At 72.9% G+C, this 40,881-nt stretch carries 35 protein-coding genes; 23 read left to right on the top strand and 12 right to left on the bottom strand.

What is annotated here, in order from left to right; genetic code table 11:
* On the bottom strand, window positions 1–1,163 hold a 1,163-nt coding region (locus BG452_RS39060), incomplete at its 3' end, for an ABC transporter permease (protein ID WP_188309088.1).
* 141 nt (window positions 1,164–1,304) lie between these two features.
* Window positions 1,305–2,036: an ABC transporter ATP-binding protein gene (locus BG452_RS39055; protein ID WP_317621431.1), complete on the bottom strand. Its 732-nt coding sequence runs from the start codon at window positions 2,034–2,036 to the stop codon at window positions 1,305–1,307.
* A gap of 274 nt (window positions 2,037–2,310) precedes the next feature.
* On the opposite strand from BG452_RS39055, the gene BG452_RS46505 reads away from it, so the two are divergent.
* The 4 genes from BG452_RS46505 to BG452_RS39035 all read left to right on the top strand — a co-directional run bounded on the left by BG452_RS46505 (window position 2,311) and on the right by BG452_RS39035 (window position 6,934).
* On the top strand, window positions 2,311–3,762 hold the full coding sequence (locus tag BG452_RS46505) for a sensor histidine kinase (RefSeq protein ID WP_223243383.1): 1,452 nt from the start codon (window positions 2,311–2,313) through the stop codon (window positions 3,760–3,762).
* Window positions 3,714–4,361: a response regulator gene (locus tag BG452_RS39045; protein ID WP_188309087.1), complete on the top strand. Its 648-nt coding sequence runs from the start codon at window positions 3,714–3,716 to the stop codon at window positions 4,359–4,361. Before BG452_RS46505 ends, BG452_RS39045 begins: the two co-directional genes overlap by 49 nt.
* Before the next feature lie 353 nt (window positions 4,362–4,714).
* Window positions 4,715–5,797, top strand: coding sequence for an isopenicillin N synthase family dioxygenase (locus BG452_RS39040; RefSeq protein WP_223243382.1), 1,083 nt, complete (start codon window positions 4,715–4,717; stop codon window positions 5,795–5,797).
* A 324-nt stretch (window positions 5,798–6,121) separates the two neighbouring features.
* Entirely contained in the window at window positions 6,122–6,934 is an 813-nt protein-coding gene (locus BG452_RS39035; RefSeq protein WP_188309086.1) for a MerR family transcriptional regulator, read from the top strand.
* Window positions 6,935–7,039: 105 nt separating this feature from the next.
* On the opposite strand, the gene BG452_RS39030 is transcribed toward BG452_RS39035, so the two are convergent.
* The 4 genes from BG452_RS39030 to BG452_RS39015 form a co-directional block, all read right to left on the bottom strand.
* Complete coding sequence (locus BG452_RS39030; protein WP_188309085.1) at window positions 7,040–9,259, bottom strand: 3-hydroxyacyl-CoA dehydrogenase NAD-binding domain-containing protein; 2,220 nt, start codon at window positions 9,257–9,259, stop codon at window positions 7,040–7,042.
* Between the two features lie 39 nt (window positions 9,260–9,298).
* Window positions 9,299–10,513 (bottom strand): acetyl-CoA C-acetyltransferase, encoded by a 1,215-nt coding sequence (locus BG452_RS39025; RefSeq protein WP_188309084.1) that lies wholly within the window; start codon window positions 10,511–10,513, stop codon window positions 9,299–9,301.
* 189 nt (window positions 10,514–10,702) lie between these two features.
* Window positions 10,703–11,845, bottom strand: a complete 1,143-nt coding sequence (locus tag BG452_RS39020) for an acyl-CoA dehydrogenase family protein (protein WP_188309083.1) — start codon at window positions 11,843–11,845, stop codon at window positions 10,703–10,705.
* Window positions 11,846–11,847: 2 nt separating this feature from the next.
* Window positions 11,848–13,047 carry a CaiB/BaiF CoA-transferase family protein gene (locus tag BG452_RS39015; protein ID WP_317621430.1) on the bottom strand — a complete coding sequence of 400 codons (1,200 nt, stop codon included), beginning with the start codon at window positions 13,045–13,047 and terminating at the stop codon, window positions 11,848–11,850.
* Window positions 13,048–13,321: 274 nt separating this feature from the next.
* Between BG452_RS39015 and BG452_RS39010 the strand changes: the two genes are divergently transcribed.
* The 9 genes from BG452_RS39010 (at window position 13,322) to BG452_RS38970 (ending at window position 23,341) form a co-directional block, all read left to right on the top strand.
* Window positions 13,322–13,789, top strand: coding sequence for a hypothetical protein (locus BG452_RS39010; protein WP_188309081.1), 468 nt, complete (start codon window positions 13,322–13,324; stop codon window positions 13,787–13,789).
* Window positions 13,790–13,812: 23 nt separating this feature from the next.
* Window positions 13,813–15,957 (top strand): hypothetical protein, encoded by a 2,145-nt coding sequence (locus BG452_RS39005; protein WP_188309080.1) that lies wholly within the window; start codon window positions 13,813–13,815, stop codon window positions 15,955–15,957.
* A 344-nt stretch (window positions 15,958–16,301) separates the two neighbouring features.
* A complete protein-coding gene (locus BG452_RS39000; RefSeq protein WP_188309079.1) occupies window positions 16,302–17,012 on the top strand; it encodes a hypothetical protein in 711 nt (236 codons plus the stop codon).
* Between the two features lie 76 nt (window positions 17,013–17,088).
* The gene (locus BG452_RS38995) at window positions 17,089–17,643 is read left to right on the top strand and encodes a GNAT family N-acetyltransferase (protein WP_188309078.1); all 555 of its coding nucleotides are present in this window, start codon (window positions 17,089–17,091) and stop codon (window positions 17,641–17,643) included.
* A gap of 85 nt (window positions 17,644–17,728) precedes the next feature.
* The gene (locus BG452_RS38990) at window positions 17,729–18,712 is read left to right on the top strand and encodes a hypothetical protein (RefSeq protein WP_188309077.1); all 984 of its coding nucleotides are present in this window, start codon (window positions 17,729–17,731) and stop codon (window positions 18,710–18,712) included.
* The gene (locus BG452_RS38985) at window positions 18,709–19,977 is read left to right on the top strand and encodes a sensor histidine kinase (RefSeq protein WP_188309076.1); all 1,269 of its coding nucleotides are present in this window, start codon (window positions 18,709–18,711) and stop codon (window positions 19,975–19,977) included. The genes BG452_RS38990 and BG452_RS38985 overlap by 4 nt, the downstream gene beginning before the upstream one ends.
* Window positions 19,974–20,660 carry a response regulator gene (locus BG452_RS38980; protein WP_188309075.1) on the top strand — a complete coding sequence of 229 codons (687 nt, stop codon included), beginning with the start codon at window positions 19,974–19,976 and terminating at the stop codon, window positions 20,658–20,660. The genes BG452_RS38985 and BG452_RS38980 overlap by 4 nt, the downstream gene beginning before the upstream one ends.
* Before the next feature lie 140 nt (window positions 20,661–20,800).
* A complete protein-coding gene (locus BG452_RS38975; protein ID WP_188309074.1) occupies window positions 20,801–21,442 on the top strand; it encodes a Pr6Pr family membrane protein in 642 nt (213 codons plus the stop codon).
* 426 nt (window positions 21,443–21,868) lie between these two features.
* Window positions 21,869–23,341, top strand: a complete 1,473-nt coding sequence (locus BG452_RS38970) for a S41 family peptidase (protein WP_223243380.1) — start codon at window positions 21,869–21,871, stop codon at window positions 23,339–23,341.
* A gap of 76 nt (window positions 23,342–23,417) precedes the next feature.
* On the opposite strand, the gene BG452_RS38965 is transcribed toward BG452_RS38970, so the two are convergent.
* Window positions 23,418–25,025: an ABC-F family ATP-binding cassette domain-containing protein gene (locus BG452_RS38965; protein ID WP_188309073.1), complete on the bottom strand. Its 1,608-nt coding sequence runs from the start codon at window positions 25,023–25,025 to the stop codon at window positions 23,418–23,420.
* 492 nt (window positions 25,026–25,517) lie between these two features.
* On the opposite strand from BG452_RS38965, the gene BG452_RS38960 reads away from it, so the two are divergent.
* From BG452_RS38960 to BG452_RS38945, 4 genes are all read left to right on the top strand, one after another.
* Entirely contained in the window at window positions 25,518–26,735 is a 1,218-nt protein-coding gene (locus BG452_RS38960; protein WP_188309072.1) for a trypsin-like serine peptidase, read from the top strand.
* 128 nt (window positions 26,736–26,863) lie between these two features.
* Complete coding sequence (locus BG452_RS38955; protein WP_188309071.1) at window positions 26,864–28,501, top strand: ABC-F family ATP-binding cassette domain-containing protein; 1,638 nt, start codon at window positions 26,864–26,866, stop codon at window positions 28,499–28,501.
* A gap of 93 nt (window positions 28,502–28,594) precedes the next feature.
* Complete coding sequence (locus tag BG452_RS38950; protein WP_188309070.1) at window positions 28,595–29,269, top strand: nitroreductase family protein; 675 nt, start codon at window positions 28,595–28,597, stop codon at window positions 29,267–29,269.
* A gap of 122 nt (window positions 29,270–29,391) precedes the next feature.
* Window positions 29,392–30,027 carry a GNAT family N-acetyltransferase gene (locus BG452_RS38945; protein ID WP_188309069.1) on the top strand — a complete coding sequence of 212 codons (636 nt, stop codon included), beginning with the start codon at window positions 29,392–29,394 and terminating at the stop codon, window positions 30,025–30,027.
* Between the two features lie 75 nt (window positions 30,028–30,102).
* Here the strand turns inward: BG452_RS38945 and BG452_RS38940 are convergent, their stop codons facing one another.
* Complete coding sequence (locus BG452_RS38940; protein ID WP_188309068.1) at window positions 30,103–31,062, bottom strand: aldo/keto reductase; 960 nt, start codon at window positions 31,060–31,062, stop codon at window positions 30,103–30,105.
* Window positions 31,063–31,508: 446 nt separating this feature from the next.
* On the opposite strand from BG452_RS38940, the gene BG452_RS38935 reads away from it, so the two are divergent.
* The 4 genes from BG452_RS38935 (at window position 31,509) to BG452_RS38920 (ending at window position 35,619) form a co-directional block, all read left to right on the top strand.
* A complete protein-coding gene (locus BG452_RS38935) occupies window positions 31,509–32,120 on the top strand; it encodes a choice-of-anchor C family protein (protein ID WP_188309067.1) in 612 nt (203 codons plus the stop codon).
* Window positions 32,121–32,335: 215 nt separating this feature from the next.
* Entirely contained in the window at window positions 32,336–33,844 is a 1,509-nt protein-coding gene (locus tag BG452_RS38930; RefSeq protein WP_188309066.1) for a carbohydrate binding domain-containing protein, read from the top strand.
* Window positions 33,845–33,926: 82 nt separating this feature from the next.
* The gene (locus BG452_RS38925) at window positions 33,927–34,118 is read left to right on the top strand and encodes a hypothetical protein (protein ID WP_188309065.1); all 192 of its coding nucleotides are present in this window, start codon (window positions 33,927–33,929) and stop codon (window positions 34,116–34,118) included.
* Between the two features lie 94 nt (window positions 34,119–34,212).
* Window positions 34,213–35,619 carry an SDR family oxidoreductase gene (locus BG452_RS38920; RefSeq protein ID WP_188309064.1) on the top strand — a complete coding sequence of 469 codons (1,407 nt, stop codon included), beginning with the start codon at window positions 34,213–34,215 and terminating at the stop codon, window positions 35,617–35,619.
* A 194-nt stretch (window positions 35,620–35,813) separates the two neighbouring features.
* On the opposite strand, the gene BG452_RS38915 is transcribed toward BG452_RS38920, so the two are convergent.
* Window positions 35,814–36,557 carry an SDR family oxidoreductase gene (locus BG452_RS38915; RefSeq protein WP_223243379.1) on the bottom strand — a complete coding sequence of 248 codons (744 nt, stop codon included), beginning with the start codon at window positions 36,555–36,557 and terminating at the stop codon, window positions 35,814–35,816.
* A 112-nt stretch (window positions 36,558–36,669) separates the two neighbouring features.
* On the opposite strand from BG452_RS38915, the gene BG452_RS38910 reads away from it, so the two are divergent.
* Window positions 36,670–37,311: a TetR/AcrR family transcriptional regulator gene (locus BG452_RS38910; protein WP_188309063.1), complete on the top strand. Its 642-nt coding sequence runs from the start codon at window positions 36,670–36,672 to the stop codon at window positions 37,309–37,311.
* A 16-nt stretch (window positions 37,312–37,327) separates the two neighbouring features.
* Here BG452_RS38910 and BG452_RS38905 read toward each other — a convergent pair whose 3' ends face one another.
* Window positions 37,328–37,918 (bottom strand): TetR/AcrR family transcriptional regulator, encoded by a 591-nt coding sequence (locus tag BG452_RS38905; RefSeq protein ID WP_188309062.1) that lies wholly within the window; start codon window positions 37,916–37,918, stop codon window positions 37,328–37,330.
* Between the two features lie 111 nt (window positions 37,919–38,029).
* Here BG452_RS38905 and BG452_RS38900 point away from each other — a divergent pair, with 111 nt between their 5' ends.
* Window positions 38,030–39,034 carry a hypothetical protein gene (locus BG452_RS38900; RefSeq protein WP_188309061.1) on the top strand — a complete coding sequence of 335 codons (1,005 nt, stop codon included), beginning with the start codon at window positions 38,030–38,032 and terminating at the stop codon, window positions 39,032–39,034.
* Between the two features lie 98 nt (window positions 39,035–39,132).
* On the opposite strand, the gene BG452_RS38895 is transcribed toward BG452_RS38900, so the two are convergent.
* Together BG452_RS38895 and BG452_RS38890 are read right to left on the bottom strand one after the other, a co-directional pair.
* The gene (locus BG452_RS38895; protein ID WP_188309060.1) at window positions 39,133–39,651 is read right to left on the bottom strand and encodes a hypothetical protein; all 519 of its coding nucleotides are present in this window, start codon (window positions 39,649–39,651) and stop codon (window positions 39,133–39,135) included.
* Window positions 39,652–39,798: 147 nt separating this feature from the next.
* Window positions 39,799–40,785, bottom strand: coding sequence for a serine hydrolase domain-containing protein (locus tag BG452_RS38890; RefSeq protein WP_317621432.1), 987 nt, complete (start codon window positions 40,783–40,785; stop codon window positions 39,799–39,801).
* Window positions 40,786–40,881: the final 96 nt, after the last annotated feature.

Raw genomic sequence — 40,881 nt, 5'->3', positions numbered from 1 at the left:
GGTGCCGTCCGGCCGACCGCGAGCGCCTCCACCGTGCGCAGCCGTCCGGCCCGCAGTGCGGGCACCAGCGCGGTGCCGGCCACCGCGCCCAGGGCCGCCACCGCGACCACCACGTCCACCCAGAGCGGAATACCCAGCAGCCCTCCACGCAGGGCCTTGTGGGCGATTCCGAGCACCGGCACGGACAGCAGGTTGCCCCCGGCCACGCCCAGCGCGGTGCCGATCCCGGCGGGGATCAGCGCTTGGCCGACGTAGGCGCGCGCCACCTGGGCCGGCGTGAAGCCCAAGGACTTGAGGATGCCGATCCGCCGGGTGGCGGCGCTCACCGCGCCGCTGACCACGACGCCGATGATCAGCACCGACATGGCCAGGCCGAGCACCCCGAAGGCCGTGACGAACGGGACGAAGGTCGAGGCCGTCCGGTTGGCCTCCTCGCGGGCGGGCTGGTAGCTGGTCGCCTTGGTGAGCGCACCGCCCGGCACCGCGGCGGCGATCGCCACGTGGTCGGCGTCCACCTCGGCGTTGCTGTCGGCATGGGCGAAGCGATAGAGGTACTGGGCGGCGGGTGTCGTGCCCGGGGCCGTCAGTCCGGCCACCTGCTCGGGGGCGACCCAGCCGTCCGCGCTCCAGGAGACTGAGTCGGCCAGGCCGACGACCTTGAGCGTCGGGTGCCCGGGCAGGTCCGGGAACTGCGCACTGTCCCCGACTGTCAGCGGGGAGTGCCCGTTCAGGAAGACCACCTCGCCGGGGCCCGCGATCCAGCGGCCCATGGTGATCCGCAGGTCGTCCATCGGGCCGTCCTGGGCACGGCCGACCAGCGTCATCGGCGGCAGCAGGCTGCCGGGCGGCGGGATCTTGGTGTCCGGGCCGGAACGCGGCTGGAGGGTGACCGCCGCGTAGGGACCGGCCGAGGCCGTCACCCCGGGCGCGTGCGCGGCCGCGGCGAGCTGGGCGGGGCTCGCCTTGGCCTGGTCGTACAGCACGTTGAGGTGCGCGCCGTGCTGGTCGGCGAAGGAGCGCTCGTACGGGGCCTGGGCGGCCACCAGCAGCCCGAGTGCGAGGATGCACGCCGTCACGGACATCATCGTGGTGAGCACCATCACCAGGGTCTGCACCCGCTTGCGGCCGACCCCGGCCCGGACCACCTTTCCCATCGCACTCATGCGCCCACCTCGCTGCGCTCGGCAGGGGCATTCGCCCACACGCACCTCTTGATGACTCGCTCGCTCCGCTCACTCATGCGCCCACCCCACTGCGCTCGGCAGGGGCATTCGCCCACACGCACCCCTTGATGACTCGCTCACTCATGCGCCCACCCCGCTCCGACCACCTGACGCCGACGCCGGCACCGCCGCCGTGTCCCGGACCAGGCGGCCGTCGAGCAGCTCGATCGTCCGGTCGGCGCAGGCCTCGGCGAGCGTGGTGTCATGGGTGACCAGCAGGATCGTCTGGCCCTCCACGTTGAGCTGGCGGAGCAGGTCGCGGACGTCGGCGGCGGAGGTGCTGTCCAGCGCCCCGGTGGGTTCGTCGGCCAACAGCAGCGGCGGTCGGTTCATCAGCGCCCGTGCCACGGCGACGCGTTGGCGCTCACCACCGGAGAGCCGACCTGGGAACGCCTTGGCGTGCCGGGCCACTCCGAGCCGCTCCAGCAGCTCCCCGGACCGGGCCCTGGCCTGCTCCCGCCGCACCCCGGCGAGTTGGGCCGGGAGCAACACGTTGTCCTCCACGTTCAGGTCGTCCAGCAGGTTGAAGAACTGGAACACCATGCCGATCCGCCTCCGCCGGTACTCGGCCAGCGCGGCCTCGCCGAGCTCGTGGACGGCCACGCCGTCCACCTCGACGCTGCCCTCGCTCGGGCGGTCGAGGCCGGCGATCAGGTTCAGCAGGGTGGACTTGCCGCTGCCCGAGCGGCCGAGCACGGCCAGCGCCTCTCCGGCCCGCACCTCGAGGTCGAGTTCGGCCAGGGCGGGACGGGCGGCGTCGGATCGGTCGTACGTCTTGCTGACGCCGCGGATCCTGATGATCGGCGCGTTCACGGGCCCTCCACTGTTCGGGGTCCGGCACCGGGGGGGGACCGGGCCGGCTGACGGAACATCACGCTACGAATCCGGGACCGGGTGCAGACAGCCGTCTAAGCGGCGTCCTCGGGGTGTATCCAGATACACCCCGAACTGGGTGTTCAGACCTAGAGCGTCGGGCTTTCGAGCGGGGCAGACTGACTCAGCGAAAGATCGGGACGGAGGCCGACGGGGGCTCCGGAACCCAGGCTTCGAGCCCTCGGACGGGGGCTCAGGACGGAGGGGGCGCGACATGAGGGCACGAGAAACCGGCCGGGCGGCCCGGCGGGTGGGCCGGGCCTGTGTGGACGGCGTGCGCGCCTGGTACGTGGTGACGTTGGCCGTGACGGGTTTGATCTCGCTGCTGGCCGGACCGGTCGTGCTGGGCGCCGCGCTGCTCGGGCCCGACGAGTCCCGGCCGTTCGGCCTGGGCGGGCCACTGATCCTGGCGGTGCCCCTGGGCCCGGTCGCCCTGTGGGCGCTCTGCTGGGCCACCGGCGGCGGCGGCCGGGCGGTCGGGGCCGTGCTGTTCGCCCCCGGCTCGCTCGCGGTGACGGCGACCCACCTGTACGGCGGCGCCGCACCCGGCGGGCGGTCCGTCTCGCTCTGGCTGGCACCCTCACTGCTGGTACTCGGGCTGTTCGGCGCGCGCTGGATCGCCACCGAGACCCGGCGGGTCGTCGACCGGTGGAACGGACGGCCGATCCCGGCGCCGTACCGCCACCCGGCCGGCGGGGGCGGCTCCTGGCAGCGGCTGCGGTGCGGCGGCTGGCTGGCCGACCCGGCTACCTGGAGGGACCTCGCCTGGGCGCTGCTCAGCGGACTCACCGTGCTGTTCACGGCCGCGATCGTGCTGCTGACTCCGGTCGCCATGGAGATCTTCGGGCGGAACGGGCTGCTGTTCCCGCTGGTGATCGTCTACGGCATGGGCGTCTGGGTGGCCCCGTTCGCGATCCTGTGGGCCGCCCCGCCCGTCCTGCGGATGCACGAGAAGGCCGCGCGGTCCCTGCTCGGACCGTCCCAGCGAGCCGAACTCACCCGCCAGGTCAGCCACCTGGCACGCACCCGGGCTGACACCATCGACGCCGGTGCGGCCGAGCTGCGCCGGATCGAGCGGGACCTCCACGACGGGGCGCAGGCCCGGCTGGTGGCGCTGGGCATGCTGCTGACCGTCGCCGAGCAGGTGAAGCACGACCCGGAGGCCCTCGGGCCGCTGCTGGTCGAGGCCCGTACCTCCTCGGTGAAGGCGCTGAGCGAGCTGCGGGACCTGGTCCGGGGCATCCACCCACCCGTGCTGGCCGACCGCGGCCTGGCCGACGCGGTGGAGGCGACCGCGCTGGACCTGCCACTGCCGGTCACCTTCGCCGGCAGCCTGCCCGGCCGGGCCCCGGCCCCGGTGGAATCGGCCGCCTACTTCGCGGTGAGCGAGCTGCTGGCCAACACGGTGAAACACGCCGGGGCCTCGCACGTATGGATCGAGATAGGGCACAGTGACGGGCTGCTGCGGATATCGGTCACCGACGACGGGCGCGGAGGAGCGGACCCGTCCCGGGGCACCGGCCTCAGCGGAACCGAACGCCGACTGGCCGCCTTCGACGGGGTGCTCGCGATCAGCAGCCCGTCCGGTGGTCCGACCATCGTGAACCTGGAGATCCCGTGCGTGTTGTCATCGCAGAAGACCTCTTCCTCCTCCGAGACGGGCTGACCCGGCTACTGGAGGCCAACGGCATGAAGGTCACCGCGGCGGTCGAGAACGGCGAGCAGTTGCTCGCCGCGGTGGCCGCGGACCGGCCCGACATCGCCGTGGTCGACGTGCGGCTGCCGCCGAGCTTCACGGACGAGGGGCTGCGCGCGGCACTGGCGGCCCGACAGGCCCACCCGGGCCTGCCCGTGCTGGTGCTGTCGCAGTTCGTGGAGCAGCTCTACGCCCGCGAGCTGCTGGCCGGCAGCTCGGGCGGGATCGGCTACCTGCTCAAGGACCGTGTGCTGGACGGCTCGCAGTTCCTCGACGCCGTCCGGCGGGTCGCCCAGGGCGGTACCGCGATGGACCCGGAGGTGATCACCCGGCTGCTCACCCACAACTCCTCGGCCGGCCCGGTCTCCACCCTCTCCCCCCGAGAACGGCAGGTGCTGGCGCTGATGGCCGAGGGCCGCTCGAACGCGGCGATCGCCCAGCAGCTGGTGATCACCGAGCGGGCGGTAGCCAAGCACACCGCGTCGATCTTCGTGCGGCTCGGCCTCCAGCCCTCCGACGACGACAACCGCCGCGTCCTGGCCGTCCTGGCCCACCTCAACAACGCCTGACGACCCTCGATCCCCCATGCCACCCGACATCGCCCCACACCGAACGCGTGCAGACTGACACATCCCTGACAAATGACGAGTGACTTTCCGCCCCAGGGGGCTCGCCCGCCACCGAACGGGTCCTCTACCCTGGTGAGGTGCTCATCCTTGTTCGCCGTCGCCACGTGGACCTGCTCCGCGTGACGAGCATGTCCTGTCGACGCTCCGGCTGAACCTCGCGCCAACCCTCATGGCGGCCCAGAGCGGCCGCCACCACCTCCCGGCTACCGGAGCACCCGCCGCACCAGGCGCGGCTCCGGCCTCCCCTGGTCGACCACCGGGACCAGCCGGGACGAGACCAGCGGATGTCACAGATGATGCAGCAGCACGCCCCCATATCCGGAACCGGCTCCACCGCGGCGGCCCACCCCGAGGCCCTCGCCGAGAACCGCCCCGAGGCCCATCCCGAGGCCCTCCCGGTGATCGACCTCTCGCTCGCCGACGGCAGCCCGGAGGACCGCCGCCGACTGCACGACGAGCTCCGCTCCGCGGCCACCGGCGTCGGCTTCTTCCAGCTCGTCGGCCACGGCATCACCCCGGAGGAAACCGCCGCGCTCACCGGAGCCATGCGCGCCTTCTTCGCCCTCCCCGAGGCCGACCGGCTCTCCGTGAGCAACCTCAACTCCCCCCACTACCGCGGCTACACCCGTACCGGCGACGAGCGCACCGGCGGCAGCCAGGACTGGCGCGACCAGCTGGACATCGGCGCCGAGCTGCCCCCGCACACCCCCGGCACCGGCGAGCCCCCGTACTGGTGGCTGGAGGGCCCCAACCAGTGGCCGGCCGCGCTCCCCGAGCTGCGCACCGCCGCCCTCGGCTGGATCGACCACCTCGGCACGGTCGCCCGGCGCCTGCTGCACGAACTCCTCACCTCGATCGGCGCCCGCCCCGACTTCTACGACGACGCCTTCGCCGGCCACCCCCACCTGCGCCTCAAGCTGGTCCGCTACCCCGGTACCGCCCCGGACGGCGCCGGTCAGGGCGTCGGCGCCCACAAGGACTACGGCTTCATCACCCTGCTGCTCCAGGACACCGTCGGCGGACTCCAGGTCGAGCGCCCGGACGGTACCTTCCTGGACGTCCCGCCGCTCGACGGCGCCTTCGTGGTCAACCTCGGCGAGCTCCTGGAGGTGGCCACCGACGGTTACCTCAAGGCCACCAACCACCGCGTGGTCAGCCCGGCCGGGGCCCGCGAACGCTACTCCGTCCCGTTCTTCTACAACCCCCGCCTCGACGCCCACATCGAGCCGCTCGACTTCCCCCTCGCCCACCACGCCCCCGGCGCCACCGAGGACCCGGCCAACCCTCTCTTCGCCGACTTCGGTTTCAACGAGTGGAAGGGCTACACCCGGGCCCACCCCGAGGTCACCCGCCGCCACCACGCCGCCCTCGCCTGACCGGACCGCTGGACGGCCAGACCGCCGGACTGCCGGGCTGCCGGGCTGCCGGGCTGCCGGGCTGCCGGGCTGCCGGGCTGCCGGACCACCAGACCACCGGCCAACCAGCGCCCGACCGAGTGCCCGACCCACCGGTCGACCCAGCGACCGACCCAGCGACCGACGGCTCGAACGAGAACGACCGGACCAGCACGCCCCCGTACACCGGTGCGCGGGCCGGTCCGGTCGTTCGGGCTGCCGTCACGCCGTCCGATGGACCTGATCGCACCGCACTGTCACACTGCTGCTGTCACAGCAGGAGTGTGCCAGCGCGGGAGGCAGCAGATGGGGGAGCACGGCGCCGGGGTGGGCGAGGTGCGGCTGACGGTGGACGAGTTGGCGGCACGGGCCGGGGTGACGGTGCGGACCGTACGGTTCTACGGGACAAAGGGGCTGCTGCCACCGCCCGAGTTGGGGCCGCGGCGGGTGGGCCTGTACGGGGCGGCGCACCTGGACCGGCTGGGACTGATCGAGGAGTTGCAGCGGCAGGGGCTGACGCTGGCCGCGATCGAGCGGTACCTGGCCCGGCTGCCGGAGGACAGCACTCCGCTGGGCCTGGCGATCCACCGGGCGCTGGTGGCGTCCTGGACGCCGGAGGCGGCCGAGGAGGTGGGCCGGGCGCAGTTGGAGCGGCGGGCCGGTCGGGGGCTGTCGGAGGAGCAGGTGGAACGCCTGGTCGCGATGGGGGCGCTGGAGCGCACGGCCGACCCGGAGGTGTTCCGGGCGGACCCGGGCCTGCTGCCGCTGGGCGTGCGGATCCTGGACGTGCCGATCCCGCTGGAGACGCTGCTGGCCGCCCGCGCGGTGGTGGTGGAGCACAGCCGGGCGACAGCGCGGGAGTTGCAGCGGCTGTTCCGGGAGACGGTGTGGAAGCCGTACCGGGAGAGCGAGCCGGACCCGGCGGAGCTGGCCCGGATGAAGGAGCTGACCGACCACATCCAGCCGATGGTGGCGCAGGCGCTGGTCACCGCGTTCCAGCGGTCGCTGCGCGAGGAGTTGCGCACGGAGTTGAGCGAGGAGTTGAGCGAGGAACCGGGGCAGAAGTCGGGCGAGGAGCCGGGTGAGGCCGTGCACGCACACGGCACGACCTCACCCTGATCCCTCGGCCTGCCACCGATAGCCCGACCGCCACGGCCGACCACCACGGCCGACCACCGCCGGCCAGCCGACGACGGTCAGTCGCCGAAGGTCAGTCGCCGGCGGTCAGTCGCCGAAGGTCCGCCCCTCCGCCGCGATCCGCTCCAGCAGTGCCGGCGGCGCGAACCGCTCGCCGTACGCGGCGGCGAGTTCGCGGGCGCGGGCCGCGAAGCCGGCCGGGCCGCCCTCGTACCCGTTGATGTACTGGAACACGCCGCCCGTCCAGGCCGGGAAGCCGATGCCCAGGATGGAGCCCACGTTGGCGTCGGCGACCGAGGTGAGCACCCCCTCCTCCAGGCAGCGCACCGAGTCGAGCGCCTCGCTGAACAGCATCCGCTCCTTGAGGTCCTCGAACGGAACCGCGGACGAGCCCTCGAACGGGGCCCCGGCGGCCTTGGCGGCCGCGCCGTCCGCGCCCGAAGCCGAGAAGTGCTCCAGCAGCCCCGGCCAGAGCCGGCCGCGCTTGCCGTCCTCGCCGTACTCGTAGAAGCCCGCGCCGCCGCTGCGCCCGGGGCGGCCGAACTCGTCGACCATCCGGTCCACCACCGCGTCGGCCGGGTGCGGGGTCCAGCTGCCGCCGGCGGCCTCGACCGCGCGCCGGTACTCGTCGCGGATCTTGCGCGGCAGGGTGAGGGTGAGCTCGTCCATCAGGGAGAGCACCTTGGCGGGGTAGCCGGCCTGGGCGGCGGCCTGCTCGATGGAGGACGGGTGGATGCCCTCGCCGACCATGGCGACGCCCTCGTTGAGGAACTGGCCGATCACCCGGGAGGTGAAGAAGCCGCGCGAGTCGTTGACCACGATCGGCGTCTTGTCGATCTGCCGGACCAGGTCGAAGGCGCGGGCGAGCGCCTCGTCGCCGGTCTGCGGGCCGCGGATGATCTCGACCAGGCGCATCTTGTCGACCGGCGAGAAGAAGTGCAGGCCGATGAAGTCGCCGGTGCGCTGGACGCCTTCGGCGAGCACGCCGATCGGCAGGGTGGAGGTGTTGGAGCAGAGCAGCGCGTCGGGGGCGACCACGCCCTCGATCTCCTGGAACACCTTGTGCTTGAGCTCGGTGTTCTCGAAGACGGCCTCGATCACCGCGTCACAGCCGGCCAGGTCGGCGGCGTCGGAGCTGGGGGTGATCCGGGCGAGCAGGGCGTCGCGCTTGGCCTCGGTGGAGCGGCCACGGGCGATGGCCTTGTTCAGCAGGTTCTCGGAGTAGGCCTTTCCGCGCTCGGCGGCCTCGGCGCTGACGTCCTTGAGCACGACCTCGATGCCGGCCTTGGCGCAGGCGTAGGCGATGCCGGCCCCCATCATCCCGGCGCCGAGCACCGCGACCTTGCGGACCAGCCGCTTCTCGACGTCCTTGGGGCGCCCGGCACCGGAGTTGACCGTCTGCATGTCGAAGAACAGCGCCTGGATCATGTTCTTGCTGGTCTGCCCGCAGGCCAGCTCGGTGAAGTACCGGGCCTCGATCACCATCGCGGTGTCGACGTCGACCTGGCTGCTCTCCACGGCCGCTGCCAGCACGTTGCGCGGGGCCGGGTAGGGGGCGCCGTTGAGCTGCTTGCGCAGGTTGGCCGGGAAGGCCGGCAGATTGGCGGCGAAGGCGGGGGTGGCGGGGGTGCCGCCGGGGATCTTGTAGCCCTTGACGTCCCAGGGCTGGACGGCGGTCGGGTTGGCCTCGATCCAGGCCTTCGCCCGTGCGGTCAGCTCCGCCGGGGTGTCGACCAGTTCGTGCACCAGTCCGTGCTCCAGCGCCTGCACCGGGCGGTACTGGCGGCCCTGCAGCAGGAACTTCAGCAGGGCGTCGGTGATGCCGAACAGCCGCACCGTGCGGACCACACCGCCGCCGCCCGGCAGCAGGCCGAGGGTGACCTCGGGCAGGCCGAGCCGGCTGGCGGGGGTGTCCAGCGCGATCCGGTGGTGACAGGCGAGGGCGATCTCCAGTCCGCCGCCGAGGGCGCTGCCGTTGACGGCGGCGACGACGGGCTTGCCGAGGGTCTCCAGCGTGCGCAGCGAGCGCTTGATCCGCATGGACTTCTCGAAGACGGCCTCGGCGTCCTCGGGGCGGGCGGCGGAGAGCATGCGCAGGTCGCCGCCGGCGAAGAAGGTCTTCTTGCCGGAGGTGATCACCACGCCGCGCAGCGCGTCCCCCAGGCTGGTCAGCCGCTCGACCACGGCCTCGAAGTCGGCCGTGAAGGCCTCGTTCATGGTGTTGACGGACTGGGTGGGGTCGTCGAGGACGAGGGTGACCACGCCGTCCTGGTCCTGCTCCCAGCGGATGGTGGTGGTGTCGCTCATGAGTTCAAGGTCTCCAGGTCTACCGAGGGAGGGAGGGAGTCAGACGCGCTCGACGATGGTGGCGACGCCCATGCCACCGCCCACGCACAGGGTGATCAGGCCGTAGCGCAGGTCGCGCCGCTCCAACTCGTCGACGACGGTGCCGAGCAGCATCGCGCCGGTGGCGCCGAGCGGGTGGCCGAGGGCGATCGCGCCGCCGTTGACGTTCACCTGGTCGTGCCGGAAGCCGAGTTCGCCGATGAAGCGCAGGGCGACCGCCGCGAAGGCCTCGTTGATCTCGACCAGGTCGATGTCGGCGGCGGTGAGCCCGGCCTTGGCGAGTGCCTTGCGGGTGGCCGGGGCGGGGCCGGTGAGCATGATGGTGGGCTCGGAGCCGGAGACGGCGGCGGAGACGATCCGGGCGCGCGGGCGCAGCCCGTACCGCTCGCCGACCTCGCGGTTGCCGATCGCGACGAGCGCGGCGCCGTCCACGATGCCGGAGGAGTTGCCCGCGTGGTGGACGTGGTCGATGGCCTCGACCCAGTGGTACTTCTGCAGGGCGACGGCGTCGAAGCCGCCGGCCTCGCCGATCGCGGCGAAGGACGGCTTGAGGCCGGCCAGGGTCTCGACGGTGGTGCCGGGGCGGATGAACTCGTCGCGCTCCAGCACGACCAGGCCGTTGCGGTCGCGGACCGGGACGACCGAGCGGTCGAACAGGCCGTCGGCCTGGGCCTTGGCGGCGCGGGCCTGGGACTCGGCGGCGAAGGCGTCGACATCGGTGCGGGAGAAGCCCCCGATGGTGGCGATGAGGTCGGCGCCGATGCCCTGCGGGGCGAAGTTGGTCTCGTACGAGGTCATCGGGTCGGCGAACCAGGCGCCGCCGTCGGAGGCCATCTTGACCCGGGACATCGACTCCACGCCGCCGGCCAGGATCAGGTCCTCCCAGCCCGAACGGACCTTGGCGGCGGCCAGGTTGACGGCCTCCAGGCCGGAGGCGCAGAAGCGGTTCTCCTGGACGCCGGCCACCGTGTCGGGCAGACCGGCCGCGATGGCGGCGATCCGGGCGATGTCGGAGCCCTGGTCGCCGACCGGGCTGACCACGCCGAGCACGATGTCGTCGATCGCAGCCGGGTCCAACTCGGGGTAGCGCCGGCGCACTTCGTGGATCAGGCCGACGACCAGGTCGATCGGCTTGGTGCCGTGCAGCGAGCCGGTGGCCTTGCCGCGGCCGCGCGGGGTGCGGATCGCGTCGTAGACGTACGCTTCGGTGGTCACGATGGGAATGCCTTTCGGGGCGAGGGTTCCTGCGGGTCCGGGGGGAGGGTTCCTGCGGGCCCGGGGGCGGTTCCTGCGGGTCCGGGAGGGGAGGGTTCCTGCCGGTCCGGGGGCGGTTCCTGCCGGCCGCCGCCGGCGGGGCCTCCGCCTTCCGGGGGCCTGGAGAGCTGGGGTGCCGGGCGGCGGGGCTCAGCCGAGGATGGAGCGGCCGACGATCTCCTTCATGATCTCGGTGGTGCCGCCGTAGATCGTCTGGATCCGGCCGTCGGTGAACGCCCGGGCGACCGGGAACTCGCTCATGTACCCGTAGCCGCCGTGGAGTTGGAGGCACCGGTCGGCCGTGCGCTTCTGCAGTTCGGTGGCCCACCACTTGGCCATCGAGGCGTCGGCCGGGGTGAGCGCGTAGCGGTTGTGCTCGGTGATGCAGCGGTCGACGAAGGTCCGGGTGATCGCGCACTCGGTGGCCAGTTCGGCGATCTCGAAGCGGACGTGCTGGAGCTTGGCCAGCGGACGGCCGAAGGCCTCGCGCTGCTTGACGTAGTCGGTGGTGATCTCCACCAGGTACTCGGCGCCAGCGATCGCCGCGGCGGCGATGGCCAGCCGCTCCTGGGCGAGGTTCTGCATCAGGTGGACGAAGCCGCCGTTGAGCTCGCCGAGCAGGTTCTCCTTCGGCACCCGGACGTCCTCGAAGAACAACTCGGCGGTGTCCTGGGCCTTCTGGCCGATCTTGTCCAGGTTGCGGCCGCGCTCGAACCCGGGCGTGCCGCGCTCGACGGCCAGCAGGCTCAGCCCGTGCGCGCCGCCCTCGGGCGTGGTCCGGGCGACCACGATGACCAGGTCGGCCAGGATGCCGTTGGAGATGAAGGTCTTGGCGCCGTTGAGCAGGAAGTGGTCACCCTGGTCGACCGCCTGGGTGCGGATGCCCTGGAGGTCGGAGCCGGTGCCCGGCTCGGTCATCGCGATCGCGGTGATCAGCTCGCCGCTGCAGAAGCCCGGCAGCCAGCGGCGCTTCTGCTCCTCGGTGGCCAGCGAGGTGAGGTACGGGCCGATGATGTCGTTGTGCAGCCCGATCGCCAGTCCGGAGGCCCCGGCCCGGGCGAACTCCTCGGCCAGCACGGCGGCGTAGCGGAAGTCCGGGGCGCCGCCACCGCCGAACTCCTCGGGCACGGCGATCCCGAGCAGCCCCTGTCGGCCGGCCGCCAGCCAGACCGAGCGGTCGACGATGCCCGCCTTCTCCCAGCGGTCGTAGTGCGGCAGCACCTCCTTGGCGAGGAAGGCCTTCACGGTGGCCCGGAAGTCCTCGTGCTGCTCGGTGAAGATCTCGCGCTGCAACGCTACTCCCCTTGTTCTGCTGTGGAGTTGACGGATTCGGTGTCGCCGGCCGCGGGGTGGAGCGCCGGAACGCCCCAGTCCCGGGCCACCTCGGCGGTGTCCACCCCCGGCCGGGCCGGCGGGCGGCGCAGCGCGGCGGGGGTGGCGGAGAAGCGCGGGGCGGGGGCGGGCTGGGTCACGCCACCCGCCTCGACGTACGTCCCACGCGCCAACAAGTGTTGTTCGCGCGCTGCTTGACGCATCGTCAGCACCGGCTCCACGCAGGCGTCCGAACCGGCGAAGACGGCCTCCCACTCGCCCCTGGTCCGGGTGGCGAAGCGGGCCGCGATCAGCGCGCGCAGTTCGGGCCAGCGGGCGAGGTCGTACTGGCCGGGCGCGTCCGGGCCCAGGTCCAGCAGTCGGGCGAACTCGGCGTAGAACCGGGGCTCCAGGGCGCCCACCGCGAGGTGGCCGCCGTCGGCGGCCCGGTAGATCGCGTAGAACGGCGCGCCGCCGTCGAGCAGGTTGACGCCCCGGCGGTCCTGCCAGTGGCCGGCCGCGAGCAGGCCCCACAGCATGCTGCCGAGGTGCGCCGCGCCGTCCACGATCGCGGCGTCGACCACCTGCCCGGTCCCGGTCGCGCGGGCGTGGTGCAGCCCGGCGAGCAGGCCGACGACCAGGTAGAGCGAGCCGCCCGCGTAGTCGCCGAGCAGGTTCGCCGGGATCCCGGGCGGCGCGTCGGCCCCGCCCGGCGCGGCGACCAGCCCGAGCACCCCGGCCACCGCCGCGTACCCGAGGTCGTGCCCGGCGGTGGCGGCCCGCGGCCCCTGCTGCCCCCAGCCGGTCATCCGCCCGTACACCAGCGCCGGGTTGCGCGCCAGGCACACCTCGGGGCCCACCCCGAGCCGCTCCGCCACACCGGGCCGGTAGCCCTCGATCAGCAGGTCGGCCCGCTCGACCAGGTCCAGCACCAGGCCGGGCCCCTCGGGCGACTTGAGGTCGACCAGCACCGACCGCTTGTTCCGGTTGGTGAGGTCGTACGCCGGATCGGTGCCGAGCGGCGACGGCTCCGGGCGGTCCACCCGCACCACGTCCGCCCCGAGATCGCCCAACAGCATCGCCGCGAACGGCCCCGGCCCGATCCCGGCGAGCTCGACCACTCGCACACCCGCCAACGGCCCGGGGCCACCCGCACCGGCCGCTGGACCGCTTGTGTCACGCACTGGCCTGTCACGCACTGGCCGCAGAACCCTTCGGGGTTTGACAGTAAAGCTGTAACACTCGCGATGATAGGCAAGCGACCCGTCGGTAACAAGACCTCGGCCCCGACCCCGTGTCGCCAATTCACCCGTGCCGAACCTCTGATGGAACCGGCGACTCCCAGTGCAACCGCCACCACGTAGGGTGCGTCGGCGTACTGACGGAGGGTGCCTGTACGGTCGTCATGCCGCGAAGGGCACACGAACCCTTTGCCGAGTCGGGGAGGACTGATTACACATGGGCAGCCCGTACTTCACCACCGGACCGGTCGCCCCGGCGACGGACCCGATGCCGAGCACGCCGAAGAAGTCGCCGTACGCCCCGCCGACATCGGCCGATGGCGGCAGTACGGTGCCGCCACTCCCCTTCATTCCGCCCGGCAAGATCACCAGCCAGCTGGACACCCCGTACGAGCTCACCGCCTCCGCCGGGATGGCGCGGCAGATCGCCACCGACCTCGACAGCACCAACAGCAAGGCCGGGCCCGGCGCGCACAGCCTCACCGAGTACGCGGGCACCGCGGCCGGCAAGATCCGCGGCTTCTCCTTCGGTGGCGCCCTCACCGGCAGCACCGAACGATGGCTGCAGCAGTGCAAGACCCTGCACGACAAGCTCGCCAACGCCGCCACCGGCCTCGAACAGACCCGGCAGAACTACCACTCCAACGAGCTCACGACCGTCGCCGACCTGCGCGCGACCCGGTAGAAGTCAGAAGGGGCAACGGACAGATGGTGTCCTTCAAGGAACTGCACGAAGCCGACTTCTCCGGGGTCTCCGACGCCGCCGAGGCATGGGCCGGGGTCGCCAAGGCCCTCACCGCCCTAGACGGCCGGGTCACCAAGGACCTCACCAGCACGGCGCAGCGGGCCGGCTGGAAGGGCGACGCCGCCGACAGCGGCACCAAGGCACTGCAGGGCATCGACGGCGACTTCAAACAGGCCTCGGCCGTCGCCACCGCCCTCGCCGCGATCATGAAGACCGCCGCCGAGGACTTCGCCGCCGCCCGCCGCGACCTCGACACGGCCCTCCATGACGCCCAGACCCAGGGACTGGCCGTCTCCGCGGACGGCACCGTGAGTTGGACTCTGCCGAAGGACGCTCGGAACGACACGGACGGCGAGGTCCTGGCACGGGACTTGGCCGCCAAGTCCCAGGCCATCTCCGACCGCCTCGGCAAGGCCGTCGAGAAGGCCACCGCCGCGGACCAGCGGGCCACCCTCCACCTCCAGAGCGACATCGGCACCAGCACCGTCCTCTTCAACCCCGCCCCTGGCGGCACCGGCCCGATCGCCGACGCCAGGCGGGTGCAGGACCTGATCTCCAAGGCCTACGACCTCTCCGACGACGAACTCAAGCAGTTGCAGGCGCTGCTCGCCGCCAACGCGGAGAACAAGGAGTTCGCGACCACCCTGCTCACCGGCCTTCGATGCAACGGACAAACCGGCCCGGAAGCCTTCCTCGACTACAGCAAGATCCTCGGTGACCTCGCCCACGCCAGCCACAACGCCAAGGGCTATCAAGACATTTACGGCAGTATGGCCGTGGTGCTCGCCACCGGCACCCGGGGCGACGGCATGGGCAAGGAATGGGAGGACGGCCTCTTCCGCGCCGCCCGCGGTCCTGGCGGGCCCAACGACACCTATCCGGCGCTCACCACGCTGATGGAGACGAAGGGAACATTCGACAAGGCCTTCGTGCGCAGGGTCGGCACCGACCTGCTCGACTACGAGGCCGACAACAAGCTCAAGGGCATGGACCTGTGGGGACCGGCCTTCTACGAGGACCCACGGAAGGGTGACCCGCTCGCCCCCCTCCTGCGAATGATGAAGGGCGACCGGGACACGACCCAGGCGTTCCTCGATCCGAGCCAGAATAAGAACCTCGTCCACCTTCTCAAGGACCGCGGCTGGCTCGACGAGGAGCTGGAGCGCAAGCTTCCCGCAGACGTCCTGCGGGACACGTCCCACAAGCTGTTCGCAGACATTCTGGAAGACGCCACCATCGGCCACGGCCCCGACCGGAACCAGCACCCGGCGCCACATGACCAGGTCAGCCAGCGAATCATGGACGAGACGCTCAAGACCCTTGGCGGCAGCACGCCCGACGACCGGACCTCGGTGGCGGCGGTCCTCCGCAAGCCGGTGGCCAGGATGCTCGCCGACTACTCCCCGGACGTGTACCAGATCCTCGGCAACGATCTGCAGAGTCCGTCCCAGCCGAACGGGCTGACGGCCAAGCCGGAGCAACTCCTCCGGGTGGTCCGCGGGGCCCTGGAGGACCCGGACACGTTCAAGATCATGCACGAGGCACAGACCGAGGAGATCGCGCGTCGTCTCGACGCGTTCGGGCCCGACCAGTTCAAGCCCGATGCCACCGGCCGCCCGGACCACACCCTGTCCGCCTTCTCACAGCAGTCCGCCAAGGTCCTCGGCGGACTCGACGCCGCGTTCGTCAACGCGGCCACCGACCACGCGGACGCCAAGAATTCGGCCATCGACTGGCAGCAGCGGATGCTCTACCACGCGATCGGCACGCCCGTGAACCTGGCCCCGGACTTCCTGATGCCGGGAGTCTCGAAGGTGCTGCCACTGGGAGACGCGGCACAGCGCCTCGTCGACATCGGGACCGCCTCTTGGGCCGAGCAGGCCAAGGCGCCGATCAACAGCGCCACTGCGGCCAGCGTGAGCGACCGCTACTCGGCGGGGCGCTCCGAGCTGGACGCGATGATCGTCGGCAAGGCGAGCCAGTACGGCATCGCCCCCTCGGATGCCGGTCACGCCGGCACCGTGACGAACCATCTGCTGCTTGAGGCTGGGCCCTTCTACAACACCGGGATCGACAACGCCTACCACGCCGCATTCGGCAAGGGATGAGAGCCATGGAGATCGAACCTGACGAGGACCCCGGCGCTCCCGCTGCACCCGCCAAGCGCGGCGGCTCCGACCGTACCCGGCGGAGGCGGTTGATGGTGCTGCCTCTGGCGCTCTCCCTACTCCTGGCCGGAGTGGCAGGTTTCGCGGCGTACCGACAGACGAACCTCGGCGGACCTGACACCGTTTGCGACGGGGCGGCCACGGCGGACCAGCTACACGACGCGGTGGGACCCGGACGAATCAGCGAGTACCGGAGCGGGTTCTATGACCGGACCGGGGTCTCCACCGGGAACGACTGCTTCGCCACCGTCAGTTCCGGCCTCTTCGAGACGAAGGAGAGGGAGGTGCGATTCACCCTCAAGCCCAACCGGGACGGCCCTTCCGAGTTCGCCGCGGGGGACGCCCGACTGTTCTCCGGAGGCTCGGCCGGCTCCGTGACCTCCCGCGTGGCGTGGGCTCTGCTGCCCGAGGGGTGCCCGAAGGGCCTGCGCGCCGAGGTGCGAACCGACGTCGCGGGGCACGACGAGGCCCGGGCCAGGCTGGCCGTCGCCTTCGCGAACGGAGCCGCCAGGAACCACTCCTGCGCGGACCGCACACTTCCTGTGCCGACGGGTCTCTCCGCAAAGGGCTCCGAGGCGGCCCCGGACTGGAACAATCTCTGCGGCCTCCCCGGATTCGCACCCGCGAGGGATCCCAACGTCCAGTGGACGTACCGACAGCAGGTCACCACCGCGTCCGCCCCGTTCTGGACCTGCTCGATCAGCAGGCAGAGCACAAGCGGTCTGCCTCAGATCCTCGCGATCACCACCGACCCGCGGTCCATCACCGTGCCCCCGCAACCCGACAACGAGCCCCTCGGGCGTGCCCGCTGGGTCGCCCGCGGGACACTCGTTGCCACCTGCCAGGGCCGGGACGTCTACTTCACCGTCGACGGCGGTTTCGAGGCAGCCCTCCGCGGCGGCCTCGGGGACTACCTGTTCTCCGACCAGAACGACCTGGTGAGGCAGTTCCTCACCGCCGGGGGCAAGGCCATCGGCTGCGAGCCGATCCTGTAGGGAAATGGGCGGGCGACTGTCCGGGTAATGGTCTATCGTGCGGGCGAGCCATTACGTACGACATGGGGGAAGCGCCATGACCGCCACCGACCTGCCAGCCACCGACCTGCCCACCACCGACCGCACGATCGTCGCCGTCTCCGAGCGGCTGGTGCTGAGCCGGCCGCAGAACGGGGACGTGGAGGCGATGTTCGCGATCCACGGGGATCCGGAGACGAACCGGTACAACCCGGACGGGCCGCAGCGGGACATCGCGGCGGCGAAGAAGCAGTTGGACGGGTTCGTGGCCGACTGGCCGCGGGACGGGGTGGGGTACTGCATGGTGTCGACCCGGGAGGAGCCGGGGGTGGTCATCGGGGTCGCCGGACTGTTCCTGCACACCCTGGACGGGGAGCCGGTGTTCAACCTGTACTACCGGTTCCGGCCGTCCGCGTGGGGCCAGGGGTACGCGGCGGAGGCGTGCCGGGCGGCGATGGCGGAGGCGCTGCCGCGCTTTCCCGGGATTCCCGTGACGGCGCTGATCAGGGCGGACAACCTGCCCTCGCGCCGGCTGGCCGGGCGGCTCGGGCTGGTGGCGGACCCGGACGGACGGGTGGACCACGAGGACCGGCTGATCCACCGGATGGCCTGAGCTACGGGAGGATCCCCCGCCGGGGGGAGCGGGATCGCCCCCGGGACGGAGGTCACGGACCGGGGCGCGGCGGCAACGTGGGGGCATGAGGCGCGGAGAAGACGTGGTGCGGGGGGTGGCGGCCGGGATCGCGATGGCCGCCACGGCGCCCTACCTGACCCTGAAACTACTGTGGTTGGCCGGCTCCCACGTGGGCACGCGCGACCCGAAGGCGCTGGACGGCCTGTGGGCGGTCAACCTGCTCACCGTCGGCATGGACGCGGTCGCGCTGCTGCTCCCGCTCGCCTTCCTGCGGCCGTGGGGGCGGCGGGCTCCGGCCGGGCTGGTGGCGTTCCCGATGTGGGTGGCGAGCGGGTTGCTGGGGACGGTCATGGTGGTGGTTCCGCTGGACGTGCTCGGCTCGCTGCTGCTCGGGCCGGAGCACCGGACGCCGGCGCAGCAGGCCGACGACGGCCTGGCGGGGTGGGTGTACGCCGTGGTCTACGGCGGCTTCGGGGTGCAGGGCGCCGCGCTGTTCACCGCGTTCGCGCTCTACGCCCGCCGACGCTGGGCGGGCCTGCTGCGCGGCCGGATCGGCGACCTGCCCGACTCCCCCACCGGCGGGGTGCAGCGGGCGTTCGCCGGGGTGGCCGCGCTGGTCGCGCTGGGGGTCGCGGCGGCCCGGGCGTACTGGGCGGCGGGCGGGACGACGGGACTGCCGCTGCGCCTGGCCGAGGAGTACTCCCGGTCGATGGCGACGATGGACGCGGCGACCGCCGTCACGGCGGTCGCCGCGGCACTGGCGCTGCTGGTGCTGGTGTTCCGGATCGGGCCGCGGCGGCGGCTGCGGGTGCCGCTGCTGGTGGCCTGGACGGGCGCGGGCTCGCTGTTCGGCTGGGGCGGTTTCCTGCTGGTGGCGTTCGGCACGTCGACGGCGGTGCCGGACCTGCCACGGGCGGTGCCGGGGTTCATGGCCCTGGTGGAGGCCGGGCAGTTCACGGCCGGGGTGCTGATGCTGGCCGCGGGCGCGGTGGCCCTGACCGCATGGGGGACCGGGCCCGGCGCCGCTGACGTAGAGTCGCCCGAATGAGGACGGGGGGCGGCCGGATCCGGCGGGTGGGAGCGGCGCTGGTCGGGCGGCGGGCCCGGCTGCGCTGGGTGCATCTGGTGCTGGGCGGCGCGCTGCTGACGCCGTACTACCTGTTGTCGGTGGTGGGGCTCGGGGCGCTCAACCCCAACCAGGGGCACGCGCGCCAACTGCTGCTGGAGCTGCTGGCGCTGTTCACCTCGCTGCCGATGGCCGCGGTCACCGCGCTGGTGCCGACGGTGCGCGGGCTGGAGGGCGCGGCCGCCCGGGCGCTGTGCGCGGTGGCGCGGCCGGAGGAACTGGCCACCGGGCCGTCCCGGTCCTGGGCGGCCCGTCGGCGCACCGCGCTCTTCTTCGTGCTGCACCTGTTCTCCGGCGGGGTGGTCGCCGGGATGACGCTGGCCGGGGCGCCGTTCGCGGTGGTGCTGCTGTTCGGCCTCATCGGGTCCGGGGAGCTCGCCGGCTACTGGACGGATCGTTTCCCCGGCTGGATGTTCACCGGCCCGGCGCTGGGCCTGGCCGTGCTGCTGCTGATCGTCGGGAGCAGTGCCGCCTGCGGTGCGCTGCTGGCCCGCTGGGCGCCCGTCCTGCTCGGGCCGACCCCGGAGGAGCGGCTGGCCGCCGCCGAACGCCGCGCCACCGTGCTGGCCCAGCGCAACCGGCTGGCCCGCGAGTTGCACGACTCGGTCGGGCACGCGCTCAGCGCCGTCGGCATCCAGGCCTCGGCGGCGGCCCGGGTGCTGCGCACCGACCCGGACTTCGCGGCCGAGGCGCTGCGGGCGATCGAGGAGACCGCGCGCGGGGCGGTCGCCGAACTGGACACCGTGCTCGGGCTGTTGCGCGAGGAGGAGGACAGCGGCACCGTCCCGGCCGGGCCGACGCTGGCCGGGCTGGACGACCTGCTGCGCCAACTCGCCCGCACCGGCGTGACGGTGGACGCCGAGCTGGCGCCCGGCCTGGGCGCGCTGCCCGCCGAGGTCTCCCGGGAGGCGTACCGGATCGTGCAGGAGGGCCTGACCAACGTGCTGCGGCACGCCGGGGCCGCCCCGGCCGGGCTGCGGGTCCGGCTCGACGCGGGCCGGCTGGAGATCGAACTGACCAACCCGCTGGGCCCGTCCCGCCCGAGCCGCCCCGGCGGCGGGCGCGGGCTGCGCGGGATCGGGGAACGGGCGACGGCCCTGCGCGGCGGGAGCGCGGTGGGGCCGAGCGCGGACGGGACGACGTGGCGGCTGGCCGTCTGGCTGCCGGTGGGAGGGACTGCGGGATGAGCACGGAACGTACGGAGAGCACGGGCATCCGGGTGGTGATCGCGGACGACGAGCGGCTGGTCCGGATGGGCCTGCGGGTGGTGATCGACGCCGAACCGGACCTCTTCGTGGTCGGCGAGGCCTCCGACGGCGCCGAGGTCGTCCCGCTGGTGCGCGAACTGCGCCCGGACGTGGTGCTGATGGACGTCCGGATGCCCGGCATCGACGGGATCCGGGCCACCGAGCAGCTGGTCGGCGGGATGGCCGAGCCGCCGAGGATCCTGGTGGTCACCACCTTCGAGCACGACGACCACGTGTACGACGCGCTGCGCGCGGGCGCGGCCGGGTTCCTGCTGAAGCGGGCGCGGGCGGAGGAGATGGTCCAGGCGGTGCGGCTGGTCGCGCGCGGGGACTCGCTGCTGTTCCCGGCCGCGGTGCGCGAACTCGCGCTGCGGCACGGCGCGGACGGCCGGCGGGGCACCGCCGCGGACCGGGGGCCGATCGGCCGGCTGACCGAACGGGAGGGTCAGGTACTGCGGTTGATGGCCACCGGGCTCAACAACGGGGAGATCGCCCGGCAGTTGGTGGTGAGCCAGGAGACGGTGAAGACCCATGTCGGCAGTGTGCTGGCCAAGTTGGGTGCCCGGGACCGCACTCAGGCGGTGATCGCGGCCTATGAGTCGGGGTTCGTACTGCCGGGCTGATTCGGCGGTGGCGGGAGGGTTGGGAGGGGCGGGAGGGAATCGCACACGGGTTCCATGCCGCCACCCCCACGGAGTAGAGTGCAATATTCCGCTGATCTGTCCGATACCTCCCGTATCGCCTGGAACGAACTGGTGACCGCATGACCGTCCGGACCCGTCCCGCGCTGTGGTGGCGCATGGGCATCGTGCTCTCGGCGGGCCTCGGCCTGTCCCTCGGGACCGCCTCGCTGGTGTACTTCACGGTGCAGAGCAACGTCATCGTGCTCGGCTACTTCATCGGCGCGGTGTACTGGATGGTCAAGCGCGACACCGTGGACGCCCCCGCGCCCCGGCTGCGCGGGGCGGCGACGCTGTACATCCTGATCACCGGGCTGGTCTCGCACATCCTGCTCCAGCACGGCGCCAGCCCACTGCCCGGACTCGTCAGCGGGCCGGACCGGCTGGCGAACTGGTCCTCCTTCTTCCTGCACTACGTCACACCGGTGATGGTGCTGGTGGACTGGCTGGTGCTGAAGCCGCGCAACGCGGCGGCCTGGAAGGACATACCGCTCTGGCTGGCCTTCCCGCTCGGCTACGCGGCGCTCGTGCTCGCCCGCAACGCGCTGTTCGACGACTTCCCCACGCCCTACCCGTACTTCTTCTTCGACCCGACCAGCAAGGGCTACGGCTACGTCTGGGGCCAAATCGCCCAGCTGACGGTCGAGTTCGTCCTGCTCGGCGCCGCCGTCGTCGGGCTGGACCGGCTGGGCACCCGGATAGCCGCGAAGCTCGCCCGCGCATAGTCGACGCCCTCCCCGGCCGCGTGCGGCAGGATCGCGCCCTCGGCCGCTCACCGAGCCCCTCCCCCGCGCCTCACCCGGCGAGCTCGTGCGGTGAGCTCGTGCGGTGAGCTCGTGCGGTGAGCTCGTGCTCAATGTCCTCGATGTCGAGCGCAGGCAAGGCGCCGATGGCACGGCAGCGCACGGCGGTCGGAAGCGGCGCGACGGATTTCCACCCGCCGTCAAAACGGTTTGCCGTCCATCCCTCCCGAGGCTGTTCGGCCGGGCCGGCGAGTGGACCCACAGGAGGGTACGACGGCGACGCGTCGGATGACGCCCGGGCGGGGCCCGCGGCCGTAGCGTCGGTCGCGCGGCGGCGGAGGGGTTCCGCAGGGGGAGGCCGGGATTCGGCGGAGGCCGAAGATGAAGCAGAGTCGGCGGAGGCCGGAAATGACGCACAGGGGTATCGGCAGGGCGGTGGCCGCGACGGTCGTGACGGCGGTGCTGGCGACGACCGTCGCCGTGGCGGCGCCGGGAGCGGCCTCGGCGGAGGGGGCGGCCGGGGCACCGGGGCAGAACCGGGCGCAGGCCCAGGGGCGGCAGGGCGGTCCCCTGGAGGGGGTCTGGCGGATGGACGGCTACGGCACGGTGGTCTCCATCGACGGGGGTCGGCTGACCACCTACGACGTGACCGCGCACAGCTGCGTGCCCGGCTGGGTCACCGCGACGCAGGCCGGCCCGCCCGGGCCGGACGGCACCGTCCGCTACGTCATGGGCAACAACGCGGTGGCCCTCACCCCGAAGGGCCGGAACCGGGCCGTCGACCGCGAGGAGGGCGGGGTCGGCACCAAGGACCTGAACCGGATCCCCGCACTGCCACCGCTGTGCACGACCCCGGCGCCGAACGACCCGCTCGCGGTCTTCGACCGGTTCTGGGAGGACTTCGAGGAGAACTACCCCTTCTTCGCGGCCAAGGGGATCGACTGGCACGCCGTCCGGGACGAGCAGCGGCGCCGGATCACCCCGGCGACGACCACCGAGCAGTTGCAGGACGTCCTCGTCGACATGCTCCGGCCGCTCGGCGACGCCCACACCGGGCTGGCGCGGATCGTCGACGGGCAGCCGACACCGGTGTTCGGCGGACGGCGGCCCGGCTCGACGGTGCGCACCAAGGAGCTGACCACCCGGGCCGGACAGGCCGTCGCCGCCCAGCTCACCGGCCCGGAGCAGCTCTTCGCGGGCGGGAAGCTCGGCGTGGGCCGGCTCCCCGACGACGTCGGCTACCTGCGGGTGGGCAGCTTCGACGGCTACACCGACGGCGACTACCGCAGCCAGGTCGCCGAGCTGGACCGGGCCCTCGACGCCCTGCTCGCCGACCCGGACCGGCTCAGCGGCCTGGTGGTCGACGTCCGGCTGAACGGCGGCGGCTCGGACGCGCTCGGGCTGCACATCGCCGCCCGGCTCACCGACCGCCCGTACCTCGCCTACCGGAAGGTGGCGCGCGACGACCCGGCCGACCCGACGAGGTTCACCCGGCCGGTGCCGGTCCCCGTGCAGCCCTCGGACGGCGAGCACTTCACCGGGCCGGTGGCCCTGCTCACGTCCTCGATCTCGGCCAGCGCGGCGGAGACCTTCGCCCAGGCCCTGATGGGGCGGTCCCCGCACGTGACCCGGATCGGCGAGAACACCCAGGGCGTCTACTCCGACGTCCTGATCAAGCCCCTCTCACCGGACTTCGCGGTGGTGCTGCCGAACGAGGAGTACCTCACCCGGGACGGCACCACCTTCGACGGCCCGGGCATCACGCCGGACCTCCGGACCCCGGTGTACAGCCCCGAGGAGCTGGCCGCGCTCAAGGACTCCGCCCTGAGCACGGCCCGCCGGGTGCTCGCCGAGGACGCCCGGGGCGAGGACGAGCGGTAGCGAGGACGGACGGTAGGGCATGTCCGACTCGCCCTACGGGTCCGACACGCCCTACGGGTCCGACTCGCCTCGGCCGCTACATCGGGTCCACCGCCCTCAGCTCGCCGTCCAGCTCCAGCCACCTGGTCAGGCCCAGGCCGCGCAGGAACGGCAGGTCGTGGCTGACCACCACCAGCGCGCCCTGGTAGGCGGCCAGTGCCTGGGTGAGCTGGCGGACGCTGGCGAGGTCCAGGTTGTTGGTCGGCTCGTCGAGCAGCAGTAGCTGCGGCGGCGGGTCGGCCAGCAGCAGGGCGGCCAGCGTCGCCCGGAACCGCTCTCCACCGGAGAGGGTGCCGGCCGGCTGGTCGGCCCGGCCGCCGCGGAACAGGAAGCGGGCCAGCCGGGCGCGGACGGCGTTGTCCCCGGCACCAGGGGCGAACCGCTTGACGTTCTCGGCGACCGTCAGCCCGTCGTCCAGCAGGTCGAGCCGCTGCGGCAGGTGGCGCAGCGGCACCTGGATGGTGACCATGCCCTCCAGCGGGGCGAGTTCGCCCGCCATGGTGCGCAGCAGCGTGGTCTTGCCGGAGCCGTTGCGCCCGACCAGGGCGATCCGCTCGGGGCCGCGCAGGTCGAGGTCGACGGTGCCGCCGGTGGGCAGCCCGACCTTCTGCAGGGTGAGCACGGTGCGCCCGGCCGGCACGGCGGTGCGCGGCAGGTCGATCCGGATCTCGGCGTCGTCGCGCACCGCCTCCTCGGCGACGGTGAGCCGCGCCTTGGCCTCCTCCAGGCGCTCGGTGTGCATGCCGGTGAGCCGGCCCGCCGTCTCCTGGCCCTTGCGTTTGAGCATCCCGGCGAAGATGTGCGGGTCGTTGCGGGTGACCGAGCGCTTCTTGCCGTAACTGGCGCTGCGGTCCAGCCTGGTGCGGGCGTCGACCAAGTCCCGCTTCTGGCGCTGGACATCGGCCTCGGCGTTGCGCAGCAGCCGCTCGGCCGTCTCCTGCTGGGCCGTGAGGGTGCGCTCGTACTCGGCGAAGTTGCCGCCGTACCAGGTGACTCCGCCGTCCCGCAGGTCGGCGATCTGGTCGACGTGCCCGAGCAGCTCGCGGTCGTGGCTGACGATCACCATGACGCCCTGCCAGCCGGCCACCGTCTCGTAGAGCCGCTCGCGGGCGGCCCGGTCGAGGTTGTTGGTGGGCTCGTCGAGCAGCAGCACGTCGGGGCGGCGCAGCAGCAGGGCGGCGAGCCGCAGCAACACCGCCTCGCCGCCGGAGAGTTCGCCGGTGGTGCGGTCGAGGCCGAGGCTGTGCAGGCCGAGCCGGTCGAGGGTGGCACGGGCGCGCTCCTCGACGTCCCAGTCGTCACCGACGGCGTCGAAGTGCCGCTGGTCGGTGTCGCCGGACTCGATGGCGTGCAGGGCCTCGCGGGCGGCCCGGATGCCGAGCGCCTCGTCGACCCGCACGCCGGTGTCGAGCGTGAGGCCCTGCGGCAGGTAGCCGAGTTCGCCCGCGACCCGGACGGTGCCGCCGGTGGGGGTGAGTTCGCCGGCGATCAGCCGCAGCAGGGTGGACTTACCGGCGCCGTTCAGGCCGATCAGTCCGGTGCGGCCGGGGCCGACGGCGAGGTGGAAGCCGTCCAGGACGGGCTTGCCGTCGGGCCACTCGAACGCGAGGTCGGTACAGAGGACGGCGGTGGTGGGTTGTGCCATGCAAGGCCTCCCGGGTGGTTGCTGAAGGGGTGATGAGCAACACGGGGAGACACCGCGGGTGCGGAACCGGTACGGCCGAACGACAGGACGGCGGCGCTACGAGGCGCCACGGGGCCGTGACTGAGGTCGCACACTCGCACACCACGCGGCAAGCAGGGCCTGCGTGGCGGGGGCGGTGTCCCGGGACCTCAGTAGAGCAACGGCCTTCTCCTTGTCTGGCGGATGACACGGACCACGCTAGGCACCCCGGCGAACGCGTGCAACCGCTTTTCCGGGCCCGCACGGAGCGCCCGTCGGAGCCTGCCGGAGGCCCCGACGGAGGCCCCGTGCCGATCCCGTGCCGATCCGGTGACAGCCCCGTCCCGGCCGGGGCCAGGTGTAAGGAGTTCCTTATCCGCATGGCAGACTCCTCACCTGCCATACCTGCGACCCCGGGGGCCGTACCCGGGGGAACGGGCCGTATGGCGGTAGTCAACAGGGGGATTTGAACTCATGTCACCGATATCCCGGCCGAGCCGTGCCGTGCTGGGCGCTTCCGTCGCCGTGCTGACCATGGTGGCCGCCACCGGTTGCGGGCCGGACAACAGCGACCCGGCCGGTGCCCAGAGCGCCGCGCCGTCGGTCGCGGCCAGTGCCTCCGGGAAGCCGGGCGCGGCTCCGATCAAGCTGCCGACGGTCGAAGAGCTGAAGACCTGGAAGCTCGAGGACTGGGACAAGTGGGCCCAGGCCAACGTGATCACCCCGGCGGCCAAGGGCTACTGGACCCTGCAGAAGCTGCTGAACGCCAAGCCGAAGCCGCTGCCGCAGGCGCCGAGCCAGAGCCCCTCGCAGGCGCCGGCCCAGCCGACCGCGCAGCCGACCGGCGCGGCCCCGGCCCAGCCCACCGCCGCGCAGCCGCCGACCGGCCCGGACCAGCTGCCCTCGGTGGTCGCGGCGAAGCCGGTGGCGCACCCGTTCCCGAAGAACATGCACGTCAACGGCAAGATCTTCTTCAAGGACGGCAACGACGACTACGTGTGCTCCGGCACCGTCGTCTCCGACCCGGCCAACCCGGGCAAGAGCAACCTGGTGTGGACCGCGAGCCACTGCCTGCACGGCGGCAAGGGCAACAAGTACTACACCGACATCACCTTCGCCCCGGCCTTCAACAGCAACGGCGTGCTGAGCAACGGCAACAAGCAGAAGTCCAAGCTGGACGACGCCGAGCCGTACGGCGAGTGGGGCGCGACCGCCGGCATGGTCTCCCCGCAGTGGACCCAGGAGGCCGACCCGGAGCACGGCGGCCCGTGGAGCCAGTACGACTTCGGCATCATCAAGGTCGCCAACCCGGACCCGAACGGCAAGTCGCTGGAGGAGACCGTCGGCGGCTCGGTGCCGCTGTGGTTCAACGCCCCGCGCGACCAGCTCTCCTCCGTCGCCAACTACGGCTTCCCGGAGGCCAAGCCCTTCGACGGCGTCGAGCTGGAGCACTGCGACGGCGGCAAGCCGGCCGCCAAGCCCGGTGACCCGAGCCGTCCGGCGATGCTGATGATCGGCTGCAACATGACCGGCGGCAGCAGCGGCGGCGGCTGGTACGCCACCAAGGACGGCAAGCCGGCCCTGGTCAGCGACACCTCCGTCGGCAACGGCGCCAACACCTACGAGGCCGGCCCCTACCTGGAGGACGTCGCGGCGCACATGTTCGACTACTTCTCCAAGAAGGCCAAGTGACCCGCTGAGCAGGACTCCGGCGGTGCCGCGGCACTGATCGACGAGCGGCCCGGGGGTCGCGGCCACCACGGCCGCGGCCCCCGGGCCTTTCCGGCTCGGGGCCCGCTCCTCCTACAATCGGCCCCATCATGAGCGCCACACTCGTAGTCAAGGACCTCAGCGCCGGCCACGGCGAACGCACCCTCTTCTCCGGCCTGGACCTGGTCGTCGCCCCCGGCGACGTGGTCGGCCTGGTCGGCGTGAACGGCGCCGGCAAGTCGACCCTGCTGCGGCTGCTGGCCGGCCTGGACACCCCCGAGGGCGGCTCGCTGCGGCTCAGCCCGGCGAGCGCCAACGTCGGCCACCTGCCGCAGGAGCCCGACCGCCGCGAGGGCGAGTCGGTGCGCGACTTCCTGGCCCGGCGCACCGGCGTGGCCGCCGCCCAGGCCGCGCTGGACGAGGCCACCGAGGGCCTGGTCGAGGGCCGTCCGGGCGCCGACGACGCGTACGCGGCGAGCCTGGACCGCTGGCTGGACCTCGGCGGCGCCGACCTGGAGGAGCGGGCCGAGGAGGTGGCCGACTCGCTCGGCCTGAAGGTCTCCCTCGACCTGCCGATGACGGCGCTCTCCGGCGGCCAGGCCGCCCGCGCGGGCCTGGCCTCGCTGCTGCTCTCCCGCTACGACGTTTTCCTGCTGGACGAGCCCACCAACGACCTCGACCTGGACGGCCTGGAGCGGCTGGAGTCCTTCGTCAAGGGCCTGCGCGCCGGCACCGTGCTGATCAGCCACGACCGCGAGTTCCTGGCCCGCACCGTGACCAAGGTGCTGGAGCTGGACCTGCACCAGCAGCAGGTCAACCTGTACGGCGGCGGCTACGAGGCGTACCTGGAGGAGCGGGCGGTGGCCCGCCGGCACGCCCGCGAGGAGTACGAGGACTACGCCGACACCAAGGCCTCGCTGGAGGCCCGGGCGCAGATGCAGCGCAACTGGATGGAGCACGGCGTCCGCAACGCCCGCCGCAAGGGCAGCGACAACGACAAGAAGGCCCGCGCGACCCGCGCCGAGTCCACCGAGAAGCAGGCCTCCAAGGCCCGGCAGACCCAGCGGATGATCGAGCGGCTGGACACGGTCGACGAGCCGCGCAAGGAGTGGGAGCTGCGGATGGAGATCGCCGCCGCGCCGCGCTCCGGCTCGGTGGTGGCCACCCTGCGCGCCGCCGTCGCCAAGCGCGGGGACTTCGCCTTCGGCCCGGTGGACCTGCAGATCGACTGGGCGGACCGGGTCGCGATCACCGGGGCCAACGGCGCCGGCAAGTCCACGCTGCTGGCGGCCCTGCTCGGCCGGCTCGAACTCGACTCCGGCAGCGCGGTGCTGGGCTCCGGGGTGGTGGTCGGCGAGGTGGACCAGGCACGCGGATCGTTCCTGGGCGGGGAGCCGCTGGCGGACGCCTTCGCGGCCGCCGTACCGGAGCTCACCGAGGAGGAGGTGCGCACCCTGCTGGCCAAGTTCGGCCTCAAGGCGGTGCACGTGCTGCGCCCGGCGGGCACCCTCTCCCCCGGCGAGCGCACCCGGGCCGCGCTGGCGCTGCTGCAGGCGCGCGGGGTCAACCTGCTGGTGCTGGACGAGCCCACCAACCACCTGGACCTGCCGGCGATCGAGCAGTTGGAGGCGGCGCTCGGCTCGTACACCGGCACCCTGCTGCTGGTCACCCACGACCGGCGGATGCTGGACACGGTGACGGTGAACCGTCGGATCGAGGTCCGGGACGGACGGGTGCACGAGCGGTAGGCCACCCGTCGGACTCGATCGGCCGCTCCCGGAATTGGTCTCTACCTCTTCCCGGAGCGGCCGTCATGTGCTGTGCTGTCGGCCATGGTTGACATGGTTGACAGCGCAGTGGCGGGGACGCCCCACCCGACCGTCCCGCTCATCCCGATGACGGTGCCGGCCCACCAGGCCGAGGCCCGCGGCAAGGCCTTCCACGACGTGATGGCGCAGCGCCGGACCGTCCGCGACTACACCACCCGACCGATCCCGGACGGGGTGATCGAGTGGGCCGTGCGCACCGCGAACACCGCGCCCAGCGGCGCCCACGTCCAGCCCTGGCGGTTCGTGGTGATCACCGACCCGGAGCGCAAGCGGCGGCTGCGCGAGGCGGCCGAGGCCGAGGAGCGCGAGTTCTACGGGCACCGGGCGTCCGAGGAGTGGCTGGCCGCGCTGGCACCGATCGGCACCGACTGGCGCAAGCCGTTCCTGGAGGACGCGCCGGCCGTGATCGTGGTCTTCGAGGTCCACAAGGGCCCCAGCTCGCCGCGCCCGTACTACACCAAGGAGTCGGTGGGGATCGCGGTCGGGCTGCTGCTGGCCTCGCTGCACCAGGCCGGGCTGGCGACGCTGACCCACACCCCCAGCCCGATGCGCTTCCTCAACGAGGTGTGCGACCGCCCGGCGGAGGAGCGCGCCGCCTATGTGATCCCGGTCGGCTACCCGGCCGAGGGGGCGCGCGTGCCGGACCTGCGGCGCAAGGAGCTCGACGAGGTGATGATCCGGCTCTGACGCGCCGGGGCGCACCGGGGACGACCGGCCAGGCGCGCCGGTCCGCACCCGCCGGACGGAGGGTCCCCGGATGCGCCTCCGTCCGGATGTGGCAGGTCCGGGCCAAGGACATAATCGCCGCCATGAGCCCAGCACCGTCGCAGTCCTGCGAGCGCGCCCGGCCGCGGTTCCGCGAGCCCGCCCGGGCGGCGCCGGAGGTGACCGCCGGGCGGCCGCCCGAGCTGTTGCGGCTGCCCGGCGGCCTCTCCCTGCACCGTCGCCGCAGCACCCACGCACCGGCCCTGAACCGGGCCGTGTGCGCCAACCTGGAGCACCTGCGGCCCTGGCTGGAGTGGGCCGCCGAGGCCCCCAGCCGGGCCCGGACCGCCGAGCAGACCCGGGCCGGCACCGCCGCCTGGGAGGCCGGGACGGACTTCATGTACCTCGCCGAGCTGGACGCGGCGCCCGGCCGGGTGGTCGCGGCCCTCGGGCTGCACGGGCGGATCGGCCCGGGCGCGCTGGAGATCGGCTACTGGGTCGCCGCCCGGCACGTCGGCCGCGGCATCGCCACCGCGGCGGCCGGGGCGCTGACCGAGGCCGCGCTGGCACTGCCCGGGATCGCCCGGCTGGAGATCCGCTGCGACCAGGCGAACGGCGCCAGCGCGGCCGTCCCGCGCAAGCTCGGCTACCGGCTGGACCGGGTCGCCGAGGCTGCCGTCCGGGCGCCGGGCGAGACCGGGCGGCAGCTGGTGTGGGTCATGGAGCGCCGGGGGCACTGACCCCCGGCGGCCCAGCAGCTCAGCGGCCCGACGGCCCGGCGGCTCAGCGGCTCGACGGCTCGGCGGCTCGGCGGGTCAGTAGTAGCGCCCGCCCTCCGCGGCCGGCAGCGCGTCCAGCTCGGCCAGGTCGGCCGTCGAGAGCTCGACGCCGGCCGCGCCCGCGTTGTCCAGCAGGTAGCGCGGCGTCTTGGTGCCCGGGATCGGGAAGACGTACCGGCCCTGCGCCAGCACCCAGGCCAGCGCGACCTGCGCGGGCGAGGCGCCGATCCGCTCGGCGACCGTCCTGACCCGCCCGACCAGCTCCAGGTTGGCCTGCAGCGCGTCCTGCTGGAAGCGCGGCAGCCGGCGGCGGAAGTCGTCCTCGGGCAGCTCGTCGAGGGAGGTGATGCTGCCGGTCAGGAAGCCCCGGCCGAGCGGCGAGTACGGCAGGAACGCGATGCCCTGCTCCTCGGTGTACGGCAGCACCTCGGCCAGCGCGTCCCTGGTCCACAGCGACAGCTCGGACTGCACCGAGGCCACCGGGTGCACGGCCTGCGCCCGCCGGATCTCCTCGACGCCCACCTCGGAGAGCCCGATCCGGCGGACCTTGCCGGCCTGGACGGTCTCGGCGAGCGCGCCCCAGGTCTCCTCGATCGGGACGGCCGGGTCGACCCGGTGCAGCTGGTAGAGGTCGAGGTGGTCGGTGCCGAGGCGGCGCAGGCTGTCGTCGATCGAGCGCCGCACGTGCTCCGGGCTGCCGTCGCGGGCCGCGTCCTGGCCGCTGCCGCCGGGGACCATGCCGACCTTGGTGGCCAGGAAGGCGCGCTCGCGGTGGGGGCCGGCCAGCGCCGCGCCGACCACCTCCTCGTTGGTGTAGGGGCCGTACATGTCGGCGGTGTCGATCAGGGTGACGCCGAGGTCCAGCGCCTGGCGGATCACGCCGACGGACTTCTCGTCGTCCCGGCTGCCGACGTCGTAGGCGAAGGTCATCCCCATGCAGCCGAGGCCGATGACGCCGACCTCCGGGCCGTTGCTGCCGAACGGGGCGTTGCGCATGACGGTGCTCCTGTCTGGTTTCCGGCTGGTCCCGCGGCGGGCCGGTGCCCGCGATCGATCATCACTGACGCTCGGTCAATTCCGGTTCCGGTCCGGCCGTTTCCGGCCGGTCCCGGCCTCGTCGCCGAAGGATCGCCGGACGGTTCGTATGGTCATCGGTCCACCGTGGAGGTGCGGACGGGGCGCGCGCCTCCAGGTTCACCACCGGGCTCCCGCACCAGGCCGTCAGCCCCGGACGTTCGCCCCCGGACGGCCCGCCGGGCGCCTGCGGACCTCGCCCCGCCAAACCGGCGCGCGGGAGCCCACCCGCGGGCGTTCCGCACCACCGGGCGCCGCCCGTCCGGTCTTGGCACGGCTCGCCGCGACGGTCGACGCTCTGTTCGCGACCGATCAACTCGGCCGCAGCGGAAGTGACCGAAAACGTCACGCAACTCGGGGAGGAACCCATGTCGCTCTCGCGTACCCGCACCGCCGCGCTCGCCCTGGCCGTCGCCGCCGCCACCACGCTGACCACCGCCGGCCTCGCTGCCCCGGCCCAGGCGGCCGGCCACCGCGCGCTCAGCCGCTTCGACGACGGCAGCTTCGAGTCCCCCAAGGTCCCGGCGGGCAACTTCACCGAACTGAACGCCGGCCAGAGCATCGGCCCGTGGCAGATCACCGGCGGCAGCGTCGACCTGATCGGCGCGGGCTTCTGGCAGGCCGCCGAGGGCGACCAGTCCATCGACCTCAACGGCGCCGACTCCGGCACCATCGCCCAGACCTTCACCACCGTCCCCGGCACCACCTACTCGGTGACCTACGCCCTGGCCGGCAACCCCGGCGGCGGGCCGGCCGTGCGCACCGGGAAGGCGCTCATCGACGGGCAGGACTTCCAGGACTTCAGCTTCGACGTCACCGGCAAGACCAGGGCCGCGATGGGCTACGTGGGGCGGCAGTTCAGCTTCGTCGCGTACAACTCCTCGACCACGCTGACCTTCCAGAGCACGGTGGGCGGTGCGTTCGGGCCGGTGCTCGACAACGTCCAGGTGAAGGAGTGCAAGCCCTGTTGCGGGAGCTGATCCGCTGATCGGCGGGCCTCCTTAAACCCGCCCTAAAACCTGCCCTCGGAAGGCTTCCGGAAGCCGGGAAGTGCTTGACGTGCACAGCTGGTCTAGTCCAGTTTGATCCTCAGCACCGCGCTCCTCCCCGCACCGGACCAGCCCCCATGCTGCCGCCCGCCCCGCGTCTCCCCCCTTCGCGGCGCGGGCGGCCCCACGTCCCGAGAGGCACCCCCATGCCCAGCGCGCTCCAGCACACCCCCACCCACCGCCGCCCCGCCGGCCGGACCACACTGCTGAGCCTCGCCGCCGCCACCGTGCTCGCCGCCGGCGGCCTCGCCGCCCTCGCCGGGAACGCCGGCGCCGCCGACGCCGACCTGCTCGCCAACGGCGGGTTCGAGAGCGGCGCGCTCGACCCGTGGAGCTGTTCCGCCGCCACCGGCGGCATCGTCAACTCCGGTGCGCGCAGCGGAACGTACGCGCTCAAGGGCGCGGTCAGCGCGAGCGACACCGCGCAGTGCGGCCAGACCGTGAGCGTCCAGCCCAACACCACCTACCACCTCAGCGCCTGGGTGCAGGGCCAGTACGTCTACCTCGGCGTCACCGGCAACGGCGTCACCGACCCCGCCGTGTGGACCCCCGGCGGCTCCAACTGGCAGCAGCTGTCCGCCGGTTTCACCACCGGCCCGAGCACCACCAGCGTCACCGTCTACCTGCACGGCTGGTACGGGCAGGGCGCCTACCTCGCCGACGACGTCACCCTCACCGGCCCCGGCGGCGGCCCGACCACCCCGCCGACCGGCACCCCGACCGGAACGCCCACCGGCACGCCCACCGGCGGCCCGACCACCCCGCCGCCGAACGTCACGCTCCCGGTCGCCCCGTACATCGACATGGGCGCCTGGCCCACCCCGTCCATGCCCGACATGGCCAAGGCCGGCGGCGTCAAGGGCTACAGCATGGGCTTCGTCACCGGCGTCGGCTGCAAGGCCAGCTGGTTCAACGCCTACGACCCGCGCAGCGGCTGGGCCAAGGACCAGGTCGACGCGCTGCGCGCGGCCGGCGGCGACGTCAAGCTCTCCTTCGGCGGCGCCAGCGGCACCGAACTCGCCGCCGCCTGCACCTCGGTGGACTCGCTGTTCAACGAGTACGACGCGGTCGTCAACGCCTACAACCTGCGCTACGTCGACTACGACATCGAGGGCGCGGCCATCGCCGACACCGCCTCCAACGACCGCCGCTCCGCCGCCCTCGCCAAGCTCCAGCAGGCCCACCCCGGCCTCAAGGTCTCGCTCACCCTGCCCGTCCTGCCCGAGGGCCTGACCAGCGAGGGCGTCGCCATCGTCAAGTCCGCCCGGGACGCCGGGGTGAACCTCGACCTGGTCAACGTCATGGCGATGGACTACTACCGCTCCGGCAGCGACTACGGCAACGCCGCCGTCCAGGCCGCGCAGGCCACCTTCGGCCAGCTCAAGGCGCTCTACCCGGCGAAGACCGACGCCCAGCTGTGGGCCATGGTCGGCGTCACCCCGATGATCGGCGAGAACGACGACCACCAGATCTACAACCAGTCCGCCGCCCAGCAGTTGGTGACCTTCGCCAAGCAGAACCACCTCGGCCTGATCGCCTTCTGGGACGCCACCCGGGACGCCAACGCCTGCACCGGCGGCTCGCTGGCCAAGTGCACCAACATCCCGCAGCAGCCGTACGAGTTCGCGAAGATCTTCAGCCAGTACGCGGGCTGACGCCACGGCGGACCGGGGTGCCGGCGGACCGGGAGGCCGCCGGCACCCCGGCACAGGTGGCGCGCGCCCGTGGAGCGCGTGGGTGCGGACCGTTCGCCTGGAGCCGCCGATCTTCCCGCGTTCGGCCGTCGACCCGCTCCCGGACGACTTCGGCTGCATCATCCGGCTGAACGACCAGCCCCGCTTCGCCGGTGACGAGCAGGAGCTCAACGGCTTCGGCCCGCACCAGCTGGACGGCCGCCGGGCCGGCTCGCTCACCACCGACTGCGGCTGAGCCCCCCGGCCGGTACGCCGGAGGAAATTGGCATCTCATCCTCCCGGGCCGTCAACTACAGTCCCTCCCACCTGCAAGGAGCGAGGGAGCGGACATGACGGTCCGGGACGACCACCACCAGCTGACCATCAACACCGTGACCAGCGAAGCCGCCTGCGCAGCGGGCCTCACCCCCGAGGAACTCAGCGCGTTCAGCCGCACCCTCGGCCGGCTGCGCGCCCTCCCCTCCCAGGACCGCACCCGGCTGGTCGCCGAACGGCAGCTCAGCTCCTTCGTGATGGAGAGCCGCAAGCGCCGCCGCCAGGAGGCCAAGGAGGCCGTCCGGCAGACCGACGCCGCGCTGCTCGCCGCCACCGCGACCGGCGCCAGGCACCGCCGCGAGGACACACCGCTCGCCCCGGCCCCCGGCGGGCCGGTCGGCGACCTGCTCGTCCCGCGCAAGTGCTACGTCTGCAAACAGGCCTACCGCCAGGTCGACGGCTTCTACCACTCGCTCTGCCCGGACTGCGCGACCGACAACACCGCCCGCCGAGCCCTCGGCACCGACCTGCGCGGACGCCGGGCGCTGCTCACCGGCGGGCGGGTGAAGATCGGCTTCCAGCTCGCACTCATGCTGCTGCGGGACGGCGCCGAGCTGATCCTCACCAGCCGCTTCCCACAGGACACCGTCCGCCGCTTCCGCGCCGTCGAGGGCAGCGAGCAGTGGTGGGAGCGGCTGACCGTGGTCGGCATCGACCTCCGTGACCCGCGCCAAGTCCTCGGCCTGACCGAGCAGTTGCGCACGGACGGACGGCCGCTGGACATCCTGGTCAACAACGCCGCGCAGACCCTGCGCCGCCCGCCGGAGTCCTACGCCCTGCTGGCGGCCGGGGAGTCCACCGCCCTGCCCGGCGCCGACCGCCGGGCCGTCACCCACGCACCCGGGTTCCGTCCGCTCACCGACCTCGCCCAACTGCCCTCGGGCGCAGGCTCCCTGCTGGACCTCACCGACGAGGCCGGCCTGCTGCCCGACCTCGCGCCCGCCAACTCATGGTCCACCACGCTCGGTTCGCTCGACCCGGCGGAGGTGCTGGAGACCCAGCTGGTCAACGCCCTGGCGCCGGCCCTGCTCTGCGACCGGCTGCTGCCGCTGCTGCTCGCCTCCCCGCACCCCGCCCGCTACATCGTCAACGTCACGGCGGTGGAGGGCCGGTTCGCCGTCCGCAACAAGACGGCGCGCCACCCCCACACCAACATGGCCAAGGCCGCGCTCAACATGCTCACCCGCACCAGCGCCGCCGAACTCGCCCCGCAGGGCGTCCACATGTGCGCCGTCGACACCGGCTGGATCACCGACGAGAATCCGGCACCCAAGAAGACCCGGATCGCCGCCCGGGGCTTCCGCACCCCGCTGGACATCGTCGACGGCGCCGCCCGGGTCTACGACCCGATCGTCCGCGGCGAGGCCGGGCACCCGGTGTCGGGGGTGTTCCTCAAGGACTACCGGGTGGCGGAGTGGTGACGCCTCGGGTGTCGTGACGCCCGGCCCAGGGTTCGTGGGAGCCGAGGCCGCCCACCTGCCCGACGCCACGACGCCGCGATGCTGCGACGGACGGCCCGGCCCGGGAGTGCTCCCGGGCCGGGCCGTCCGCGTATGGGGGCAGGGAGTGGCCTGCGACCGATCGGCCAACGACCAGTGAGTCAGCGACCAGTGGGTCAGCGGCCGGTGGGGAGGTTGGCACCGCCGGTGCAGTCGAGCACCACGCCGGTGACGAAGGTGTTGGCGGCGAACATGTGGATCGCGCGGGCGACGTCCTCGGGGCGGCCCACCCGGCCGGCCGGGGTGGTGGCGGCCAGGCCGTCGAAGAGGGCGGTGCGCTGTTCGGTGGGGACGCGGTCCCACCACGGGGTGTCGATGACGCCGGGCGAGACGGCATTGATCCGCAGCGGGGCGAGTTCGACGGCCAGCGGCGGGACCATCGCCTCCAGGGCGCCGTTGATCGCGGCCAGTCCGGCGGTGCCGGGGAAAGCGGCGCGGGCCGAGGCGGCGGTGATCAGGGTGACCGAGCCGTCCTTGCGCAGGTGCGGCAGGGCCGCCTGGAGCACCCGGACCTGCGGCCAGAACTTGGCGTCGAAGCCGTGGGCGAGGTCGGCGAGGTCCAGTTGGGCGAACGGGCCGCTGCCGGCCGCGCCGCTGACCGCGACGACCAGGTGGTCGACGGTGCCGGCCTCGGTGAAGAAGGCGGCAAGCGCGGCCGGGTCGGTCGCGTCGAGCCGGGCACCGCTGGTCTTGCCGCCGATCCGGGCGACGGCGGCGTCCAGCTTCTCGCGGTCGCGGCCGGTGATCACGACCTCGGCACCGTCCGCCGCGAAGGCGGTGGCGGTGGCCTCGCCGATGCCCGAGCTGCCGCCCATGACGACGACGTGCTGTCCGGCGAAGAGGTTCGATGCAGTGCTCATGGTGTTGCCTTTCCGGCTGGTACGAGAACTTGTCGAGACCGGCAGTTCCGGTAATGATGATTGTCGAGACTGCTAGTCTTGTCAAGCGGGGACAGGGAGAAAGGGACCCACGATGAACGACGCCGAAGACCTCCAGGCCGACCCGGCCGACCCGGCCACGCGCCCGCACACCGGCCGCCGGCGCAACGAGGCCGCCCACCGGGCGATCCTGGACGCGGCACTGCACCTGCTCGCCGACTCCGACGGCACGCCCGTCACCATCGACGCCATCGCCCGCACGGCCGGCGTCGGCAAGCAGACCGTCTACCGCTGGTGGCCCTCCAAGGGCGCCGTCCTGCTGGACGCCCTCACCGACCGCGCCGGCCAGGACGTCTCCGACCACTCGGACACCGGCGCCCTGCGCACCGACCTGCGCGCCTTCATCGGGACCACCTTCGACGCGGCCCAGCGCGGCACCACCGCATCCGCGCTGCGCACCGTCGTCCGCGAGGCCGCCCGCGACCCGCACCTGGCCGACCTGATGCAGACCTTCACCGCCACCCGGCGCACCGCGCTGCACGAACTCCTCACCCGCGGCCGCGAGCGCGGCGAACTGGCCGACGACGCCGACCTGGACCTGATCACGGACCAGGTCTACGGGGTGTTCTGGTACCGCTTCCTGCTCGGCCACGGCCCGCTGGACGCGGCCGTCGCCGAGCGACTGGCCGACACCCTGGTCACCGGGAACGCCTCACCGGGACCGACCGAGGACTGAGCCCCCCTTTTCTGCCCTAGCCGGCCGCCCCCCGGCGCCGCACCAGCGGCAGGTACACCTCGTCCACGATCTCCACCAGCACGTCGTCCGGCGCGCTCGGCACCCCGCGCACCACGAACTCGTTGCGCAGCAGCACCACCGCCACCGTCGCCACCCGGGGGTGCAACACCTCGGGCGCCGCCTCGCCGCGGGCGACGGCCCGGCCCAGCACGGTGAGCCAGGGGGCGGCCGCGGCGTCGCCGGACTGGTCCTGCAGCTGTGCCAGGAACTCCGTCGCGCCGCCCGCCGCGGCCAGCAGTTCGCGCAGCACGCCGCCCAGCGGGGAGCTCCAGTGCCGGTTCGCCTGGCGCAGCAACTCCAGGGCATCGCCGCGCAGTTCACCGGTGTCGGGGAGCGGGGCGGCCTTGGCGAGCTGCTTGTAGCCGGCGATGCCGAGGGCGAGGCGGTTCGGCCAGCGCCGGTAGATGGCGTTCTTGTTGGTGCCCGCGCGGGCGGCGACCTTGTCCATGGTCAGCCCGGCGAACCCGGACTCGGTGAGCTCCGCGACCGCCGCGTGCAGGATCGCCTCCTCCAGCGCCGCCCCGCGCCGCCGTGTCTGCCCGGCCATGGTCCCGTCCTCTCCTGTGTGCCGCCCCATCCTTCTTGCCATCCTGCGGCCACGGCAACTACGGTACTGCCAGTACCGTAAAGTTCCGATCCGCCATCGAAGGCAGGGGCCATGCGCGCCAAGGGAATCAGTTACGACACCGGCTTCGTCAGGGACGGGGCCTGCTCCCGCAAGCGGTTCGACCCGGAGCTCGTCGAACGGGAGTTGCGCATCATTCGGGACGAACTGCACTGCACCGCCGTCCGGATCATGGGCGGCGACCCGGACCGGATCGAGCTCGCCGCCGGGTACGCCGCCGAGCTGGGCTTGGAAATCTGGTACTCACCGTACCCTCTGGAGCTGGACGAGGAGGCGATCCTGGAGCTGTTCGCCGACTGCGCCGAGCGCGCGGAACGGCTGCGGCGGAACGGGGCCGAGGTGGTGTTCCTCGCCGGCGCCGAGCTGAGCCTGATGAACCCGGGCTTCCTGCCCGGTGACAGCACGGACGAACGGGTCGCGCTGCTCGCCCGGCCGGAGGCGGTGCGCGAGCACCTCGGCGCGGTCAGCACCAAGGTCAACGCCTTCCTCCGTACGGCCGTGGCCACCATCCGCGCGCACTTCACCGGGCCGGTCAGCTATGCCGCCGTCCCGCTGGAGCGGGTCGACTGGACGCCCTTCGACCTGGTCTCCCTCGACCTGTACCGGGATGCCTCGACCGCCGAGCGCTTCGCCGACGGCGTCCGCGAGCTGACCGCCCAGGGCAAGCCGGTCGCCGTCACCGAGTTCGGCTCCGCCACCTACCGCGGCGCGGGCGACCGGGGCGCCCTCGGCCTGGAGGTCGTCGAGTACGACGCCGAGGGCCCGGTGCGCCTCAACGGCCGCTACGAACGTGACGAGCCCGGCCAGGCCGGGTACCTGCGCGAGCTGCTGGAGGCCTTCGACGCCGGCGGCATCGACGCCTCATTCGTCTTCACCTTCGCCCTGTACGACTTCGTCCACCGCCCCGACGGCGACCCACGCGAGGACCTCGACCTCGCCAGCTACGGCCTGGTCAAGGTGTACGAGGACCGTCCCGGCCTGCCCTGGGAGCCGAAGGAGGCCTTCGCGGCCGTCGGCGAGTACTACCGGACCCACTGAGCAGCCGGCGGCGCGGGAAGTCGGCCGGTCCGACTTCCCGCGTCCGGTGCGGTTCAGGCAGTTCAAGCGGTACAGGCGGTTCAGGCGGTACAGGCGGTTCAAGCCGTACGACGGCGGTAGTACGCGATACCGAGGACGATGGTGATCGGTCCCCAGAGCATCGCCGGGCCGATGCAGGCCCGGGCCAGCGCCTCCCACCACCCGCTGCTGAAGCCGACCTCGTCCAGGACCCCGATCCAGGCGAGCGGCTGGAGCCCGAAGAGGCCGAACAGCACCAGCCCGCCCAGCAGCGTGCCGAGGAGCGGCCCGATCGGCGGCACCCGGCGGCCCCGCAGGACCGGCACCCAGCGGGGGAACACCTCGCCCCAGCCGCTGACCAGCCCCAGGGTGAGCAGCGCCAGAGCCTCGGTGACCAGGCTCAGCCCGAACACGTACGGGGTGGCCCACCAGGTGAGGGGCGGGCGGCTCGACTCGACCGTGCCCATCTCGAAGCCGAAGGCGAACGGAAGCCGCCACAGGCAGTGCGGCAGGAGGACGAGCGGCAGGGCTTTGGCTAGGCGCAGGGCCCACGCGGGGACGGGGCGTTCGGTGTCACCGACCGGGATGTTCATCAGCATGCGTCCACCGTCGCGGACACCACCCCGCCGCCGCCTCCACCCCGCGGCCCGACCCCCTCCCCCGCGAGAGCCAACTGCGGCTCGCCGCAAGGGAGGAGGAGACGCGGCCCCGGCTCCGCCCCGGTCCGACTTGACGTCGAGGACGCGTCAGACCACCGAGCTCAGACCGAAGGAGGCGGCCACCAGCCCGAGGACGTACGGCATCTCGTCACCGTTCAGGGCGGTCGGGTCGACGGAGTACACGACCTTGCGGGAGAGGTCGCGGGTGGCGAAGACGCCGCTGGTGGAGCCGGGGCGGGAGCCGGTCTTGCCCCAGGCCGTGATGCCGTGGGACTCCAGGCGCTCCAGGCCCATGCTCATGCACGCCTTGCCGTCCGGGCAGTGGCCGCCGTGGGCGGCGACGGGCACGTCGGGGACGGTGAACAGCTTCTCCTGCTCGGCGGCGGGGAGCAGGCGACCGCGGAACAGCGCGGTCATGAAGCGGTCCAGGTCGGCGGCGCTGGAGATCATGCCGCCCTCGGCCCAGGGCCAGGGGCTCTGCTCGGTCACGTCCGCGCGGTGGGTGCCGCCGTCGGCGTCGGGGACGGTCAGGTAGGGGTGGGTGGCGGGGTGCCGCAGCTCGGGGTCGTCGCCGTCCGGGAGGGCGGTGTCATGCAGGCCGAGCGGTCGGATGATCCGATCGCGCAACTCGTCGGCGAAGCTGCGGCCGGTGACTTTCTCGACGATCAGCCCGGCGACGAAGGTGTTCATGCCGTTGTACTGCTGCTCGGTGCCAGGCTGGAAGCCCAGCGGGGCACCCTGCATGGTGGCGATGACCTGCTCGGGGGTGAACGAGTCGAGGCGGTGGGCCTCGAACCAGGTGGTGGTGCCGTCGCCCCAGGGCGCGTTGGAGCCGTTGGGCAGTCCGCTGGTGTGGTTCAGCAGCTGGCCGACCGTGACCCCCTCGTAGGGGAAGTCCGGCAGGTACTGCCGTACGGTGCCGTCCAGGTCGATCCGGCCCTCGGCGGCGAGCTGGAGGACGACGGTGGTGGTGAAGACCTTCGAGACCGACCCGATCCGGAACCTGCCGTGCGGGTCCACCGCCATGCCGTCCTCGGCCGAACTGCCCTCGAACCGCCCGCTGGAGCCGGTGATCCGGACGAAGGCGGCGGAGACGGGGGGGGCGTTGTGTGGGGGGGGGGCGGGGGGGGGGGGGCGGGGGGGCGCGTGGGGGCGGGGGGTTTGGGGGCT

This window comes from Streptomyces sp. CBMA123 (genome assembly GCF_014596465.1).
In the GTDB taxonomy this organism is placed as follows: domain Bacteria; phylum Actinomycetota; class Actinomycetes; order Streptomycetales; family Streptomycetaceae; genus Kitasatospora.
The sequence above is the reverse complement of the archived record's forward strand: the minus strand, read 5'-3'. Positions and strand labels throughout refer to the sequence as shown.

Coding starts and splice junctions, on each gene's coding strand:
- BG452_RS46505 (WP_223243383.1), top strand. CDS start 2,311: ATGAGGGCACGAGAAACCGGCCGGGCGGCCCGGCGGGTGGGCCGGGCC.
- BG452_RS39040 (WP_223243382.1), top strand. CDS start 4,715: ATGATGCAGCAGCACGCCCCCATATCCGGAACCGGCTCCACCGCGGCG.
- BG452_RS39035 (WP_188309086.1), top strand. CDS start 6,122: ATGGGGGAGCACGGCGCCGGGGTGGGCGAGGTGCGGCTGACGGTGGAC.
- BG452_RS39030 (WP_188309085.1), bottom strand. CDS start 9,259: ATGAGCGACACCACCACCATCCGCTGGGAGCAGGACCAGGACGGCGTG.
- BG452_RS39010 (WP_188309081.1), top strand. CDS start 13,322: ATGGGCAGCCCGTACTTCACCACCGGACCGGTCGCCCCGGCGACGGAC.
- BG452_RS39005 (WP_188309080.1), top strand. CDS start 13,813: ATGGTGTCCTTCAAGGAACTGCACGAAGCCGACTTCTCCGGGGTCTCC.
- BG452_RS38995 (WP_188309078.1), top strand. CDS start 17,089: ATGACCGCCACCGACCTGCCAGCCACCGACCTGCCCACCACCGACCGC.
- BG452_RS38990 (WP_188309077.1), top strand. CDS start 17,729: ATGAGGCGCGGAGAAGACGTGGTGCGGGGGGTGGCGGCCGGGATCGCG.
- BG452_RS38985 (WP_188309076.1), top strand. CDS start 18,709: ATGAGGACGGGGGGCGGCCGGATCCGGCGGGTGGGAGCGGCGCTGGTC.
- BG452_RS38980 (WP_188309075.1), top strand. CDS start 19,974: ATGAGCACGGAACGTACGGAGAGCACGGGCATCCGGGTGGTGATCGCG.
- BG452_RS38975 (WP_188309074.1), top strand. CDS start 20,801: ATGACCGTCCGGACCCGTCCCGCGCTGTGGTGGCGCATGGGCATCGTG.
- BG452_RS38970 (WP_223243380.1), top strand. CDS start 21,869: ATGACGCACAGGGGTATCGGCAGGGCGGTGGCCGCGACGGTCGTGACG.
- BG452_RS38965 (WP_188309073.1), bottom strand. CDS start 25,025: ATGGCACAACCCACCACCGCCGTCCTCTGTACCGACCTCGCGTTCGAG.
- BG452_RS38960 (WP_188309072.1), top strand. CDS start 25,518: ATGTCACCGATATCCCGGCCGAGCCGTGCCGTGCTGGGCGCTTCCGTC.
- BG452_RS38955 (WP_188309071.1), top strand. CDS start 26,864: ATGAGCGCCACACTCGTAGTCAAGGACCTCAGCGCCGGCCACGGCGAA.
- BG452_RS38950 (WP_188309070.1), top strand. CDS start 28,595: ATGGTTGACAGCGCAGTGGCGGGGACGCCCCACCCGACCGTCCCGCTC.
- BG452_RS38945 (WP_188309069.1), top strand. CDS start 29,392: ATGAGCCCAGCACCGTCGCAGTCCTGCGAGCGCGCCCGGCCGCGGTTC.
- BG452_RS38940 (WP_188309068.1), bottom strand. CDS start 31,062: ATGCGCAACGCCCCGTTCGGCAGCAACGGCCCGGAGGTCGGCGTCATC.
- BG452_RS38935 (WP_188309067.1), top strand. CDS start 31,509: ATGTCGCTCTCGCGTACCCGCACCGCCGCGCTCGCCCTGGCCGTCGCC.
- BG452_RS38930 (WP_188309066.1), top strand. CDS start 32,336: ATGCCCAGCGCGCTCCAGCACACCCCCACCCACCGCCGCCCCGCCGGC.
- BG452_RS38920 (WP_188309064.1), top strand. CDS start 34,213: ATGACGGTCCGGGACGACCACCACCAGCTGACCATCAACACCGTGACC.
- BG452_RS38915 (WP_223243379.1), bottom strand. CDS start 36,557: ATGAGCACTGCATCGAACCTCTTCGCCGGACAGCACGTCGTCGTCATG.
- BG452_RS38910 (WP_188309063.1), top strand. CDS start 36,670: ATGAACGACGCCGAAGACCTCCAGGCCGACCCGGCCGACCCGGCCACG.
- BG452_RS38905 (WP_188309062.1), bottom strand. CDS start 37,918: ATGGCCGGGCAGACACGGCGGCGCGGGGCGGCGCTGGAGGAGGCGATC.
- BG452_RS38900 (WP_188309061.1), top strand. CDS start 38,030: ATGCGCGCCAAGGGAATCAGTTACGACACCGGCTTCGTCAGGGACGGG.
- BG452_RS38895 (WP_188309060.1), bottom strand. CDS start 39,651: ATGCTGATGAACATCCCGGTCGGTGACACCGAACGCCCCGTCCCCGCG.